56 protein-coding genes and 2 pseudogenes (1 of these 58 only partly in view) are annotated in these 54,801 nt (G+C 63.7%); 35 read left to right on the top strand and 23 right to left on the bottom strand.

The window, feature by feature from the left end; genetic code table 11:
- From pncB to EOA13_RS26230, 7 genes are all read left to right on the top strand, one after another.
- Nucleotides 1-146, top strand: partial view of a nicotinate phosphoribosyltransferase gene (gene pncB / locus EOA13_RS26265; RefSeq protein ID WP_127296505.1) — the final stretch only. Its footprint begins 1,159 nt before the window's first position; only the last 146 of its 1,305 coding nucleotides appear in the window; its start codon lies beyond the left edge, outside the window; it ends in the stop codon at nucleotides 144-146.
- Nucleotides 147-343: 197 nt separating this feature from the next.
- Nucleotides 344-1,792, top strand: a complete 1,449-nt coding sequence (locus EOA13_RS26255; protein WP_127296504.1) for a hypothetical protein — start codon at nucleotides 344-346, stop codon at nucleotides 1,790-1,792.
- Between the two features lie 153 nt (nucleotides 1,793-1,945).
- Entirely contained in the window at nucleotides 1,946-3,250 is a 1,305-nt protein-coding gene (locus EOA13_RS26250; protein ID WP_127296503.1) for an ABC transporter substrate-binding protein, read from the top strand.
- 215 nt (nucleotides 3,251-3,465) lie between these two features.
- A complete protein-coding gene (locus EOA13_RS26245; RefSeq protein WP_127296502.1) occupies nucleotides 3,466-4,347 on the top strand; it encodes a branched-chain amino acid ABC transporter permease in 882 nt (293 codons plus the stop codon).
- Nucleotides 4,344-5,306: a branched-chain amino acid ABC transporter permease gene (locus EOA13_RS26240; RefSeq protein WP_127296501.1), complete on the top strand. Its 963-nt coding sequence runs from the start codon at nucleotides 4,344-4,346 to the stop codon at nucleotides 5,304-5,306. Before EOA13_RS26245 ends, EOA13_RS26240 begins: the two co-directional genes overlap by 4 nt.
- The gene (locus EOA13_RS26235) at nucleotides 5,303-6,031 is read left to right on the top strand and encodes an ABC transporter ATP-binding protein (protein ID WP_127296500.1); all 729 of its coding nucleotides are present in this window, start codon (nucleotides 5,303-5,305) and stop codon (nucleotides 6,029-6,031) included. Before EOA13_RS26240 ends, EOA13_RS26235 begins: the two co-directional genes overlap by 4 nt.
- A complete protein-coding gene (locus EOA13_RS26230; RefSeq protein ID WP_127296499.1) occupies nucleotides 6,028-6,762 on the top strand; it encodes an ABC transporter ATP-binding protein in 735 nt (244 codons plus the stop codon). Before EOA13_RS26235 ends, EOA13_RS26230 begins: the two co-directional genes overlap by 4 nt.
- Here EOA13_RS26230 and EOA13_RS26225 read toward each other — a convergent pair whose 3' ends face one another.
- Both EOA13_RS26225 and pncA read right to left on the bottom strand, forming a co-directional pair.
- Nucleotides 6,763-8,145: a sodium:proton antiporter gene (locus tag EOA13_RS26225; RefSeq protein WP_206535314.1), complete on the bottom strand. Its 1,383-nt coding sequence runs from the start codon at nucleotides 8,143-8,145 to the stop codon at nucleotides 6,763-6,765.
- A gap of 268 nt (nucleotides 8,146-8,413) precedes the next feature.
- Nucleotides 8,414-9,028, bottom strand: coding sequence for a bifunctional nicotinamidase/pyrazinamidase (gene pncA / locus EOA13_RS26220; RefSeq protein ID WP_127296497.1), 615 nt, complete (start codon nucleotides 9,026-9,028; stop codon nucleotides 8,414-8,416).
- Between the two features lie 245 nt (nucleotides 9,029-9,273).
- On the opposite strand from pncA, the gene EOA13_RS26215 reads away from it, so the two are divergent.
- The 6 genes from EOA13_RS26215 to EOA13_RS26190 are packed head-to-tail and all read left to right on the top strand — an operon-like array spanning nucleotide 9,274 to nucleotide 16,401.
- Nucleotides 9,274-10,134, top strand: coding sequence for a xanthine dehydrogenase family protein subunit M (locus EOA13_RS26215; protein ID WP_127296496.1), 861 nt, complete (start codon nucleotides 9,274-9,276; stop codon nucleotides 10,132-10,134).
- Nucleotides 10,131-12,947 (top strand): molybdopterin-dependent oxidoreductase, encoded by a 2,817-nt coding sequence (locus EOA13_RS26210; protein ID WP_127296495.1) that lies wholly within the window; start codon nucleotides 10,131-10,133, stop codon nucleotides 12,945-12,947. Before EOA13_RS26215 ends, EOA13_RS26210 begins: the two co-directional genes overlap by 4 nt.
- Entirely contained in the window at nucleotides 12,944-14,485 is a 1,542-nt protein-coding gene (locus tag EOA13_RS26205; protein WP_127296494.1) for a 6-hydroxynicotinate reductase, read from the top strand. Before EOA13_RS26210 ends, EOA13_RS26205 begins: the two co-directional genes overlap by 4 nt.
- Entirely contained in the window at nucleotides 14,485-15,366 is an 882-nt protein-coding gene (locus EOA13_RS26200) for a UPF0280 family protein (RefSeq protein WP_127296493.1), read from the top strand. Before EOA13_RS26205 ends, EOA13_RS26200 begins: the two co-directional genes overlap by 1 nt.
- Complete coding sequence (locus tag EOA13_RS26195; RefSeq protein ID WP_127296492.1) at nucleotides 15,359-15,943, top strand: amino acid synthesis family protein; 585 nt, start codon at nucleotides 15,359-15,361, stop codon at nucleotides 15,941-15,943. The genes EOA13_RS26200 and EOA13_RS26195 overlap by 8 nt, the downstream gene beginning before the upstream one ends.
- Nucleotides 15,940-16,401 (top strand): MarR family transcriptional regulator, encoded by a 462-nt coding sequence (locus EOA13_RS26190; RefSeq protein WP_127296491.1) that lies wholly within the window; start codon nucleotides 15,940-15,942, stop codon nucleotides 16,399-16,401. Before EOA13_RS26195 ends, EOA13_RS26190 begins: the two co-directional genes overlap by 4 nt.
- A 277-nt stretch (nucleotides 16,402-16,678) precedes the next feature.
- On the opposite strand, the gene EOA13_RS26185 is transcribed toward EOA13_RS26190, so the two are convergent.
- From EOA13_RS26185 to EOA13_RS26175, 3 genes are read right to left on the bottom strand one after another with little or no spacing between them, the layout of a single operon-like run.
- Nucleotides 16,679-17,647: a substrate-binding domain-containing protein gene (locus EOA13_RS26185; protein ID WP_127296490.1), complete on the bottom strand. Its 969-nt coding sequence runs from the start codon at nucleotides 17,645-17,647 to the stop codon at nucleotides 16,679-16,681.
- The gene (locus tag EOA13_RS26180) at nucleotides 17,634-18,959 is read right to left on the bottom strand and encodes an ABC transporter permease (protein ID WP_127296489.1); all 1,326 of its coding nucleotides are present in this window, start codon (nucleotides 18,957-18,959) and stop codon (nucleotides 17,634-17,636) included. Before EOA13_RS26180 ends, EOA13_RS26185 begins: the two co-directional genes overlap by 14 nt.
- Nucleotides 18,956-20,539: a sugar ABC transporter ATP-binding protein gene (locus EOA13_RS26175; RefSeq protein ID WP_127296488.1), complete on the bottom strand. Its 1,584-nt coding sequence runs from the start codon at nucleotides 20,537-20,539 to the stop codon at nucleotides 18,956-18,958. The genes EOA13_RS26180 and EOA13_RS26175 overlap by 4 nt, the downstream gene beginning before the upstream one ends.
- A 220-nt stretch (nucleotides 20,540-20,759) precedes the next feature.
- Here EOA13_RS26175 and EOA13_RS26170 point away from each other — a divergent pair, with 220 nt between their 5' ends.
- Nucleotides 20,760-21,779 (top strand): LacI family DNA-binding transcriptional regulator, encoded by a 1,020-nt coding sequence (locus EOA13_RS26170; RefSeq protein WP_127296487.1) that lies wholly within the window; start codon nucleotides 20,760-20,762, stop codon nucleotides 21,777-21,779.
- Nucleotides 21,780-21,811: 32 nt separating this feature from the next.
- Here the strand turns inward: EOA13_RS26170 and EOA13_RS26165 are convergent, their stop codons facing one another.
- The 3 genes from EOA13_RS26165 to EOA13_RS26155 form a co-directional block, all read right to left on the bottom strand.
- A complete protein-coding gene (locus EOA13_RS26165) occupies nucleotides 21,812-22,813 on the bottom strand; it encodes an LLM class flavin-dependent oxidoreductase (RefSeq protein WP_127296486.1) in 1,002 nt (333 codons plus the stop codon).
- A gap of 68 nt (nucleotides 22,814-22,881) precedes the next feature.
- Nucleotides 22,882-24,051 carry an AI-2E family transporter gene (locus tag EOA13_RS26160; protein WP_127296485.1) on the bottom strand — a complete coding sequence of 390 codons (1,170 nt, stop codon included), beginning with the start codon at nucleotides 24,049-24,051 and terminating at the stop codon, nucleotides 22,882-22,884.
- 118 nt (nucleotides 24,052-24,169) lie between these two features.
- Nucleotides 24,170-25,231, bottom strand: a complete 1,062-nt coding sequence (locus EOA13_RS26155) for an LLM class flavin-dependent oxidoreductase (protein ID WP_127296484.1) — start codon at nucleotides 25,229-25,231, stop codon at nucleotides 24,170-24,172.
- Nucleotides 25,232-25,508: 277 nt separating this feature from the next.
- Here EOA13_RS26155 and EOA13_RS26150 point away from each other — a divergent pair, with 277 nt between their 5' ends.
- Nucleotides 25,509-25,937: a DUF6481 family protein gene (locus EOA13_RS26150; protein WP_023761392.1), complete on the top strand. Its 429-nt coding sequence runs from the start codon at nucleotides 25,509-25,511 to the stop codon at nucleotides 25,935-25,937.
- Between the two features lie 140 nt (nucleotides 25,938-26,077).
- Here the strand turns inward: EOA13_RS26150 and sugE are convergent, their stop codons facing one another.
- Together sugE and EOA13_RS39430 are read right to left on the bottom strand one after the other, a co-directional pair.
- Entirely contained in the window at nucleotides 26,078-26,392 is a 315-nt protein-coding gene (gene sugE, locus EOA13_RS26145; RefSeq protein WP_013528463.1) for a quaternary ammonium compound efflux SMR transporter SugE, read from the bottom strand.
- A 207-nt stretch (nucleotides 26,393-26,599) separates the two neighbouring features.
- Entirely contained in the window at nucleotides 26,600-26,725 is a 126-nt protein-coding gene (locus EOA13_RS39430; protein ID WP_013528464.1) for a hypothetical protein, read from the bottom strand.
- A 211-nt stretch (nucleotides 26,726-26,936) separates the two neighbouring features.
- Between EOA13_RS39430 and EOA13_RS26135 the strand changes: the two genes are divergently transcribed.
- The 3 genes from EOA13_RS26135 (at nucleotide 26,937) to EOA13_RS26125 (ending at nucleotide 29,303) form a co-directional block, all read left to right on the top strand.
- The gene (locus EOA13_RS26135) at nucleotides 26,937-27,746 is read left to right on the top strand and encodes a transglutaminase family protein (protein ID WP_023810752.1); all 810 of its coding nucleotides are present in this window, start codon (nucleotides 26,937-26,939) and stop codon (nucleotides 27,744-27,746) included.
- A 125-nt stretch (nucleotides 27,747-27,871) separates the two neighbouring features.
- Nucleotides 27,872-28,837 carry a cation diffusion facilitator family transporter gene (locus EOA13_RS26130; protein WP_127296483.1) on the top strand — a complete coding sequence of 322 codons (966 nt, stop codon included), beginning with the start codon at nucleotides 27,872-27,874 and terminating at the stop codon, nucleotides 28,835-28,837.
- A gap of 61 nt (nucleotides 28,838-28,898) precedes the next feature.
- Entirely contained in the window at nucleotides 28,899-29,303 is a 405-nt protein-coding gene (locus EOA13_RS26125) for a GFA family protein (protein ID WP_127296482.1), read from the top strand.
- Nucleotides 29,304-29,323: 20 nt separating this feature from the next.
- On the opposite strand, the gene EOA13_RS26120 is transcribed toward EOA13_RS26125, so the two are convergent.
- Nucleotides 29,324-30,595 carry a DNA recombination protein RmuC gene (locus tag EOA13_RS26120; protein WP_127296481.1) on the bottom strand — a complete coding sequence of 424 codons (1,272 nt, stop codon included), beginning with the start codon at nucleotides 30,593-30,595 and terminating at the stop codon, nucleotides 29,324-29,326.
- Nucleotides 30,596-30,698: 103 nt separating this feature from the next.
- Between EOA13_RS26120 and def the strand changes: the two genes are divergently transcribed.
- The 6 genes from def (at nucleotide 30,699) to truA (ending at nucleotide 34,321) form a co-directional block, all read left to right on the top strand.
- The gene (gene def, locus EOA13_RS26115) at nucleotides 30,699-31,229 is read left to right on the top strand and encodes a peptide deformylase (protein ID WP_127296480.1); all 531 of its coding nucleotides are present in this window, start codon (nucleotides 30,699-30,701) and stop codon (nucleotides 31,227-31,229) included.
- Between the two features lie 115 nt (nucleotides 31,230-31,344).
- Nucleotides 31,345-31,605 (top strand): plasmid stabilization protein, encoded by a 261-nt coding sequence (locus EOA13_RS26110; protein ID WP_127296479.1) that lies wholly within the window; start codon nucleotides 31,345-31,347, stop codon nucleotides 31,603-31,605.
- 5 nt (nucleotides 31,606-31,610) lie between these two features.
- A complete protein-coding gene (locus EOA13_RS26105; protein WP_127296511.1) occupies nucleotides 31,611-32,027 on the top strand; it encodes a type II toxin-antitoxin system VapC family toxin in 417 nt (138 codons plus the stop codon).
- Between the two features lie 43 nt (nucleotides 32,028-32,070).
- A complete protein-coding gene (fmt, locus tag EOA13_RS26100; RefSeq protein WP_127296478.1) occupies nucleotides 32,071-33,024 on the top strand; it encodes a methionyl-tRNA formyltransferase in 954 nt (317 codons plus the stop codon).
- Nucleotides 33,021-33,527: an N-acetyltransferase gene (locus tag EOA13_RS26095; protein WP_127296477.1), complete on the top strand. Its 507-nt coding sequence runs from the start codon at nucleotides 33,021-33,023 to the stop codon at nucleotides 33,525-33,527. Before fmt ends, EOA13_RS26095 begins: the two co-directional genes overlap by 4 nt.
- A 23-nt stretch (nucleotides 33,528-33,550) precedes the next feature.
- A complete protein-coding gene (gene truA, locus EOA13_RS26090; RefSeq protein ID WP_127296476.1) occupies nucleotides 33,551-34,321 on the top strand; it encodes a tRNA pseudouridine(38-40) synthase TruA in 771 nt (256 codons plus the stop codon).
- On the opposite strand, the gene EOA13_RS26085 is transcribed toward truA, so the two are convergent.
- Both EOA13_RS26085 and dapE read right to left on the bottom strand, forming a co-directional pair.
- Complete coding sequence (locus EOA13_RS26085) at nucleotides 34,288-34,923, bottom strand: hypothetical protein (RefSeq protein ID WP_023810762.1); 636 nt, start codon at nucleotides 34,921-34,923, stop codon at nucleotides 34,288-34,290. The genes truA and EOA13_RS26085 overlap by 34 nt on opposite strands.
- A 5-nt stretch (nucleotides 34,924-34,928) precedes the next feature.
- Nucleotides 34,929-36,122, bottom strand: a complete 1,194-nt coding sequence (gene dapE, locus EOA13_RS26080; protein WP_127296475.1) for a succinyl-diaminopimelate desuccinylase — start codon at nucleotides 36,120-36,122, stop codon at nucleotides 34,929-34,931.
- A 127-nt stretch (nucleotides 36,123-36,249) separates the two neighbouring features.
- Between dapE and EOA13_RS26075 the strand changes: the two are divergent.
- Nucleotides 36,250-37,289, top strand: a pseudogene (locus EOA13_RS26075) (2-dehydropantoate 2-reductase).
- Here EOA13_RS26075 and EOA13_RS26070 read toward each other — a convergent pair.
- The 4 genes from EOA13_RS26070 to dapD all read right to left on the bottom strand — a co-directional run bounded on the left by EOA13_RS26070 (nucleotide 37,192) and on the right by dapD (nucleotide 39,639).
- The gene (locus EOA13_RS26070; protein ID WP_127296474.1) at nucleotides 37,192-37,965 is read right to left on the bottom strand and encodes a hypothetical protein; all 774 of its coding nucleotides are present in this window, start codon (nucleotides 37,963-37,965) and stop codon (nucleotides 37,192-37,194) included. The pseudogene EOA13_RS26075 and the gene EOA13_RS26070 overlap by 98 nt on opposite strands.
- Nucleotides 37,966-37,978: 13 nt before the next feature.
- Complete coding sequence (locus EOA13_RS26065; protein ID WP_023810766.1) at nucleotides 37,979-38,356, bottom strand: DUF805 domain-containing protein; 378 nt, start codon at nucleotides 38,354-38,356, stop codon at nucleotides 37,979-37,981.
- A complete protein-coding gene (locus tag EOA13_RS38905; RefSeq protein WP_245490480.1) occupies nucleotides 38,349-38,522 on the bottom strand; it encodes a DUF805 domain-containing protein in 174 nt (57 codons plus the stop codon). The genes EOA13_RS26065 and EOA13_RS38905 overlap by 8 nt, the downstream gene beginning before the upstream one ends.
- Nucleotides 38,523-38,784: 262 nt before the next feature.
- Entirely contained in the window at nucleotides 38,785-39,639 is an 855-nt protein-coding gene (dapD, locus tag EOA13_RS26055; RefSeq protein ID WP_127296473.1) for a 2,3,4,5-tetrahydropyridine-2,6-dicarboxylate N-succinyltransferase, read from the bottom strand.
- A gap of 202 nt (nucleotides 39,640-39,841) precedes the next feature.
- Here dapD and EOA13_RS26050 point away from each other — a divergent pair, with 202 nt between their 5' ends.
- Nucleotides 39,842-40,687, top strand: coding sequence for an LOG family protein (locus tag EOA13_RS26050; protein WP_127296472.1), 846 nt, complete (start codon nucleotides 39,842-39,844; stop codon nucleotides 40,685-40,687).
- 89 nt (nucleotides 40,688-40,776) lie between these two features.
- Here the strand turns inward: EOA13_RS26050 and EOA13_RS26045 are convergent, their stop codons facing one another.
- Nucleotides 40,777-41,493 (bottom strand): pyrimidine 5'-nucleotidase, encoded by a 717-nt coding sequence (locus EOA13_RS26045; RefSeq protein WP_127296471.1) that lies wholly within the window; start codon nucleotides 41,491-41,493, stop codon nucleotides 40,777-40,779.
- Between the two features lie 160 nt (nucleotides 41,494-41,653).
- On the opposite strand from EOA13_RS26045, the gene EOA13_RS26040 reads away from it, so the two are divergent.
- The 3 genes from EOA13_RS26040 (at nucleotide 41,654) to EOA13_RS26030 (ending at nucleotide 44,222) form a co-directional block, all read left to right on the top strand.
- Nucleotides 41,654-42,415, top strand: a complete 762-nt coding sequence (locus tag EOA13_RS26040) for a GGDEF domain-containing protein (protein ID WP_127296470.1) — start codon at nucleotides 41,654-41,656, stop codon at nucleotides 42,413-42,415.
- 194 nt (nucleotides 42,416-42,609) lie between these two features.
- Nucleotides 42,610-42,786, top strand: coding sequence for a hypothetical protein (locus EOA13_RS26035; protein WP_081738956.1), 177 nt, complete (start codon nucleotides 42,610-42,612; stop codon nucleotides 42,784-42,786).
- Nucleotides 42,783-44,222 (top strand): GMC family oxidoreductase, encoded by a 1,440-nt coding sequence (locus EOA13_RS26030; RefSeq protein WP_127296469.1) that lies wholly within the window; start codon nucleotides 42,783-42,785, stop codon nucleotides 44,220-44,222. The genes EOA13_RS26035 and EOA13_RS26030 overlap by 4 nt, the downstream gene beginning before the upstream one ends.
- A gap of 22 nt (nucleotides 44,223-44,244) precedes the next feature.
- Here EOA13_RS26030 and phhA read toward each other — a convergent pair whose 3' ends face one another.
- Nucleotides 44,245-45,081 (bottom strand): phenylalanine 4-monooxygenase, encoded by an 837-nt coding sequence (gene phhA, locus EOA13_RS26025; protein WP_127296468.1) that lies wholly within the window; start codon nucleotides 45,079-45,081, stop codon nucleotides 44,245-44,247.
- A gap of 140 nt (nucleotides 45,082-45,221) precedes the next feature.
- Between phhA and EOA13_RS26020 the strand changes: the two genes are divergently transcribed.
- A complete protein-coding gene (locus EOA13_RS26020; protein ID WP_127296467.1) occupies nucleotides 45,222-45,698 on the top strand; it encodes an Lrp/AsnC family transcriptional regulator in 477 nt (158 codons plus the stop codon).
- Between the two features lie 116 nt (nucleotides 45,699-45,814).
- The gene (bchE, locus tag EOA13_RS26015) at nucleotides 45,815-47,383 is read left to right on the top strand and encodes a magnesium-protoporphyrin IX monomethyl ester anaerobic oxidative cyclase (protein ID WP_127296466.1); all 1,569 of its coding nucleotides are present in this window, start codon (nucleotides 45,815-45,817) and stop codon (nucleotides 47,381-47,383) included.
- An 8-nt stretch (nucleotides 47,384-47,391) separates the two neighbouring features.
- Here bchE and argB read toward each other — a convergent pair whose 3' ends face one another.
- Both argB and EOA13_RS26005 read right to left on the bottom strand, forming a co-directional pair.
- Entirely contained in the window at nucleotides 47,392-48,285 is an 894-nt protein-coding gene (gene argB / locus EOA13_RS26010; protein WP_013528489.1) for an acetylglutamate kinase, read from the bottom strand.
- 159 nt (nucleotides 48,286-48,444) lie between these two features.
- Nucleotides 48,445-49,944 (bottom strand): amidase, encoded by a 1,500-nt coding sequence (locus EOA13_RS26005; protein WP_127296465.1) that lies wholly within the window; start codon nucleotides 49,942-49,944, stop codon nucleotides 48,445-48,447.
- 151 nt (nucleotides 49,945-50,095) lie between these two features.
- On the opposite strand from EOA13_RS26005, the gene EOA13_RS26000 reads away from it, so the two are divergent.
- The 4 genes from EOA13_RS26000 (at nucleotide 50,096) to msrB (ending at nucleotide 52,855) form a co-directional block, all read left to right on the top strand.
- A complete protein-coding gene (locus EOA13_RS26000; RefSeq protein ID WP_013528490.1) occupies nucleotides 50,096-50,635 on the top strand; it encodes a sigma-70 family RNA polymerase sigma factor in 540 nt (179 codons plus the stop codon).
- Nucleotides 50,632-51,360, top strand: coding sequence for an anti-sigma factor (locus EOA13_RS25995; RefSeq protein WP_127296464.1), 729 nt, complete (start codon nucleotides 50,632-50,634; stop codon nucleotides 51,358-51,360). The genes EOA13_RS26000 and EOA13_RS25995 overlap by 4 nt, the downstream gene beginning before the upstream one ends.
- Before the next feature lie 223 nt (nucleotides 51,361-51,583).
- On the top strand, nucleotides 51,584-52,141 hold the full coding sequence (locus tag EOA13_RS25990) for a fasciclin domain-containing protein (protein WP_127296463.1): 558 nt from the start codon (nucleotides 51,584-51,586) through the stop codon (nucleotides 52,139-52,141).
- Between the two features lie 210 nt (nucleotides 52,142-52,351).
- Nucleotides 52,352-52,855 carry a peptide-methionine (R)-S-oxide reductase MsrB gene (gene msrB, locus EOA13_RS25985; RefSeq protein ID WP_127296462.1) on the top strand — a complete coding sequence of 168 codons (504 nt, stop codon included), beginning with the start codon at nucleotides 52,352-52,354 and terminating at the stop codon, nucleotides 52,853-52,855.
- Between the two features lie 173 nt (nucleotides 52,856-53,028).
- Here msrB and EOA13_RS25980 read toward each other — a convergent pair whose 3' ends face one another.
- Together EOA13_RS25980 and EOA13_RS38900 are read right to left on the bottom strand one after the other, a co-directional pair.
- On the bottom strand, nucleotides 53,029-54,624 hold the full coding sequence (locus EOA13_RS25980; RefSeq protein WP_127296461.1) for a DHA2 family efflux MFS transporter permease subunit: 1,596 nt from the start codon (nucleotides 54,622-54,624) through the stop codon (nucleotides 53,029-53,031).
- A gap of 22 nt (nucleotides 54,625-54,646) precedes the next feature.
- Nucleotides 54,647-54,801 (bottom strand): annotated as a pseudogene (locus EOA13_RS38900) (HlyD family secretion protein); the annotation flags it as partial.

The following is a 54,801-nucleotide window of genomic DNA, read 5'->3' as shown; positions in this document are numbered from 1 at the left end:
TTTGCAAGGTCACCGAGGCCAATGGCAGGCCAGCGGTCAAGCTTTCCGACAATCCGGCCAAGGCGACCGGCGATGTGAAAGAGATCGAGCGGTATCTCAGGATCTTTGGCGAGAAGGACCGCGTGGAGCAATTGGTCAAGGTGTGAGGGGTGATGGGGCTCCTGGCATCGCCTGCAAAGATGGAATCTCGGATAGCTTGAGTTCCCGCACACCCCCCTCTGTCCTGCCGGACATCTCCCCCGCAAGGGGGGAGATTGGCCGCTTCGACCAGTCCGCCTTTTTCTCCGAAGTTGAAGATTGGCGAAAGCCTGGGCGACATCCGATCTCCCCCCTTGCGGGGGAGATGGCCGGTAGGCCAGAGGGGGGTGTGAAGGATCGCGGCGGCGAAGGTTATCGCCTCTTGATCACAAGCTTCATCTGCTTATTCGTATCCCTCCCCACCCCCGCCTTCGCGCACGCCTCCGATCGTGGCCATGTCCTGCTCCTGCCGACCGGCTACTATCTGGTCGGCGGCGCCTTCGCCGTGGCCATCAGCTTCCTCGTGCTGGCGCTGCTGCCTGCGGATTTGCTCGACCGTTTCTGGCGCCGGCGCCTGCCGTTGTTTGCCCTCAGAGACGCCACCCGCGCCGCCATCAGCCTGCTATCCTTCGCCGGCTTTGCAATTCTCATCGCCGCCGGCTTTTTCGGCAGCCGCGACCCACTTTCCAATCCTCTGCCACTGGTGATCTGGACCCTCTTGTGGGCCGGCGTCACGCTGCTGCAGGGTGTCTTCGGCGACCTCTGGTCATGGCTGAACCCCTGGTATGGGCCGTGGCGCCTTACCTCGCGCCTGTTCGGGACCGGGGATCACGGAGCATGGCGCCTGCCCCGATGGGTCGGCTGCTGGCCGGCTGCCATCCTGTTCTTCGCCTTCGCCTGGTTCGAACTCATCGATCCGGCGCCCGACGATCCGGCACGGCTGGCTTTTGCCGCCGGCCTCTACTGGCTGTTCTCTTTCCTCGCCATGCTGGCGTTCGGCTATCGCGGCTGGAGCCGCAGCGGTGAATTCCTGACGGTCTTCTTCTCGATGGTGGCGCGCTTCGCCATGGTCGAACGCAGCCAAGATGGCCGGCTTGGCCTGTGCTGGCCCGGCGCCAAGCTGCTGGCCGCGGAGCCCTTGCCGGCCAGCGGCATCGCCTTTCTGCTGCTGGCCTTGTCGTCGGTATCCTTCGACGGCCTGTCGAAGACCTTCTTCTGGCTCGGCCTGTTCGGTATCAACCCGCTCGAATTTCCCGGCCGCACGGCGCTGATCGGCAGCGGCACTTTCGGCCTCGTGCTGACATTCGTGCTGCTGGCGGCGGTGTTCCTGCTTGCCGTCCGGCTCGGCCAGCGTCTTGCCGGCAGCGACCACACTCTCGGCCGGGTCGCAGGCCTGCTGGTGTGGTCGATCGTGCCGATCGCGCTTGCCTATCACGTTGCGCATTATCTGACGGCCCTGCTCGTCGACGGCCAATATGCGCTTGCGGCACTTTCCGACCCGTTCGCGATCGGCTGGAACCTGTTCGGCACCGCCGACATGCAGATCGAGACCGGCATCGTTGCCGGGGCGGACTCGGCGTGGTGGCTGTGGAATGTCCAGGCCGGCGCCATCATCCTGGGCCATGTGCTCGCCGTCCTCGTCGCACACGGCTTCGCCTGGCGCCTGCACCCACAGCCCTCCCGCGCGGCACTCAGCCAGTTCCCGCTCACCTTGCTGATGATCGCCTACACCGTCTTCGGCCTCTGGTTGCTTGCCACGCCGACCACCGGATGAGAAAAGGACGGCCTCGATATCGTTGGGGAAGCTCGCTTGCCACATCAAGGCTTTGGTGATTTAGTTTGTACACATGCAATTTTTTGCGTCCTCTGAGCGAGGATGCCGAAGCCGCCTTATCGTTGGTCAAAACTGAAAAACAGGGGAACGAACATGGCTGACAAGAACGGATTTTTCGACCTCTCCAAGACTGCCCTGACCCGCCGCACGGCGCTGAAGGGGTTAGCCGCGGGCGCCGGCCTCGGCCTTGCCCCCGGCTTCGTCCGTTATTCCCAGGCGCAGAGTTCGGCGCCGATCAAGATCGGCTTCCAGTCGCACCGCACCGGCATCGGCGCCGCCTATGGCCGCTGGTACGAGAAGACGACGGCTGCCGCGGTCAAGGCGATCAATGCCGCCGGCGGCATCAACGGCCGTCAGGTCGAGGTGATCATCGAGGATGACGGCACCGATCCCGGCCGTGGCGCCGAAGTGGTCGGCAAGTTCGCCACCCAGCATAAGACCGACATCGTCTTCGGCACGCTGTTCTCGCATGTCGTCATCGGCTCGGCGCCCGCCGCCGGCGAAAACAAGATGCCCTATTTCGTCGTCAGCGAAGGCCATCACGTCGCCTCGACAAAGCTGAACCGCTATGTCTTCCAGCCCGGCATCACCGACGTGAAGAGCCAGATCCAGTCGATGGCGCCGTGGATCGCGGCCAATGCCGGCAAGAAGGTGACGCAGATCTTCCCCGATTTCGCCTTCGGCTACGACCATCGCGACTACCTGCCGCCGGCACTGAAGGCGCAAGGCGGCGAGGTCATCGCGCAGATCGCCATCCCGCCGACGGAATCGTCCTTCACCAAGTACTTTCCGCAGATCCCGGCCGAGACCGAGGTGATCTACCACGTCATGGTCGGCCCGGCCGTGCTCACCTTCGTCAAGGAGCTCGGCGAGTTCTACGGCTCCAACCGGCCGCAACTGTTCGGCTTCATCGATTCGCTCGAAGCCACCGACATCAACAGCCCCGGCCTCGAATTCCTCGACGGCAGCCATTTCTGGGAAGGCTCGCCGCGTTATGCGCAGGCCGATGATTCCGAAGCGCAGAAGGCCTATCGCGCCGCCGTCGGCATCGACGACAATGGCGCCGCCGTCGGCGATCCCAAGGATGTCTCCACCGCAGCCCACATGTTCGGCTGCTGGGAGACGCTCTATGTCGTCAAGAAGGCAATGGAAGACGCCGGCTACAAGGGTCCGGAAGACCGCGCCAAGCTGGTCGAGGCGACCGAGGCCCTGACCGAGTTCGCCGAAGGTCCGGAGCATCCGCAGGGGCCGAAAACCTTCAACGGCAAGATCCACCAGTGCTTCGGCATCCAGAACATCTCCAAGGTCGAAGGCGGCAAGCTCAAGGTCGTGCACAAGACCAAGATCGAAGACGGGCTTTACGAGGCCGAGGGGGATTACACGACGCAGGCGCTGTGAGGCTTAGCTTCAGCAGCGTGAGCGCCAAGGCACCCCCCTCTGTCCTGCCGGACATCTCCCCCGCATGGGGGGAGATCGGCAGTTCGTGCGACGGCGCCTATCTGCCCGCGTTGATGGTTGGCGATGCCAGCGACGACATTCAATCTCCCCCCTTGCGGGGGAGATGCCCGGCAGGGCAGAGGGGGGTGCCTCGCGCATCCGCTGGTACCTAGCCCATGCACTTCGGTCCTCACCTCCTCCTCGCCGCCCTCGAAGGCCTCGTCACATCGGCGGTGCTGGCGCTGACGGCGCTCGGCTTATCGCTGGTGTTCGGCGTCATGCGGGTGGTCAATGTCGCGCATGGCGAGTTCTTCATGCTTGGCGCGGTGCTCGCCTGGGCGATCACCACGGCCATCGGCGGTCACCCTGCGCTCGGCTTCCTGGCGGCGCTGGTGATTGCGCCGCTGATCGTCGGCGCCATTGCGTTGGTCGCCGAACGGCTGGTGCTGCGCCGGCTCAATTATAATCCGGAAGCCACCATCGTCGCCACCATCGGCATGCTCTACATCATCCAGCAGCTGGCGCTGACCTTCTACGGCCCGGAGGCGCGGCCGGTCGAGCCGCCCTTCAGCTACCGCATCCTTTTGCCGTGGTTCGGCTATTCCGGCTACAAACTGTCTGTTGTCGCCATTTCGGCGCTGCTGCTCATCGCGACATGGCTGGTGCTGACCCGCACCAGGATCGGCCTCGTCATGCGCGCCACGCAGTATGACAGCGAAACCGCACAGGCCTTCGGCATCCCTGTCGGCCGTGTCTATGGCGGCGTCTTCGCGCTCGGCGCCATGCTGGCGGCCATTGCCGCGGTGCTGATCGTGCCGATCAGCCAGGCGCATTATCTGATGGGACAGGATCCGCTGCTGCTCTCCTTCATCGTCGTCATCATCGGCGGCCTCGGCTCGCTGCGCGGAACGGTCGTCGCCGCCGTGCTGATCGGCCTCTCCGACGGCATCATCTCGATGTTCTTCTCGCCGACTTTGGCCAAGATCATCGCAACGCTGCTGGTCGCCATGGTGCTGGTGTTCCGCCCGCAAGGCCTGTTCGGGACGGCATCGCGATGAGCGAAGCTTCGCCGGCAAAAGCCTATGCCCTGCATCTCGGCGTCATCGCGCTGCTCTTCGTGCTGAGCTTCGTGCTGCCGGAGTACTATCACGGCCTGCTTGCCCGCATCATGGTGCTGGCGGTCTTTGCCATGGGTTACAACATGCTGTTCGGCTATGTCGGCCTACTTAGCCTCGGCCACGCCATGTTCTTTGCCGCCGGGCTCTATGGCGCCGGCCTTGCCGTCATCCAGCTTGGCTGGGGCGTACCAGCGGCATTTGCCGCTGGGATTGCCTGCGGCGCTGTGCTGGCGCTGGTGATCGGCCTGCTGGCGCTGCGCACCACGGGTGTCGCCTTCATGATCGTCACCATGATGTTCGCCCAGGTTTTTTATCTCCTCATTCTTTATTTCGCGACGTGGACTGGCGGCGACCAGGGCATGGTCGTCCCGCAGCCGGCGCGGGTGCTTAGCTTCGGCACGACATCGCTCGAGCTCACCAATCCAACGGTGCGCTACTTGACAGCGCTCGGGCTGTTTTCGATCGTGCTTCTCGTCAAGTTGGCCATGGTCCGCTCCCGCTATGGCCGCGTGCTGGTCGCCATCCGCGAGAACGAGGAGCGGACGAAGATGCTGGGATACGACACTTTCTCCAACAAGCTCGCCGCCGTCGTCATCTCCGGCATCATCTGCGCGGCCTCGGGTGCCGCCTATGCACTGCTGTTCGGCTATGTCGGATCGAGCTTCGCCTCGGTGCAATATTCGATCCTGCCGCTGCTGTGGGTGCTGCTGGGGGGTGCTGCCACAACGCTTGGGCCGCTGATCGGCACGCTGTTTATGTACTATGTCATCGACATCACCAGCGGCTACACCTCCGCCTATCTGCTGATCGTCGGCATCGCGCTCATCCTTTTGGTGCTGTTTTTCCCCAAAGGCATTCTGGGCAGCATCCGCCAGCGCTGGCTTGGGTGGCTGCCATGATGCCGCTTTTGACCACCAAGGGCCTGTCGCGCAATTTCGGCGGCCTGCGCGCCGTCGACGGCGTCGATTTCGCGCTGATGCCCGGCGAAATCCGCGCCGTGATCGGCCCCAACGGAGCGGGGAAAACCACCTTCGTCAGCCTGGTCAGCGGCCGCATCCAGCCGTCTGCCGGCATGATCGTCTTCGACGGCGCCGACATCACCAATCTGCCAGCCTATGTCAGGGTGCGCAGGGGCATCGCCTACACCTTCCAGCTCACCAGCGTCTATGCCAACCTGTCCGTTTACGCCAACGTCGCGCTGCCCGCGCAACTGACGCTGCGGCATGGCAGCCATTCCAAGAGCGCGATACAGGCCGCTGTCATGTCAGCACTCGAACGCACCGGCCTGGCCGATCGTGCCCACATGCCGGCCGGCCAATTGTCCTACGGCCATCAGCGCCTGCTGGAAGTGGCGATGGGCCTGGCGCTGAAGCCGCGCCTGCTGATCCTCGACGAACCGACGCAAGGCCTGGCCGACTCTGAGATCGACAATTTCATCACGTTGGTGCGCGAGATCGCCAAAAACGCCACCGTGCTTCTGATCGAGCACAACATGCCCGTGGTCATGCAACTGGCCGACCGCATCACCGTCTTCAACGCCGGCAGGATCCTCGCCGAAGGCACGCCCGAAGCAATCCGCGGGAACGTGGCGGTGCAGGAAGCCTATCTGGGGACCGCCCCATGACCGAGACAAACAAGGCCGAGGCGACGTCTCAAGCACTCACCATCTCGGGGCTCGATTGCTTCTATGGCGAGGTCCAGGTGCTCTATGGCCTCGACCTGGTGCTGAACAAGGGCGAGGTGCTGTGCCTGTTCGGCCGCAACGGCGCCGGCAAGACGACGACGCTCAAAGCCATCATGGGGCTGGTTCCCTCAAGCGCCGGCTCGATCAAACTGGCTGGCCAAGAGTTGACCGGGCTACCGGCGCATGAGGTGCCGAAGGCAGGCGTCGCCTATGTGCCGCAAGGCAGGCGGCTGTTCGCCGAGATGACGGTGGCCGAAAACATCGAGATCGGCCTGATGGCGCGCGGCAAGGGCAAGGCGACGCGTGAAAATGTGCTCGACCTCTTTCCGCTGTTGCGCCAGCGGCTGAGGCAGCGCTCCGGTACGCTGTCCGGCGGCGAGCAGCAGATGCTGGCGATGGCGCGCGCGCTCTGTCTCGAACCGCAGGTGCTGCTGCTCGACGAGCCTACCGAAGGGCTGATGCCGTCGATGATCGCCAAGATCCGCGAGACGGTGTCGAAGCTGCGCGACATGGGCGTTTCGACCATCCTGGTCGAGCAGCGTGTCGATGCGGTGCTTTCGGTCGCCGACCGCGTTGCCTTCATCGAAAACGGCCGCAACCGCGAGACGGTCGATGTCGAGGAATTGCGCGCCGACCCGTCGGCGGTGCCCCGTTATGTCGGCGTGGGTTGATCAGCCGAAGAACAGAAAACCCGCACCCAAAAATGTCGGGATCAGCACCAGGCCCGACCATGCCATATAGCCGAAAAAGCCCGGCATCTTGACGCCGCGATGCCTGGCGATGGCGTAGACCATGAAGTTCGGCGCATTGCCGATATAGGTGTTGGCGCCCATGAACACCGCACCGGCCGAGATCGCAGCCAAAGTCGAGGCGAATTCCGTCATCAGGTGCCGGGGGTCGCCGCCGGCAAGCTCGAAAAACACCAGATAGGTCGGCGCATTGTCGAGGAAGGATGACAGCGCCCCTGTCAGCCAGAAATAGGCGAGATCGTTGGGCTGGCCGGAGGGCGAACTGACAAGTGACACCAGCGGCGCCAGCGCACCCTCATGGCTTGCCCTAAGGATGGCGATGACCGGCACGATGCAGATGAAGATGCCGGCAAACAATTTCGCCACCTCCGATATCGGACCCCAGTTGAAGCCGTTGGCTTCCCGGTGGCTCTTGTAGGAGAGCGGAAGCGACAGCAGGGCCAGCGCCAGGATGATGGCGTCACGCACCAGATTCTGCAGTTCCAGGCTGACCCCGAACACGGAGAAGCTGACGCCCGGCTTCCAGGCTGCCGACAGCAGGATGGCGCCGATCACGCCCGCCAGCAGCGGAAGGTTGGCCAGGCCGCGCAGACGCACCTTGGTATCCGGTGTCGGATCCTTGATCTTCGGCGCGCCGGCCTCGCGCCGGTGCAGGATGATGTCGATGCCCAGGAAGACGGCCAGCACGACGCCGCCGACGAACAGCGTTTCGCGCCAGAGGTTGGCGGTCGTCCAGAAGAAATCGACGCCTCTGAGGAAGCCGACGAACAAAGGCGGGTCACCCAAAGGTGTCAGCGAGCCGCCGATGTTGGAGACGAGGAAGATGAAGAAGATGACGACATGGGCGTTGAACGGCCTGTTATCATTGGCGCGGATGATCGGCCGGATCAGGATCATCGAGGCACCGGTCGTGCCGATCACCGAGGCCAGCAGCGCGCCGACCAGCAGCAGGCCGGCATTCACCAGCGGCGTGCCGTGAATGTTGCCGGCAATGAGAATGCCGCCCGAAATGGTGAACAGCGCAAACAGCAGGATGATGAACGACATGTATTCGGTGAGCAACGCATGCAGCACCGCTTCGGTCGCTGTGGGGACACCGAAGGCAACCGCCAGCGGCAGGACCACCAGAGCGCCCCAAAGGGCCGCGATCTTGCCGTAGTGATGCTCCCAGGCATGAGGAAACAGCAGCGGACCGGTGGCGATCGACAACAACAGCCCGGCAAAGGGCAGCGCCCACCACAGCGACATCGAAGCGCCGGGCAGGCCGTGTTCCTCCGCCGCGAAAGCCTGTGCCGGAAACAGCATAGCGGCAATTATCGCAGCGCATGCAGCCAACAGGGGAATCGGATATGAAAAAGGCCCCCTCATCCGGCCGCTACGCGGCCACCTTCTCCCCGTTGGGGAGAAGAGACGAGCTTCGGTGCCGGCAACCTCCTCTCCCCTCGGGGAGAGGTCGGATTGACCCGAATTGCTCTTCGCAATTCGGTTGGCAATCCGGGTGAGGGGAAGCTTCACCGAAGGCAACAATCCTGCCTTTAAAAATCGGATCTTTACCTGTTGCCCCACGATCCGTTCAATCCGACAAAGGGTCTTCGAGCATCACGCCGGCGTCGCGCATGCGCTGCAGCATGGCATGGAGCGAGCCGTTGAGATCGATGCCGCGGCAGGCATCGAGCCGCACTGTGGTTTTAAAGCCCTGGCTGACGGCATCCAGCGCCGAAAAGCCGACGCAGAAATCGGTTGCCAGTCCGACCAGGGTCAGCGTGTCGATGCCGCGCTCCCGGAGATAGCCGGCAAGGCCGGTCTGTGTCGTGCGATCGTTTTCGAAGAAGGCCGAGTAGCTGTCGATATCAGGGCGAAACCCCTTGCGGATAACGAGTTCGGCCTTGGTCCAGGCGAGGCCGGAATGGAAATCCGAGCCCAGGCTGCCCTGAATGCAATGATCCGGCCACAGCGTCTGCTGGCCGTACGGCATCTCGATCATGGTGAAGGGATGCGCGCCCGGATGGCTCGAAGCAAAGCTGGAGTGACCGGCGGGATGCCAGTCCTGCGTCAGCACGACATGGTCGGTTCGCCGGATCAGGTCGTTGACCAGCGGCACGATCTCATCGCCGCCAGCAACCGCCAGCGCGCCGCCCGGACAAAAATCGTTCTGCAGGTCGATGACGACAAGCGCTTCGTCGGCCATGGGCTTTCCTCTTCCGTATGCAGGCTCCAGTGGAAAATGCCGCTGACGCGACCGGACGCAGAAACTTGACCAGATGGCCGGCGGCGTCAACCTCTCGCGACATAACAAATGCGTGCCGGCCGGGTCGCTGCAAACTCCGGCTTTGACAAATCCTGCGGGCTTGATATCATTTGCATACGAATGAATTTCTCGGCTGAACGCCGGAAATACCGGATTCGGAAAGTTCCTTTTCTGGAAGGCAAAGCGTGATCCGTTACGCGAAACCCACCTCGGTCGACGAAGCGCTCGCTTTGCTTGGCGAGGGCGCCTGGCGCATCCTTGCCGGCGGCACCGATTTTTATCCCGCACAGGGCAGCAAACCCTTCCGCGACAATGTTCTCGACATTAACGGCCTGGGTTCGCTGCGCGGCATTGCCGAGACGAGCGATCATTTCGTCATCGGCGCGCGCACGACCTGGACCGACATCGTCCGCTATCCCTTGCCGCCGGCCTTCGACGCCCTGAAGCAGGCGGCGCGGGAGGTCGGCTCGGCGCAGATCCAGAACGTCGCCTCGGTCGCCGGCAATCTCTGCAACGCCTCGCCTGCCGCCGACGGCGTGCCGGCCCTGCTGGTCCTCGACGCCGAGGTCGAGCTGCGCTCAGTTGCCGCGACGCGGCACCTGCCGCTGCAGGACTTCATTCTCGGCAGCCGCCGCACGGCTCTGTTGCCCGGTGAGATGGTCACGGCCATCCGCGTGCCGAGAACCGCCCCTACCGGCATGTCGGCTTTCATCAAGCTCGGCGCGCGCCGTTATCTCGTCATTTCCATCGCCATGGTGGCGGCGCGTCTGGTCGTCGACAATGGCACCGTCCGGCAAGCGGCCGTCGCCGCCGGCTCCTGTTCGGTGGTGGCCAAGCGGCTGGCAGGCGTCGAAGCCGCGTTGTGCGGGCTGCCGGCGGATGGCGAGCTTGCCTATGCGGTCCTGTCCGCGCCGATGAGCGAACTGTCGCCGATCGCCGATGTGCGCGGCAGCGCCGAATACCGGCTCGATGCGGTGCGCGAGATCGTTGCCCGCGCCGTGCTCGCGGCTGTGGGGCGGACGACTGGCGAAGAGGTGGCGGCATGAGCCAAATTCAGCCTGACGTGCGTGAAGCGGTGCCCGACCTGGACAGCGTCCAGCCAGGCTACGGCGCTGCGCGCACCGATATCGTCTTCGAGGTCAACGGCGCCGCCGTCTCGGTCAATGTGCCGCCGCTGCGCCGGCTGTCGCTGGTGCTGCGCGATGAATTGCTGTTGACCGGCACCAAGGTCGGCTGCGACGCCGGCGACTGTGGCGCCTGTACGGTGCTGGTCGACGGCGATCCCGTCTGCGCCTGCCTGATGCCGGCGGCTTCCGCTGCCGGCGCATCGGTGACGACAGTCGAAGGGCTTTCCAACGGCCGGCTGTCGGCGCTGCAGGCCTCTTTCCTCGCCCACGGCGCCGCGCAGTGCGGGATCTGCACGCCCGCTCTGTTGGTTGTGGCGACGGCGTTGCTGGAGAAGAAGGCGAGCCCGACCGAGGTCGAGGTACAGGACGCGCTCGGCGGAATTCTGTGCCGCTGCACCGGCTACCGGAAGATCATTGCCGCAGTGATCGATGCCTCCGGGCAGGCAGCAAGCCTGGATTTCCGCTTGCCTCCATCCGGCCACGCGATCGGCTCCTCGCCGGTCCGACTCGACGGCTTGCCGAAGGTCACCGGGGCTGAGAAATTCGGCGGCGATTCCTTCCCCGCCGATGCGCTGGCCGTGCTGGTGGTCCGCTCGCCGCATTATCACGCCGCTTTCGCCTTCGGCGACCTCGACGGCTGGGCGAAACAGCATCCTGGCATCGCCGGGGTCTTCACCGCCGCCGACATTCCGGGAAAAAACTGTTTCGGCGCTATCGGCCCATTCGCCGACCAGCCGGCGCTGGCCGAAGGTTTTACTCGTCTTCGCGGCGAGGCGGTGGCGCTGGTCGCCGGCGAGCGCGAGGCGATCCTCGATCTCGACCTGTCGGATTTTCCTATCCGCTGGAGCGAACTGCCGCATTTTCTGCAACCCGCCGAAGCGCAGGCCGAAGGTGCGGCGCTGATCCACGAAAACCGCTCGGCGAACCTGCTCACCTCCGGCCTGGTCGAGCGCGGCGACCCCGAGACGGCGATTGCCGGTTCTGCTTTCACCGTGTCCGGCACCATCCACACCGCCTATGTCGAGCACGCCTATATCGAACCGGAAGCCGGCTATGCCTATCTGGACGGCGACACGCTGGTCGTCGTCGCCTGCACCCAGGCACCCTATATGGATCGCGACGAGACGGCGAAGGTGCTCGGCCTTGCCGTCGACAAGGTGCGTATCGTGCCGACCGCGACCGGTGGTGGTTTCGGTTCGAAACTCGACGTCTCGCTGCAGCCGCTGATCGGCCTGGTGGCGCTGAAGACCGGGCGGCCGGCAGCATTGGCCTACACCCGCAACGAATCGATGATGTCGACCACCAAGCGCCATCCGGCCGAGATGAAAGCGACCATCGGCGCCGATGCCGATGGCCTTGTCACCGGCATGATCTTCGAAGGTGACTTCAACACCGGCGCCTATGCAAGCTGGGGCCCTACCGTGGCCAACCGCGTGCCGGTGCACGCCTCGGGACCCTACGCGACGCCGAATTACCGTGCCGAAGGCCGCGCCATCCACACGCATGGGCCGATCTCCGGCGCCTTCCGCGGCTTCGGTGTGCCGCAGGCGACGATCATGCAGGAGACGCTCTATGACGAGCTGGCCGGCAAGCTCGGCATGGATCGGCTCGACTTTCGGATGAGGAACTGCCTTCGGAACGGGTCCGAAACGGTTACCGGGCAGCGGCTGGACTCAGGCGTCGGCATCGCCGAATGCCTCGAATCGCTGCGGCCGCATTGGGCGCGCGCGAAAGCCGACGCGGATGCGTTCAACGGTGCCAACAGAGACAAAAAGCGCGGCGTAGGCATCGCCTCCTGCTGGTATGGCTGCGGCAACACCTCGCTGCCCAACCCGTCGACCATCCGCGTCGGCATCGCGGCTGACGGCACTGTCATCCTACACCAAGGCGCCGTCGATATCGGCCAGGGTTCGAACACCGTCATCGCCCAGATCTGCGCCGACGCGCTTGGCCTGCCGCTGGAGAAATTCCAGCTGAAGAGCGCCGATACGTCAATCACTCCCGACGCCGGCAAGACATCGGCCTCGCGCCAGACCTTCGTCACCGGCAAGGCGGCCGAAAAGGCCGGCCGCGCCTTGCGCGAAAAGATCCTGCGTTTCGCCAATGTGTCCGAAATGGCATCGCTGCAACTCGACGGCCCGGCGATCGCCATCCGCGAAGGTGAAGCCACGCGCCGTATCGACCTCGCCTCGCTCGACGTGGATGCCGAAGGCTTCGTCTTCCGCGCCGAGGAAACCTACGACCCGCCGACGCTGCCGCTCGATGCCAAGGGACAGGGCAAACCCTACGCCGTCTATGGCTATGGCGCGCAGATTGCGGAACTTGAGGTCGATCTCAAGCTCGGCACGGTGAAGCTGATCAAGATCACCGCCGCGCACGATGTCGGCAAGGCGATCAACCCGCTGCTGGTCGAAGGCCAGATCGAAGGCGGTATCGCGCAAGGCATCGGCATGGCGCTGATGGAGGAGTATATTCCCGGCCGCACCGAGAATTTGCACGACTATCTCATTCCGACCATCGGCGACGTGCCGCCGATCGAAACCATCCTGATAGAAGTTCCGGACCCGGAAGGACCCTTTGGCGCCAAGGGGCTGGGCGAGCATGTGCTGATCTCGACGGCGCCTGCGATCCTCAACGCCATCCGCCACGCCACCGGCGTCCTGGTCACCAAGATTCCGGCGACACCGACGCGTATCCGCGCCGCCATTCGCGAAAAGGAGGCACGCCGATGAGCGAGCTTGCCGAGCGCTTCGAAACCCACGATCCCGGTGAGAAGCTGGTGGCGGAGAAGATCCGCTGCGATGCCTGTCCGGTGATGTGCTACATCGCCGACGGGCGCACCGGCGCCTGCGACCGCTACGGCAATGTCGGCGGCAGCATCGTGCGGATGGACCCGCTGACCATCCTCGACCATGCGGCGGAGGCCGGCGCGGCAATCGTGCCGTTCGTTGCCGAGGGCGAGGCATGGGACGGCGAACTTATCAACACCGGCCGCCGCTTCGTCACCGCCATCGGTGCAGGCACCACCTATCCCGACTACAAGCCGGCCCCGTTCATCGTCAGCCAGGAGGTCGAGGGCATCGATCTCGTCACGGTCGTTACCGAGGGCATTTTCTCCTACTGCGGCGTCAAGGTGAAGATCGACACCGACCGCCATATCGGGCCCGAAACGGCTGTGGTGAGATCGCAAGGCGAGGCGATCGGCCATGTCACGACGGGTGAATATGGCTCGCAGATGCTGTCGCTGGGCGGCGTGCATCATCTGACCGGCGGCTCCAAGGCAGAGGGCCGCGCCACCTGCGACGCGCTGCTCAATCTGTGCAACCGCAAGCCGGTGGAACTGGCCATCGACGGCGGCGCCACCATCATCGTCGAAGCCGGCAAACCGCCTGTTATCGATGGCAAGCAGGAACACCGCATGCGCGTCGGCTGCGGCTCGGCCACCATCGGCATGTTCGCCACGCAATGGCGCGGCCTTGTCGACGAGGTGGTGGTGGTCGACGACCACATCACCGGCGTCGTTTCCGAGCATCAGGCCGGCAAGGTGCTGGGCTGGCAGGACACCGGGATTAAAATCATCGGCCGCCGTTCGACGCCGGGCCGCTATTTCAAAGTTTCCGAACCCGGCCTCGGCTGGGGCGGCACCAGCATCTCCGACCCGCTGTCGATCCTCGGCGAATGGAATGCCAAGAAGGGCGCACGGCCGGGCCTGTCGCTGCTGATGGTGTCGACCACCGGCGAGCAATTCGCCTACTACGAACTCGACGACGAATTGAAGCCGGTCCAAAAACCGTTTCCCGAACGGCTGCAAAAGTCCGTCGGGCTAATCGAGGACAATTGCGAGCCGGCGCTGTGCACGGTGCTCTTCATCGGCGGCGCCGGTGGTTCACTGCGCGCCGGCGTCACCGAGAACCCGGTCAACCTGACCCGTTCCGTGCAGGGCCTGACCACCTATGTCACGGTCGGCGGCGCGCCGGTCTATGTCTGGCCGGGCGGCGGCATCACGCTGATGGTCGATGTTATCAGGGTACCCGAAGGCGCCTTCGGCTATGTGCCGACCCCCGCACTTGTGGCGCCGATCGAATTCACCTTGCGCCGCGACGACTATATCAGGCTCGGCGGCTATGAGGCCGAGATCCGCAGCGTCGAGGACATCGTTGCCAAGGGTGGCGAATACCTCAATCCGCGCCGCGGCACCGGTGCCGCGGCCAGCAATCCATGGCCGCCGCTGGCGCAACTGCGCCGCGCGGGTTCCAACGGGGCTGGGTGATGGACGGCCCACAAGCGCATTGGCTGCAGGACGGCAAGCGGCTGCATCTCAACCACGGGCCGATCGACCTGATCGTCGAGGCCTTCGGCGAGGTGCACGAACGCCGCCTGGCCTATGAGCAGGCGGCGTCGCGCTTCCAGACCATTTTGACCGAGCTGGTTGATGAACTTCCCGAACTGCGCCGTCCTGCGTCGTTGCGCCCTCGCCTGTTCTCCGGGTCGACGGCACGACGCATGGAGGCGGCGGTCGTGCCGCTGGCGGAAAAATTCATCACGCCGATGGCCGCCGTCGCCGGTTCGGTGGCCGACGAAATGCTTGATGCGCTGCTGGCGGGTCGCCAACTCGATCGCGCCTATGTCAACAATGGCGGCGATAGCGCCATCCATCTCGGCGCCGGCCAGTCGATGACGCTTGCCATCGCCGGCACCGGACACGGTCTGGCCGACCGCATCGTCATCCGCGCCGAGGATGGCGTGCACGGCGTTGCCACCAGCGGCTGGCGCGGACGCTCGTTTTCGCTGGGCATCGCGGATGCGGTGACCGTGCTGGCGAAGACCGGAGCCGAAGCCGATGCCGCCGCGACGCTGATTGCCAATGCCGTCGATCTGCCCGGCCATATGGCCATCCGGCGTGTGCCGGCGCGCGATCTGGCGCCGGACAGTGACCTTGGCGGCCGCCTGGTGACGCAAGAAGTCGGCCGGCTTTCTTCTTTGGAGATTGCCACGGCGCTGGACAGCGGGCTTGCCGTCGCCGAAGATTTCCGCCGCAGGGGATTGATCGCCGCATCGGCCCTGTTCCTTGCCGGCCAGACCCGCATCAGTGGTTCCATGGCGCTTGCCGCGCCCAACAAAATCCCAGGGAAGGAAGTTGCGCATGCCTGAGTTTCCGATCCGCAAGATCGCGGTTCTGACCGAGGAAATCTTTCACGAAGGCGGGCCGGTGGCCCAAGTGCCGCGCCGCCGCGCCGCCGCCATGGCGCTGGTGAAGAACCCGTTTGCCGGTCGCTACGTGGAAGACTTGCAGAGCGCCATGGACGATCTGAAGCCACTCGGGCTGCTGCTCGCCGACCGGCTGATCGCGGCGCTCGGCGGCGACGTCAAACAGATCGACGGCTATGGCAAGGGCGCCATTGTCGGCACGTCAGGTGAACTCGAGCACGGTGCGCTCTGGCATGTGCCCGGCGGCTACGCCATGCGCGAACGGCTCGGCGACGCCAAGGCGATCGTGCCGTCGGCCAAGAAGGTCGGTGCTTTCGGTTCAAGGCTCGATGTGCCGCTCGGCCACATCAACGCCGCCTATGTGCGCAGCCATTTCGACGCCATGGAAGTCGGCATCAATGATGGGCCGCGCCCCGACGAAATTCTGTTCTGCCTCGCCATGACCTGCGGCCCACGCGTGCACGACCGCATGGGCGGGCTGGCAGCCAAGGACATCAAGGCCTGGGACGGGCTGCGGTGAGCGCCGAGGACAATCTGCTCAAGCTCGTCGAGGTCGAAGAGCCTGAGGAACACGATTACCTCCTGCAGGAGCAGGTCGGCTTCATCCTGCGCAAGGCGCATCAGCGCCATGTCTCGATCTTTGCCGCGCATATCGGCGATCTGACGCCGCCGCAATTCGCGGCGCTGGCCAAGCTGCGCGACGTCGGCGAGACCTCGCAGAACCAGCTCGGCACGCTGATCGCCATGGACGCGGCGACTGTGAAAGGCGTCATCGACCGGCTGAAGGCACGTGGCCTGGTCGAGCTTTCCAAGCACGAGGTCGACAAGAGGCGGCTGCTGGTCAACCTGACCGCGGAAGGCCGCGACGCCATCGAGCGCCTGATTCCGCTGGCCCGCGAGATCACCCAGGAAACGCTAGCGCCGCTCTCGGCCAAGGAGATCGCCACCTTCATGAAGCTGCTGGCGAAGCTGGCTTAGAGCGGCGGCATGGTCCTTTCCTCTACCTCCGGAGGGGGGAGAGGTGGCGCTGCGAAGCAGCGACGGAGTGGGGGAACCACCTGGCAACCGCCGCCAACGAATATTGAAAGGGGACCAGGGCGCAAGAATCTTCCTGCACCGCGCCAAGGGTCGACCCCCACTCCGTCGAGCTGCGCTCGATACCTCTCCCCCGATCGACGGGGGAGAGGAAGGGTGCCAAGCTGTCCCTGGGACGAAGAACCTGGACCTTGGGCCGGCACTTATCCCCGGCGAAAACTCAGAGGCCGTTGTCCTTCAGCACCTGAGCGGCGTTTTCCTTGGTGATCTTCTCGGTCGGCAAGGTGATGGTCTTTTCGACCTTTTCGCCATTGAGGAACTTGATCGCTTGGCGCAAGCCTTCGGCGCCGGGGGTGACATAGGTGAAGGTTGCCGTCAGTTCGCCCTTGTTCACCATCTGCACACCTTCGTTTGGCAGACCGTCGATGCCGATGAACTTGATGTCCTTCTCACGGCCGACATCCTTGGCGGCGAGATAGGCGCCATAGGCCATCGGGTCGTTGTGGCCATAGACGAGATCGATCTTCTCGTTGCTCTTCAGCGCATTGGCCATCAAATTGTAGGCCTGGTCCTGCTTCCAGTCGCCCGACTGCTGGTCGAGCAGATATTTGATGCCCGGTTCCTTGTCGGTGAATTCATGGAAGCCGTCATGGCGGTCATGCGCCGGCTGGGTGCCCATGCCGCCCCAGATCTCGACGACGTTACCTGATGCCTTGCCCTTGCCGCCAAGCAGTTCGACGGCATATTCGCCGGCCGCGCGGCCGATCAGTGCGTTGTCGCCGCCGACGAACTGCGTGTAGTCCTTGGTGTCGACATTGCGGTCGAGCACGAAGACCGGAATCTTGGCGTCGATCGCCTGCTGCACGACACCGGTCAGGCCGGCGGATTCCTTCGGCGATACCAACAGTGCGTCGACCTCCTGACGGATCAGGTTCTCGACATCGGCGACCTGCTTCTCCGTCTTGTCCTCGCCGTCGGTGATGATCAGCTCGACCTCGGGATGCTTGGCGGCTTCGGCCAGGATGTCCTTGTTGAACTGCGCACGCCAGGGCTCGATGGTCGTCACCTGCGAGAAGCCGATCTTCCACTTCTTGTCCTGGGCGAAGGCATTGCCGCTGGTCAGCAGTGCGGTGGTGGTCAGCAATGCCGCGGTCATGGCAGCAAGCTTCAGCATGTCACGTCGTTTCATTTTTGTTTCCTCCGAGATTGAGAGACGATGTCTCTTGTGACGGCCGCTTTGCCGCGGCCGTTTCCTTGCGCGCCGTTTGCCCGCCTGGCAGGCGCAGATAGGCCAGGAGATCACCGGCATTGCGCTCCTGCACGAGCACGGTGCCGATGATGATCATCCCCTTCAGCACCAGCTGAAGGTTCGAATTGATGTTGTGAAGCTGCAGGATGTTGGAGAGCAGCCCGAAGATCAGCACACCGCAGAACGTGCCGGTGAGGCTGCCGCGCCCGCCCATCAGGCTGGTGCCGCCGATGACGACAGCGGCGATGGCGTCAAGCTCCAGCCCTGCGCCGGCATCCGGCTTTCCCTGCCGGTATTGCGCGACATAGAGCACGGCGGCGATGCCGGCGAGCAGCCCGGAGACGGCATAGGTGGCGATCTTGACGCGGCCGGCGGCGATGCCCGAAAGCCGCGCCGCCTCCTCATTGCCGCCAATGGCATAGACATAGCGGCCGAACGGCGTGAAGCGCAGCACCGCGCCGTAGATCACGATGGCGCCGAGGAAGAACAGGCCGGGCATCGGGATGATGCCGAACACCAGCGAGCGCAATATCTCGAAATCGGCGGTGGCGTTGGAGCCGGTATAGACCGGCAGCACCGCATTGTTCTGGCCTGCGGTCAGCCGGGCGATGCCGAGCGCCGTCACCATCATCGCCAGCGTGACGATGAAGGGCTGCAGGCGTCCGGCAACGATGATGAAGCCGTTGAGCGCGCCGAACAACAACCCGACGCATGGCGCCACCAGCAGCACGCCGAGCACGCCGAATTTCGGCTCGATCTGCGGCAGCAGGTACCAGAGCGACAGGCAGCACAGGACCACGCCGACGACGGCGGGCGTGACTAGGCCGCGAATACCGTCCAGCCTGATGTCGCGGACGAGATCGGCACCGGCACGGGATTTCGCAAGGTTCTGGAAGATGAAGCGGGTGACGACGAAACCGAGGCAAAGCGCCACCAGTGCGACGGTCGGCATGCCCAGCACGACGCCGGGCGTCACGCCTGGAACCGTCAGCAGCATGGCGCAGACCACCGTGCAGATGGCCATCAGCGAGCCGACCGAAAGATCGATGCCGCCGGTGATGATCACCGCCGTCATGCCGGTAGCGATCAGGCCGGTGGTCGACACCTGGCGCAACACGTCGAGCAGATTGCCGTAGGACAGGAAGATGTTGTTGCCCTTCGAGCTCATCGGCGAGCCCAGCACGCCGATCAGGAAGATGGCAATCAGGCCCCAATAGAGCTTGGTTTGGGACAGGAGTTTCAGGGCAGTCATGCGGCTGGTCTCGATATGGTCCGGCGCGGTGCGGCGAGGCGCATGATGGCCTCCTCGCTTGCCGCATCGCGGGAAAGAATGCCTGTCTGGCGGCCATCGGCCATCACCAGGATGCGGTCGGAGAGATGCAGAAGCTCCGGCAGTTCGGAGCTGATGACGGCGATGGCGAGGCCGTCGCGCGCCAACTGGAAGATGAGGTCGTAGATCTCGCGCTTGGCGCCGACATCGATGCCGCGCGTCGGCTCGTCCAACAACAACACCCTTGGCTTGGTCGCCAGCCATTTGCCGATGACGACCTTCTGCTGGTTGCCGCCCGACAGCGTGCGGGCGGGTTGGTCGATGTCCTGGCAACGAATGCCTAGCGCCTTGACCGCCTGCCGCGCCAGCCCCTGCTCGCCGGCCAGCGAGCGGATGCCGAAGCGCGCCAGCGAACCGACCAGCGGCAGCGCGACATTGTCTGTGATCGAAGCCTGCAGATGCAGGCCTTGCGTCTTGCGGTCCTCGGTCACCAGTGCGATGCCCAGCCGCCTTGCGTCGCGGGGCGAACGGATATCCACGGGCCTGCCGTCGACCTGGATCTCGCCACCGGTGCGGCCATCGCTCGAGCCGAAGATCGCTTCCAGGATCTCGGTGCGGCCAGAGCCCAGCAGCCCGCCGATGCCAAGGATTTCTCCGGCGGCAAGATCGAAGCCGACGCCGTCGATCACCGTGCGCCAGCCATGGGCATCGGGTTTCGACAGCGACAGGTTCTCGACTGAAAGCACGATTCTGCCACTGGGGCCGCGCTCCCCCTCGGAGGAAGCCAGCAGGTTGCGGCCGACCATCGCCGAAATGATCGCATCCTCGTCGAGCTCGCCCATCGGCTCGGTCAGCACATGGCGCCCGTCGCGAAACACTGTGACGCGGCTGGCCAGATGCATGACCTCGTCGATGCGATGCGAGATGTAGACGATGGCGACACCGCTGTCGGCAAGCTGGCGGATGATGCGGAACAGCCGCTGGCATTCGGCCGGCGACAGCGCCGAGGTCGGCTCATCCATGATCAGGATGCGTGCCGACATCGACAGCGCCTTGGCGATCTCGACCAACTGCTGTTCGCCGACGCGCAAGGCGCCGACGCGGGCTTGCGGATCGAGTTCGATGCCGAGCCGCTGCAAAAGGGCGCCCGCCGCGCGGCCGCTCGCCTTGCGATCGACGATCAGCCCGGCGATGAGCTTCTCGCGGCCGAGGAAGATGTTATCGGCGACGCTGAGTTCGGGCACCAGGTTGAGTTCCTGATGAATGATGGCGATGCCGGCATCCTCGGCGTCGCGCACGCCGCCGAAGCTGACCGGGCGGCCATCGACGCTGACCGTGCCGTCATAGCCGGTATAGACGCCGGAGAGGATCTTCATCAGCGTCGACTTGCCGGCGCCGTTCTCGCCCATCAAGGCATGAACCTCGCCGCGACGCAGCTCGAAGCCGACATCGACAAGCGCGGCGATGCCGCCGAAGCTCTTGGAAATGCGCTCGGCACTCAGAACGGTGTCCGACCGATCAGCCGCACCGTGCTGCGGGGAAAAGGAATTGCTCTCTTGCATGACAATGGCGGCCTCCCTCCGTCGTCGTCAATTTCCCGCAAACGCTAATCTAAACGTTTCGATCATGTCAAGCCGGTATAAGGTGCCGGACGTTTGATGCAATTCGATTCTTGCATAAAAGGACAGGATTCCGTACGTATTGGCCAGCAAGGGGTGTCGAAACGTTTCGAAAATGACAGCGTCAGGGCAAAAAAGACACCGCAAATCCACCGCGCCCACCATGCTTCATGTGGCTGAAGCGGCGCGTGTTTCTGTCGCCACCGTTTCGGCGCTGATCAATGGCACGGCGACAGTCAGCCCGGAGCTTAGCCAGCGCATCGAGCAGGCGATCCGCGATATCGGCTACAAGCGCAACGCGATCGCCCGCAGCCTGAAGATGGGCACGACCCGCACCATCGGACTGACCGTGCCGCACATCACCAACCCGTTCTTCACCGATGTCGTCTCGGTCATCCAGCAGGCCTTCGACCGGGCCGGCTATGCCGTCATGCTGTGCTGTACGGACGAGGATTTGAACACCCAGGACGACCAGATCAAGCTGCTGCTCGACCGCATGGTCGACGGGCTGATCGTGGCGCGCGTCGGCGACGGCGCGATCCTCAAGCGGATCGTCGACGACGCCAACGTGCCGGTCGTGCTGCTCGATCGTATCTGCAAAGGCGTCGACACCGATGCCGTGGTGCTGGACAACCAGCGCGCGGTGTTCGACGCCATCACCTATCTGATCAATCTCGGCCACCGGCGCATCGGTTACATCACCGGCACCTCGGACATCTCGCCGATGCATGACCGCATGGCGGGATATCGCGAGGCGCTTCACGCCGCCGGCCTGCCGATCGCCGAAGAACTGATCCGCTTCGGCAATTTCCATGAGATCGACGGCTATAACGAAACCATGCAGATGCTTTCCTCGCACGATCGGCCAAGTGCTATCTTCTCGGCCAACAACCCGATGGTGATCGGCACCATGAAGGCGATCCGCGACATCGGCCTGTCCTGCCCGGAAGACATTTCGGTCGCCTGCTTCGACGACTTTCCATGGTCCGACGTGTTCCAGCCGCAGTTGACCACGGTGGCCCAACCGGTGCAGGCGATCGGAGAACAGGCGGCCAATCTGCTTCTCGACCGTCTTGCCGGCAACAGGGACGCGCCGCCGCGCAAGCTTTTGCTCAAGGGCCGGCTGATGATCCGCAATTCATGCCGTCCGCTCGGCGCGATTGCGCAGAGCGTGAGCGCGTAGCCTTCCCCCGGCGTAAGTCGTACCAGGACTTCTCAGGCCGCCTGCGACAGGGATTTGTGCGCCTCGGCCAGGATCTCGAACGACCGCACCCGCGCCGCATGATCAAAAATCTGCGCGGTGACCATCAGTTCGTCGGCGCCGGTGCGGCGCACGAAGGCATCGATGCCTTGCCGTACCGTTTCCGGGGAGCCGACGACGGCGCAGGACAGTGCCTGGCCGAGCATGGTCTTGGCCATCGGATCGAGATCGCGGTCATAGTTCTCGACAGGTGGCGGCAGCCGGCCGGCCCGACCGGTGCGCAGATTGACGAAGGCCTGTTGCAGCGAGGTGAATAACAAACGTGCCTCGGCGTCGGTGGGCGCGGCAAAGACGTTGAGGCCGAGCATGACATGCGGCTTGTCGAGCTGCTCCGACGGCTGGAAGCGCGAGCGGTAGACGTCCAGCGCGTGATCCAGCTCCGCCGGCGCGAAATGCGAGGCGAAGGCGTAGGGCAGGCCGAGCATGGCGGCGAGCTGCGCGCCGTAGAGGCTGGAGCCGAGGATCCAGACCGGTACGTCCTGGCCTTCGCCGGGCACGGCTCGGATGCGCTGGCCCTCCTCGGCCGGCTGGAAATAGCCCATCAGCTCGACGACATCCTGAGGGAAATTGTCGACCCCGGCCTCGAGATTGCGGCGCAAGGCACGGGCGGTGCCCATGTCGGTGCCGGGCGCCCGGCCGATGCCGAGATCGATGCGGCCCGGATGCAAGGCGGCCAGCGTGCCGAACTGCTCGGCAATCACCAGCGGCGAATGGTTGGGCAGCATAATGCCGCCGGCGCCGACGCGAATGGTCTTGGTGCCGCCGGCGACATGGGCAATGACGACTGCTGTGGCGGCGCTGGCGATGCCCGGCATGTTGTGATGCTCGGCGAGCCAGAAGCGCTTGTAGCCCAGCCGCTCGGCATGGCGGGCAAGATCGAGCGAGTTGGCCAGCGACTGCGAGGCATCGCTGCCTTCGACGATCGGCGACAGGTCGAGAACGGAAAGGTCGGTCATGAACGGGATCCTGTGTCAGGACCGCATGTAGGAAGCGCCCGGCGATGCCGCAAATTCAAAAATATTGATCAGCCTTTGGGAGCTTCGATGTCGACAGTGTCGTCCTCCTCGAGGGCGGCCGTGTGCTGCGCGGCGAGAAAATTGCCGACATGGCTGAGCCCGTCGAAATGATCGCAGAATACCTTGATGACGACCAGCAGCGGCACCGCCATCAGAGCGCCGACGAAGCCCCACAACCATGACCAGAAGGCGATGGCAATGAAAATCGCCACGGCGTTGATCTCGAGGCGCCTGCCGACCACCATCGGTGTGACGAACTGGCCTTCGACGATGTCGCACAAGATCACGAAGGCCGGCGCCAAAAGCGCGTAGAAGATGGTATCGAAGCTGATCAGCGCCATAATCGTGACCAGCACGATGGTGATCAGCGCTCCGACATAGGGCAGGAAGTTGAGCAGGGCGGCAGCGACGCCCCAGACCAGCGGATTTGGCATGCCGAGCGCCCACAGACCAAGAGCGATGACCGTGCCGAGGCCGGCATTGATGATGGTGACGGTGAGCAGATAGTGCGAGATTTCGCGCTCGACGTCATAGACGACGCGCAGCGCCCGCTTCTTTTCGCTTAGGCGGGCGAAGGACTGGATGATCTTTTCATAAAACATCGTGCCGGAGGCGAGCAGGAACAGCGACAGCACGAAGATGATGGTGAGACCTGTTCCCGCCGACAGGATGTTGCTGGCGGCCGCCGACAGGATGCCGGACTGCGCCACCGCCACCTTCTGAATGCCCGACTCCTGCGAGGTCTCGGTCAGCTGCTCGAGCTGGTGCGAAATCTGCATGATCTTTTCGAATGGCTGGCGCAATTGCGCCAGCCGTTCGGCGAGCTGCTGGCCGATCGACGAGGTGTTGTTGATGAGGTCGATGATCGGGCCGCTGAGCAGGTAGCCTACAATGGCAAAGGCGCAGATCGAGAGCAGCACCAGGAGGGTCGCCGAAATCACTTCGGGGATGCCGTGCTTGCGCAGGAGCCGGACGATCGGCGTCAGCGTCAGCGCAAGCAGGAATGCCAGCATGACCGGCATGAAGAAGGCGCGGGCGAAATAAAGCGCGTAGATGGCCATGAACAGGAAGATGCCGATCAACAACGAACGCATCAGACGCGTGTCGGCGCGAGCCGCGGCACGCGATTCCGGTTCATCGGAAATCTCCTGACCCCAGGCAGTGGGTTCGGTTTTCATAGTCACCCCTCAAGCCGGCGCCCCTTCGCACGGCAACCGCCTCCAAGAAACGCGGAGTTACGGGCGAGGGTTCCATGAGCCGGCTTCGGGATTGAGGCCGCTCGCACCGGACTCCGGGTCAGGCGACCGGCGCTGCCAGTGCCGGCTCAGCCTTGGCTGTTTCCTTGCGTACGATCGGCGCGACCCTGGTGCCGTAGAGTTCGATCGCCTTCATGATCTTGGCATGCGGCATGGTGCCGATCGCCATCTGCAGCAGGAAGCGGTCGTTTTTGAAGATCTTGTGCTGGGCGACGATCTTCTCGGCCACCTGCTCGGGGCCGCCGACGAACAAAGCGCCGTTCGGGCCGCGCGACTGGTCGAAATGCGCTTGGGATGTCGGACCCCAGCCGCGCTCGCGGCCGATGCGGTTCATCACCTCCGCCTGCGGGCCGTAAAAATCGTCGGCCGCCTGCTCGGTCGTCTCGGCGATGAAGCCGTGCACGTTGATGCTGGTGGCGAGGCCCGCCAGATCACTACCGGCGCGCTTGGCGGCTTCGCGATAGAGATCGAACAGCGGCGCGAAACGCGCCGGCTCGCCGCCAATGATGGCGAGCGCCAGCGGCAGGCCGAGCGCGCCAGCGCGGGCGGCAGACTGCGGCGTGCCGCCAATGGCGATCCAAACCGGCAGCCTGTCCTGGAAGGGCCGGGGATAAACGCCGCGATCGTTGATCGGCGCGCGCAGATTGCCGGACCAGGTGACCTTCACGCTGTCGCGGATGGCAAGCAGCAGATCGAGCTTTTCGGCGAACAGCTCGTCATAGTCCTCGAGGTTGTAACCGAACAGCGGGAAGGATTCGATGAACGAGCCGCGTCCGGCCATGATCTCGGCGCGGCCGCCCGACAGAAGGTCGAGCGTGGCGAACTGCTGGAACACGCGCACCGGGTCATCGGAAGACAGAACGGTGACCGCGCTGGTCAGCTTGATGCGCTTCGAACGCTCGGCCGCCGCGGCCAGGGCCACGACCGGTGCGGAGGCGGCATAATCGGGCCGGTGATGCTCGCCGAGGCCGAAGACGTCGAGGCCGACCTGATCGGCCAGCTCGACCTCCTCGATCAGGTTGCGCAGCCGCTCATGCGGGCCGATTGCGCCGGGGCCCGGCTGCGGGCTGACGTCGGCGAAGGTGTAGAGACCGAGTTCCATCTAATGTCATCCTGGTGTTGGAATTTGCCGCTAGACGTAGCCATCCGCCAACCTCGCTGCCAGAGGGGCGACGGTGAACAGTGCATGTCGTTTTCGACTCTATCTCTTCGTCGCAATTCCGGACGGAAAACCGCTTCACACTTTTCCTGGAATTGCTCCAAAGGCGTCTCCCGGCTGCAACAGCCGACAATTTCATGGCTGCCATGCCGTTTTGGCGCTTGAACTCTCGGTTTTCGCGCGTATGTAAGCGTCGCGAATTGACTTCAGGGAAGTGGACTTGGCTATCTACAGGGAAAAAGACGTTTTCGAGCGGCGCAATGCCGCAAACGAGGCAAAGAAGGCGCTCCTCGAGCGCTTCAAAGCAAAGCCGGCGGCGGATGATCCCGCGGTGCTGGCGCGGCAGGCTGAACGCAAGGCTATCCTTGCGGCTCGCGAAATCCGCGAGGCCGAAAAGGCCCGGCTTAAGCAGGAGAAGCTGGCACGCGAAGCGGTCGAGAAGGCCGAGCGCGAGGCAGCAGCCGAAGCGGCACGTATCGCCGCCGAGGAAGCTGCACAGGCTGAGGCCAAGATTCGGGAATCCGAAGAGAACGAGCGCATCGCCCGTTTTCTGGCCGATGAAGCCGAGCGCAAGGCCAAGCGTGACGCGCGTTATGCGGCACGCAAGCAGCGCACCGGCAGGACGCCGCCGGGCTTCTCCGCCCGCTAGCCTCCAGGCTACGAAGCAATCTGCTTCGAGAATCAGGGTCGCCTCGCAGCGGCCCTGAACGTGTTTGTCCCATGCATGTCGCCCAAAAATGATCCCGGTTTTGTGAGGACGGCATGCATAAAAACAAGAAGCGCTATTGGTCAGGCGGCGAACTTCAATCCCATGATGCCGCAGACAATGAGCGCGATGCAGGCCAGCCTGATCGCGGTGGCCGGCTCGCCAAGCAGCCAGATGCCGAGCAATGCCGTACCGACGGTGCCGATGCCGGTCCACACCGCATAGGCGGTGCCGACCGGCAGCGCCTTCAGCGCCAGGCCGAGCAAAGTGAGGCTGACGACCATCGAGGCAACGGTCAGCACGGTGGGCACGAGCTTCGAGAAGCCATCGGTGTATTTGAGGCCGATTGCCCAGCCGATCTCGAACAGGCCGGCAAAAAAGAGAAGAATCCAAGACATCGACAACGCTCCATCAGAGCATCGGACCGAAAAACGATTTTCGGAGTCCGACGATCAATCAAACAATGGCGGGTCGTCCCGTCCGGATTTTCGGGGAAGCGCGAGGTCGTCCCCGCCATGCCAATATAGGAATTTCGGGCGCTCGATCAACAACGACCGGCAACAGTGTCGCCGGCCGTAACCTTATTGCGAAGTGGATCGCCGGACCTACTTGTCCTTGAGCTTCATCGCCTTGACCGGCGGCGCCTTCAGGGCCGGAGCCGGGGCGGGCTTCTTGGCGTCCTTCTTCGGCTTGCGGGCTTCCTTGCCTGCCTTCATCGCACCTTTAGCCATGATTCGTTCCTCCTGATGTGGGAAGCGAAGTGAAACAAGAGAACCGCCGGACTGCAAGGGGTTAGCGACTGCTGCCGCCGTCAGCGGCTCGCTTTCAACCGGTTTCTAATTTGCTCGTAAACCATGGCGGTCCATGCCATGGTTGTCTTCGCACTGCAGCATCGGCCCGTGCCTCCGCCCGGTGATCGTCAGGCAGGCCGTCAGGACGACAATGCGAATCCATATCGGCTGCGAGATGAGCTTCGACTTTCCGCAGGAAACGCCGCTCATCGCGATGCTGAATGTCCACTATTCGCGTGCCTCCGATCTCGAGCGGCCGGACTTCCTGATCTCCAACCCGCCGGTGCCGATCGAAAGCTATCGCGACAGTTTCGGCAACTGGTGCAACCGGTTCGTCGCGCCGCCCGGGCGTTTCACCTTCGGCACCGACGCGGTGATCCGCGATCCCGGCACTTTCGAGATGGGCGACCTGATGGCCTGGCAGCACGAGGTGCGCGACCTGCCGGCGGACACGCTGCTGTTTCTGCTGCCCAGCCGTTTTTGCGAAAGCGACCTTCTGGCTGATGAAGCGTGGCGGCTGTTCGGCAACACGCCGCTGGGCATTCCGCGCGTGCAGGCGGTCTGCGACTTCGTCCACAATCACATCGTCTTCAACTACGGCAATGCTCGGCCGACACGCACCGCTGCGGAAGCGTATCGCGAACAGAGCGGCGTCTGCCGCGACTATGCGCATCTCGCGGTCACCTTCTGCCGGGCGCTCAACATCCCGACGCGCTATTGCACCGGCTACATCAGCGACATCGGTATGCCGAAACCATGGGCGAGCATGGATTTCTGCGCCTGGATGGAGGTCTATCTCGGCGGCCGCTGGCATGTCTTCGACCCGCGCAACAATGCACCGCGTATCGGCCGCATCCTGATCGCCTCCGGCCGCGACGCCGCCGACGTTCCGCTGACCCATATATTCGGGCCGGGAACGCTTGCCGGCTTCAAGGTGTGGACCAGCGAAATCATCGAGTAGTCGCCGTCTTCCACAGACCGATCTCTTATGGCCGCTGCCTTGGACGACCCGACATTCGCGCGGTGATGCCTGTGGAGCTTTAGCGGCCTGGCCGCTAGACTGCGCCTTGAACGGGGACAAATGCCATGGCCGGGCACGGCGGCTCAAAAAAGGTGATCTACGCGGCGCTCGCCGGCAATCTCGCCATCGCGCTGACCAAGTTCGCCGCCGCCGCCTTTACCGGCAGTTCGGCGATGCTGTCGGAGGGCGTGCATTCGCTGGTCGATACCGGCAATGGCGGCCTGCTGCTGTACGGCATGCACCGTGCCGCCCGCCCGGCCGACCGGACGCATCCCCTCGGTCACGGCCGCGAACTCTACTTCTGGAGCTTCATCGTCGCGCTCCTCGTCTTCGCGCTGGGCGCAGGCGTGTCGTTCTACGAAGGCATGATCCATATCATGGCGCCGGAGCCGGTCGCCAACGGCAAGGTCAACTACATCGTTCTTGGCCTGTCCTTTCTGTTCGAGGGCAGCTCCTGGCTGGTCGCGCTGAGGGAGTTCCGCAAGCAGAAGGGTAAGCAAGGCTGGCTGCGGGCGGTGCAATCGAGCAAGGATCCGAGCGTCTACACCGTGCTGTTCGAGGACAGCGCAGCACTTCTCGGCCTGATCGTCGCATTCGCCGGCATCCTGGCGGCGGAACTGCTGGAGATGCCGGAGCTCGACGGCGCCGCCTCGATCGGCATTGGGCTGATCCTGGGCGCGACGGCGATCTTCCTGGCGCGCGAAAGCAAGGGCCTGCTGATCGGCGAGCCGGCCTCGCTCGAGGTCCAGAGACAGGTGCTGACGATCGCCCAGCAGGATCCGGCGGTACAGCGGGCGAACGGCGTCCTGACCGTCCATATGGGGCCGGCAGAGATCGTCGCCGGGCTCAGCATCGAGTTCGAGGACCATTTGACGGCGCCCGAGATCGAAGCTTGCGTCGAGCGCCTGGAGGCGCAGCTCAAGAAGGAGATGCCGGAGATCACGCGGCTGTTCGTCAAGCCGCAGACATCAGGCACCTGGGAGCAGCGGCGCAGGCTGATCGAGAACGCATCCGATCCGACCCTGGACTAGCGCCGCCCCATTGCCTCACGGCCATGCCCCGCTAGATTGACGGGACTTTGGAGGAACGAAGATGAGAATAGACGGCGGCTGTCATTGTGGCGCCATCACCTACGAGGCGGAGGTCGACCCGGAGAACACCGGAATCTGCCACTGCACCGATTGCCAACAACTGACCGGAACGGCTTTTCGCGTGACCGTGGGCGCGCCGGAAGGCCACTACCGGATCACCAAGGGTGCGCCAAAGGTCTATATCAAGACAGGATCGAGCGGCGACAAGCGCGCGCAGGGCTTTTGCGGCGAGTGCGGCTCGCATCTCTACGCGACATCGGTTGGCGACGGGCCGAAGGTTTATGGCATCCGGGTCGGCACGGCGCGGCAACGTGAACAGCTGGTCCCGAGACGGCAAAGCTGGCACCGCTCGGCGCTGCCCTGGTTGCCGGAATTCCCGGGTATGACGACCAAGGAAGAGCAGTAGGGCGGATCCGGCACCGCGCCTCAATCGTCGCCTTCGACGACCCTCAGCCTGAGCTGCCCGGTTTTCGAATCGGCAACGCGCGCGCCAGTATCGACCTTCGCGGCGGGAGCCCGTGACGCGGCGTCCGCGGCGGCATCGCCGTCGGGCTGCGCGCCGAATTCCAGCGCCTCGATCTTCTGGCCGCGCTTGGTGACCTTCGACGTCGAAACCAGGATGTCGTCGATATCCTTGGCCGATTGGCCGAAATGGACCTGCAGCTTGCGCACCCGCTCATCGACACGCGCGACATCCTCCATCAGCCGAATGACCTCGCCCTGGATCAGGTGCGCCTGTTCGCGCATGCGGGCATCCTTGAGGATCGCCTGGATGACCTGGATCGACAGCATCAGCAGCGACGGCGAGACGATGACGATTCGGGCACGGTGCGCCTTGTGGACGATCGCCTCGAAATTCTCGTGGATCTCGGCGAACACCGATTCCGAGGGCACGAACATGAAGGCAGTGTCCTGCGTCTCGCCCTGGATCAGGTATTTTTCCGAGATATCGCGGACATGGATCTCGATGTCGCGGCGAAAGGCCTGCGAGGCGGCCTTCTGCAGGTCGGCGCCGGCGGCGGCGCGGATGGCGTTCCAGGCCTCGAGCGGAAACTTGGCGTCGATGGCCAGCGACGGCGCGCCGTTCGGCATCTTCACCAGGCAGTCGGGACGGCTGCCGTTCGACAGCGTCGCCTGGAATTCATAGGCGCCATGCGGCAGGCCGTCGGCAACGATCGCCTCCATGCGCGACTGGCCGAAAGCACCGCGCGTCTGCTTGTTGGAGAGGATCGCCTGCAACTGCACGACCTGGCCGGCGAGCGACTGGATGTTGCCCTGCGCGACATCGATGATGGCCAGCCGCTCCTGCAATTTGGCCAGGCTCTCATGCGTCGATTTCGTCTGCTCGGTCATGGTCTGGCCGAGCCGGCCGGTCATGGCGTCGAGGCGCTGGCCGATCGATTGCGTCAGTTCCGCCTGCCGTGCGCCGAACACTTCGGCGATGGCGCCCATACGACCCTGCATTTCGGCCTGGCTTTGCAGAATGCCGGCCATCCGCGCCTCGGCATCGCGGGCATGATCGGCGGCTTCCGCGGCCGCCACGGCGCGCGCCTTCGCCGACCGCCACAATGCAATGACCAGCGCCACGAACAGGCCCAGAAACAGCAAAACGCCGAAGGCCAGCGCATGGCCGAGCGTGATGGTTGTGGCGCCAAGCCGGGCGACAGGCTCCGAAAGGATGGTGCTCAAATCATTCATGTGGACAGCATAGACGATTCGCCCCGATAGCACAGATCAAAACGTGAACGAGCCTGATGCCAACCGGTTGACGCTTTTCGCTGGAGGTCTTACGTGGAACCCCATGCCGATCAAGCCGCTCATCATCCTTCCCGACCCCATCCTGCGCCAGGTTTCTCAACCGGTGGAGCGTGTCGACGCGCCCCTGCGCAGATTAGCCGACGACATGCTGGCGACCATGTATGACGCACCGGGCATCGGTTTGGCGGCAATCCAGATCGGCGAGCCGCTGCGATTGCTGGTGATCGATCTCGCCAAGGAAGACGAGACGCCAGCGCCGCATGTCTTCATCAATCCGGAAATCCTGGAGAGCGCCGATGCGCGCTCCGTCTACGAGGAAGGCTGCCTGTCGATCCCGGATTATTACGCCGAGGTCGAACGCCCGGCCGCCGTACGGGTCAAATATCTCGACCGCGACGGCAAGCTGCAGGAGATGGAGGCCGAGGGCCTGATGGCCACCTGCCTGCAACACGAGATCGACCACCTCAATGGCGTCCTGTTCATCGACCACATCTCGAAGCTGAAGCGCGACATGGTGGTGAAGAAATTCAAGAAGCTCGCCAAGGACAAAGCGCCGGGCAAGCTGGCCGGATAGGGCATGCTCTGTCGGAGCACGGCCCCTCGATCAGCCTCGGCGGTTCAGCTTCACGAACCTTCGATTGAAAATACCGACTTGCTGTGATATCAGTGATATCACGCAGGAGGTGTCTATGGGTGACATGCTGATCCGTGGGATCAATCCGGAATTGAAACGGCGTCTCGAGGAAAGTGCGCGGCTGAACAGGCGCAGCCTTTCGGAGGAAGCGGTCGTCTTGATACAGAAGGGTTTTGCAACACAATTTGCTGGCGCCGAAAAAGTCGGCGATCGCCTCTATTCGCTCGTCGGCGATGATCGTTTCACAAACGACGAGATTCAGGAAATAGCGAGGTCGCGAAGTGAGGCCGATCGTGGGCCGCCTGATTTCCGTTGACCGAAATGATCATACTGGACACCAACGTCATATCGGACGTGCTATCGCGGCAACGGAGCAAACACGTTCTCAACTGGTTGAATGGCCAAGAGCCTGCGACCCTTTTCCTCTCCACCATTGTTTTTGCAGAGCTCTATTTCGGAGCCTACCTCGTTCAGGAGGCCATCCGGCGGGATGGTCTTCTCCAAAGCATTTCGAGGTTCCGGGGCGAATTTTCGGGTCGGATCCTGGTTTTTGGGGATCTGCCCGCAGAACACTATGGCCGCATTGCCGCGGCAAGACGACTCGCTGGCAGACCTGTCGAAACCAAGGACGCGATGATAGCTGCTATCTGCCAGGTGCACGACGCCACGCTTGCCACCCGCAACGTTCGAGACTTCGACGGACTTGACCTGAAGCTGGTAAACCCGTTTGAAGCCTGATCTGACTTCCCGGCGCAGGTAGAGAGAAGGTCTCGGAAGAAAAATGCCCCTTCGCGTCATCTTCATGGGCACGCCGGAGTTTTCGGTGCCGACTTTGCGCGCGATCGCCGAGGCCGGCCATGAGATATCAGTCGTCTATACCCAGCCGCCGCGCGCTGCCGGACGGCGCGGGCTGGAGCTGACACCGTCGCCGGTGCAGCGCGAGGCGGAACGGCTGGGCGTCGAGGTGCGGACGCCGGTTTCGCTCAAGGGCGAGGCCGAGCAGGCCGTTTTCCGTGCCTTGCAGGCCGATATCGCCGTCGTCGTCGCCTATGGCTTGCTGTTGCCGAAGGCGGTTCTGGAGGCGACCCGGCTCGGCTGCATCAACGGCCATGCCTCGCTTCTGCCGCGCTGGCGCGGGGCCGCGCCGATCCAGCGCGCCATCATGGCCGGTGACCTGGAAAGCGGCATGATGGTGATGCGCATGGAAGAGGGGCTGGACACCGGCCCGGTCGGGCTGGTTGAAAAATGCGCCATCGAACCCGATATGACAGCCGGCGATCTGCATGATCGGTTGATGAGTGTCGGTGCTGCCTTGATGGTGGAAGCGCTGGCGCGGTTGGAAGGGAACACCCTGACATTCACCGCACAAGCTGTGGATGGGGTGACCTACGCCAAGAAAATCGATAAATCCGAGACTCGCGTGGACTGGACTCGCTCGGCAAGTGAGGTCCACAATCATATTCGTGGCCTGTCGCCCTTTCCCGGCGCTTGGTCGGAGATAGGAATTGGCGGCCGCCAGGAGCGGCTGAAACTGCTTCGCTCGACGCTGTCGCAAGGCCTGTCGCTTTGGGAAGAGTTGGGCGAGTCGGGAGGAATTCTCGATGACCGGCTGACGGTCGCCTGCGGGGCAGGCGCGATCAGGCTGGTCGAAGTTCAACGGGCGGGCGGAAAGCCCGCTGCCGCGTCGGAATTCCTGCGCGGGGCCAAGATCGAAAAAGGACTGAAATTCTCATGAGCATGATGTCGATACGCGCGGCAACGCCGCGGGATCGCGAGGCCATCCGCCTCGTCGAGGAACACGCTTTCGGCCAGCAGGCCGAGGCCGGTCTGGTCGACGCGCTGGTGACCGGCGGCAACGCTGTTGCCGAACTGGTGGCGGAAGAGGACGGCCAGGTGGTCGGCCACATCCTGTTTTCGCGGCTGTTCGTCCAGAATGGCGGCAAGACCTTCGCCGCCGTGGCGCTCGCGCCGCTGGCGGTGGAGCCCTCGTTCCATGGCAGCGGCATCGGCGGCGCGCTGATCCGCGAGGCGCATATCCGCCTCAGGGATGCCGGCGAAACGCTGGCCGTGGTGCTCGGCGACCCCACCTATTACGGGCGTTTCGGATATAGCCACACGCGTGCCGAGAACTTCGAGAGCGAATACCAGGGCGAAGCGCTGCAGGCGCTGGCTTGGGGCGACGTGCCTGACGCCGGCAGGCTGGTATACGCCTCCGCCTTCACCGCTCTCGCCGCCTAGGCGAGAGCGTATAGCCGCCCGGCATGCCGCGTTTTCGCCTCGACATCGAATATGATGGCAGCCTGTTTGCCGGCTGGCAGCACCAGGCGGATCAGCCTTCGGTGCAACAGGCGATCGAGCGGGCGATCGAAAAATTCTGCGGCGAAGCGATCAGGCTGCGCGCCGCCGGCCGCACCGATGCCGGCGTGCATGCGACAGCGCAGGTGGCGCATGTCGATCTCGTCAAGGCGTGGCCGGGCGACAAGGTGCGCGATGCCGTCAACGCCCACCTGCAGGCGGCCGGGGCGCGCATCGCCATCTTGAAAGCGACGGTCGTTTCCGACAGCTTCGACGCCCGCTTCTCGGCCATCGGCCGCCACTATCTCTACCGCGTCCTAAACCGCCGTGCCCCGGCCGCGCTCGACAAGGGCAAGGTGTGGTGGGTGCCGAAGCGGCTCGACGCCGGCGCCATGCACGAAGCGGCGAAAGTCCTGCTCGGACGGCATGACTTCACCACCTTCCGCTCGACCCAGTGTCAGGCCAACAGCCCGATCAGGACGCTGGAACGGCTCGATGTGAGCCGACAGGGCGACATAGTCGAGGTCAGGGCTTCGGCGCGCTCGTTCCTGCACAATCAGGTGCGTTCGATGGTCGGCTCACTGAAGCGCGTCGGCGATGGCGGCTGGACCGCGGCCGACCTGAAAACGGCGCTCGAGGCGCACGACCGCGCCGCCTGCGGCCAGGTGGCGCCGCCCGACGGGCTGTTTCTCACCGGTGTCGATTATCCAGTCGAGACGAGCCCGGACAGGCTCTGAACTCCGACATCGTCCGGCACGGTGATGCCGAGCAGCGTCTGCAGGCCGAACAGCACCAGCAGCGAGGCGATGAACATGCCGACGAAAACGGCGGTGCCGACCGATGCGCCCCTGCCGATCGTGGCGTTGGTCATGCGCCAGGTCAGCACCATCGACAGGGCAAACAGGAACAGCGACACAAGGCTCGCAGCCTGGCTTGCGGACGACAGGAAAAGCCGGATCAGCGCCGAGGGCAGCATCAGCCAGGCGGTGATGGCCGAAGCCCAGTTGCTGGCGACGACGTAGTGGACGAAGCGGCCGCCGATGCCGGCGCGCGGCGCGATCAAAGCGAGCGCAACCAGCGGCAGCACCCAGGAGCCGATGTCGACCGTCGCCAGGCGCACCAGCATGCTGAAGCGCCCCGCGAAAGCGTCGGGATCGCCGATTTCGTTGGCGATGCCGACCCAGCCGACGATCAGCGCCGGTGCTGCAACGACAATGGCGAAGAAGGAATTCCAGAAGCCGTCGGCCGACAGGTCGAGCAGGCGCAGGCCGTCGGCCTTGCCGAGCATCAATCGCCAGGCGCCCGTCAGCGAAGCTTGGGTTTCGTCCGCCGAAAGCATGCTGTTCAGCCCCGTCCGAACCAGTCTTCTATGAAGCGCTGGTAGATTTGCGTCAGCGTTTCCAAATCGGCAATGGCGACGCGCTCGTCGACCATGTGCATTGTCTTGCCGACCAGCCCGAACTCGACCACCGGACAATAGTCCTTGATGAAACGCGCGTCGGACGTTCCACCGGAGGTGGACAGCGTCGGCTCTTTGCCGACCGCCGACTTGATCGAGCCGCGCAGCGTTTCGATAAGCCTGTCGTCGCGCGTCAGGAAGACATGGCTCGGCCGGTCGCGCCAGACGAGCTCGTAGTCGACCGGCGTCTTCTTGCCCTGCCGGTACTTCTTGCGCCTGGCCGCCTGGTCGAGCCGGTTGTGGATCTCGGCCTGCAGGGTCTCGTCCGTCCAGGTGTCGTTGAAGCGGATGTTGAAGGTCGCGGTCGCTTTGGCCGCAATGACATTGGTGGCGGGGTTGCCTACATCGATGGAGGTGATCTCCAGATTGGTCGGCTGGAAATCCCTGGTTCCCTTGTCGAAAACCGGATGCAGCAAGGCGTCGACCAGGCTCATCAGCCCGCGCACCGGATTGTCGGCAAGCAGGGGATAGGCGACATGGCCCTGGCGGCCATTGACGGTGACGGCGCCGGACATCGAGCCGCGGCGGCCGATCTTGATCATGTCGCCGAGAGCGTCCGGATTGGTCGGCTCGCCGACGACAGAGGCATCCCATTTCTCGCCCCGCGAAGCCGCCCATTCGAGCAGCTTCACCGTGCCGTTGATCGCGGGGCCTTCCTCGTCGCCGGTGATCAGCAGCGAGACCGACCCTTTCGGACCGCCATTGGCCTCGACATGGCGCGCCACGGCGGCGATGAAACAGGCAATGCCGCCCTTCATGTCGACGGCTCCGCGGCCATACATCTCGCCATTGGCGATCTCGGCGGCGAAGGGCGGATGCGTCCAGGCGGCTTCGTCGCCGACCGGCACCACGTCGGTGTGGCCGGCGAACATCAGATGCGGGCCGTTGCCGGAACGCCTTGCATAGAGGTTTTCGATATCGGGCGTGCCGTCTTCGGAAAACACCGGCCGATCGACCAGGAAACCGAGCGGTTTGAGCATCGTCTCCAGCGCGGTCAGCGCACCGCCCTCAGCGGGCGTCACCGAAGCGCGACGGATAAGGGCGGCGAGGTTTTCGGCGGGATCGGTCGGCAGCGTCATGGCAAAAGCGATAGTCGAAAGCGCAGGGCCTGTCACGGCCAGACATAGGGGCCAGCCTCATGGCTGGCGATACCGCCGATATTATGGTTTTCATGTCGTATAGTTGCGACCCGGCGCGGGCGACAGGATGGCAGACAAGGACAAACGGATCGTCATAGCCGGTGCCGGCAGCATCGGCTGCTATGCCGGCGGCTGCCTGGCGCTGGCCGGCCGAGAGGTCATTCTGCTGGCTCGGCCGCGCATCGAGGCAGCGTTGCGGCAGGGTGGATTGCGGGTCAGCGACCTCCAGGGTCGCGATCGCTCGATCAAGCCCGAGGCGCTTGTCGTCACCGCCGATCCGGCCGTCGCCCTGCCGCCGGCGGACGTGATCCTGGTCACGGTCAAGAGCGGCGCCACGCAGGATATGGCGGACCTCATCAAGGCCCATGCCCGCCCCGATGCCGTGGTGATCAGCCTGCAGAACGGTGTCGGCAATGCCGACAGGCTGCGCGCTGAACTTGCCGGACGTACGGTGCTGGCCGGCTGGTGCCGTTCAATGTGGTGCAGTCGCCGGACAGCGAACTGCCGCTGCGCGTTCACCGCGCCAGCGACGGCACGGTAATGGTCGAGGATGGCGACGCCGGCTTGGCCGACCTGCTTGGCGTCGAAGGATTTGCCGTCGAAACCCATCGCGACATGAAGGCTGTGCTGTGGGGCAAGCTGCTGATGAATTTGAACAACGCGCTGGTGGCGCTTTCCGGCCTGCCGCTGACGGCCGAACTGGCCGATCGGCGCTGGCGGCTGATCCTGGCCAGCCAGATCGACGAGGCGCTCACGGCGATGAAAGCGACCGGCATCGAGCCGGCGCGGATCGCCGGCCTGCGGCCGGCGCTGCTGCCGAAGGTGCTCAGGCTGCCTGACTGGCTGTTCAAGCTGCTGGCGCGGCGCATGCTGGCGATCCACGCGCAGGCGCGCTCGTCGATGTGGGACGATCTTCAGCGCGGCCGGCCGACGGAGATCGACGACTTGCAAGGCGCCATCCTGCGGCTGGCGGAAAAAGCCCGCACGCCCGTGCCGACGGTTCAGCGGATCACCGCTTTGGTGCGCGCGGCGGAAGCGGAGCGGCTTGGCTCGCCGGGCCTGGCGCCGGAGCAGGTTGTTGCACCGGCCGGCCGTCGATCAACGTGATCTTCTGCCAGATTTTCCGCGACAGGTTGGACGCCAGGTTCTCGACGTCGTTGACGCCGTCGATGACCACGTCGTCATTGACCGACTGTGCGAACAATGCGGCGATCTTGCCCGTGATCGACAGCATTTCGGAGCAATAGTCGAGGTAACGGGCCAGGTCGGCGGCATTGGTGATGCGGGCGGGCGAATGCGACGTCGGCTTGAAATCGGCCGACAGCGCCGCCGGATCCTTGGTCAGCTGATGCATGTCGATGACGTGGATCAGCGAGCGCAGGCCATGCAGCTGGCGAAAGACCTGCTTGCGCTTGATGCGTTCCTCGGAGCGGATCAAGGCGAGAAAGCCGACAATGGCGAGGATGAACATGTTGAGCGAAGCTTCGATGCCTTGCACCGACTGGACGGCATCACCGGGTTTGGAAATGCGGTCGAATGGCAGGACGGTGCCGACGAAGATGAACATCAATGCGCCGGCAACGACAGCGGCGACGATGAGGCCGCGCAGCCACCAGATCGGCGCTTCCAAGGCCTTGGCGCCCTGTGCCAGATCGCGCGACAGCGAGACCAGTTCGGCGGCAACGCCGCGCAGGCCGGCCTTGGGGAAACGCTCCGCAACACGCGTCTCCAGCCGTTCCGCGGTCTCGATGATCAGCTTCGGATCAAGCGTGCGGTAGCGCATGTCCGATCGGCCCTCAGGATTGTTCCGGCTCGTTGGTGCGCCGGCCATAGCGGTTGGGTCCAGGCTGCCCCGGAAACAGGCACAACACAAGGAAGGCGACGATCGACACCACCGGCACGAACAGGATCAGCGCGGCAATGCCCGGCTTGTCCAAATCGTGCAGCCGCTTCACCGCCAGGGCGATGTTCGACCACAGCGAGGCGATGAAGGCGACGAAGAAGATGAACGACCACATGTTGCTCTCGGCCGAACCTTCCGGCACCAGCGTGAAGCGGTAGAGCGGAAAGGCCTGGATGATGGCGACGAGCAACCCGCCAAGAAAATAGGCCGCGCGACTGACGCGGCCCGAGGTTTTGAAGAAAAGCCAGGTGAGATCTGATCTGTCAGGCAAGCGGGTCCGGTCCATATTGATTGGCGCCCCTGGCGCCTTCGAGAATGCCGCATTCCACCAGAAACCAGATCGGGCCGATGAGCGGCACCAGCATGATCAGACTCCACCAGCCCGACTTGCCGCGATCATGCCAGCGCTTGGCGTAGACTGCGAGTGCGAAATAGATCGAGGCCAGAGCGATGAGAATGCGATGATGCCGATCTGGGCGCCACTGGCGGTGGTGATGCGTGTACCGAGAATCGCATCGAGAACAAAGGCAACGATGCCAATGACGATGAAAACGCCAATCGCGGCCCAGAACTTGCCACGGTTTATGCGACCATCAAAAAACTTGTGAGCAGATCCTTCCAGTCCATGTCACCCCTCCATGTTGAACCAGCGCGACCGATTGTCGCGCCGGCGGAAGGTGCGCTCGCTTTGCGCAAAGATCAATCGCGCAGCAATTCGTTGATCGAGGTCTTGGAGCGGGTCTTGGCGTCGACACGCTTGACGATGACGGCGCAGTAGAGGCTCGGACCTGGCTCGCCGTTAGGAAAGGACTTGCCCGGCATCGTTCCGGCGACGACGACGGAATTCGGCGGCACTTCGCCATAGAAGATCTCGCCGGTGGCGCGGTCGACGATCTTGGTCGACTGGCCGATAAAGACGCCCATGCCGAGCACCGAGCCTTCGCGCACGATGCAACCTTCAACCACTTCCGAACGCGCGCCGATAAAACAATTATCCTCGATGATGGTCGGGCCGGCCTGCATCGGCTCCAGCACGCCGCCGATGCCGACGCCGCCGGAAAGATGCACGTTCTTGCCGATCTGGGCACAGGAGCCTACCCCGACCCAGGTGTCGATCATGGTGCCTGTATCGACATAGGCGCCGACATTGACGAAAGACGGCATCAGCACGGCGCCCGGCGCGATATAGGCCGAGCGACGCACGATCGACCCCGGCACGGCCCGAAAGCCCGACTTTTCAAAATCGACTGCGCCCCAGCCATCGAACTTCGACGGCACCTTGTCCCACCACATCGCTTCGCCGGGACCACCCTTGATGATCTCCATCGGGTTGAGCCGGAAGGACAACAGCACGGCCTTCTTCAGCCACTGGTTGACATGCCACTTGCCGTCGACCTGCCGCTCGGCGACACGGGCGGCGCCGCGATCGAGCAGGTCGAGCGCCGACTGGATGGCATCGCGCGTTTCGCCGCGCGTCGCAGTCGAAATCGCGTCGCGTTCCTCGAAGGCCTTCTCGATGGTCTTTTCGAGGCTCGCCAGATCGGGCTTCGACATGAATTCGCTCCATTACCAAGCTGTTAAGGGGCTGCGCCTTAACCTGTTTTGAAAGTCGCGCGGACCCCCATGCATGCTTCGCATGCTTGGGTCTTTGCATGTAGCAGGTTTTGCGGAACCTGCTTATGTGAAGCCTTGGTGAGGGTCAATCGCGGCTGCGTCATGGGGCGGCGCAAGTGAAGAATTTGGACGGGTAGAGCATATGACACCTATGGAAAAGGCGGGCTGGACGCCACTGCCGCATTCGGACGAGGATCTGGAGCGGTCGAAGAGTGTGCCGGATACGCCGCAGACGCGTGCCGAAACCTACCGGCTCGCCTGGAACGATCCTGACTTCTTGACGCGGCGCGAGTTGCGCGCGGTCCGGCTGCAGCTTGAACTCCTGAAACCGGAAATGATCCTGGCCGAACGCGGCATCCGTTCGACGGTGATCCTGTTCGGCGGCGCGCGCCTGCCGGAACCCGGCGGCGAGGCCTGGGCGGCCAAGAACGAGACGCAGAAGAAGAACCTCGAGGAGAACAGCAAATACTACGAGGAAGCGCGCAAATTCGCCCGCCTCTGCTCGCAGCAGTCGGCTACCTCCTATTACCGCGAATATGTCGTGGTGACCGGCGGTGGGCCCGGCGTGATGGAAGCGGGAAACCGCGGCGCCGACGATGTCGGCGCGCCGTCGATCGGCCTCAACATCGTCCTGCCGCACGAGCAGGCGCCGAACATCTATGTGACGCCGGAGCTCTGCTTCAACTTCCATTATTTCGCTATCCGCAAGATGCATTTCGTCATGCGCGCCAAGGCGGTCGCGGTGTTTCCGGGCGGCTTCGGCACGATGGACGAATTCTTCGAGACGCTGACCCTGATCCAGACAGGGCGCATGGAGCGCGTGCCGGTGATCCTGTTCGGCAAATCCTTCTGGAAGCGGGCGATCGATCTCGATTTCCTCGCCGAGCAAGGCACGATCAGTCCCGGTGACCAGGACATCATCGACTTCGTCGACACCGCCGATGAAGCCTGGGGGATCATCAGCCGGTTCTACAAGCTGGGGGAGTAGGGCAGTGGGGAATTGAAGAGCTGGGGAATTGAAGAACTGGGGAACTTGATCCGTGGAGACCGTCCTTCATTCTTCAATTCTTCAATTCTTCAATTCCCCTCTTCCTTCCCCTCCACAATCGCCGTCAGAAACCCCGCCAGATCGTCGGTGACGAAATCGACGTCATCCTCGTTGGTCGGGTCGCGCTCCCAGATCTCGGCAAAGGTCGGCTCGAAATTGCGCGGCACGATAAGCACCGTGGTCATGCCGAGCGACTTCGGCACCGAAAGGTTACGGGCAAGGTCTTCGAACATCACCGCATTGTGGCCGGTGACGGCGTGCAGTTCAGCGAACTTCTCGTAGGTCTGGCGCGCCGGCTTGGGATTGAGCCCGGCGGCGACGATGTCAAAGATGTCGTCGAAATGGTCGAGGATGCCGAGCTGGCGCGCGGTGCGCTCGGCGTGCCTGCGGTCGCCATTGGTGAAGATGAACTTGCGGCCCGGAAGCTGGCGGATGGCGGTGCCGAGAACGGGATCTGGCACCAGCCATGAATAGTCGATGTCGTGGACCTTCTCGAGGAAATCGTCGGGGTCGATGCCATGACGTGTCATCAGGCCGTTCAGCGTCGTGCCATATTCGCGGTAGAGTTCCTTCTGCAACTTGCGCGCATCGTCGCGCGGCAATGCCAGCAGTTCGCCGACATAGGCGGTCATCTTGACGTCGATCTGCGAGAACAGATTCGAATGATGCGGATAGAGCGTGTTGTCGAGATCGAAGACCCAGTCGGTGACATGGGCGAAGCGGGCGGGGTCAGGGAGCGTGGTCATGGGCTCCTTATGGCATGAAACGCGCATTCCGAAAGCGACTTTATCCACAACTTCTGCTCGTTGAGGTTGCGTAAATCGCCTCACGATTCAAATTTTAGGCATCTGGGAAAGGTGGCCTTCAGGGCTTGCTGGCAGAGAGGCAGTCTTGTGGGAGCAAGCGATGAACAGCATAATTCTGAGATCCGCCGCCGTTGCTTTCGCCTCAGTCGCGGCCTCTCTCCTGCTGACCCTGATCATCGTTCCGGCCATGGGATTTCCGGTCAACCGCACGATCTGGCTGACCTCCACCCTCTGTCCGCTGGTGCTGGCGTGGGCCGCCAGCGCAAGCACTTTCTGGCAAAGCGACAGGCTGAAAAACGCGCATCGCGATCTCGCCCGCGCTCATGCCCAGCTCGCCGCCGCGCATCGCCGACTGGCGGAAAAGGCGAGCCGCGACGATATGACCGGCATGCTCAACCGGGAAAGCTTCTTTGCCGCGCTCGACGGTTCGCGCCGCAAGTCCGATCGCGGCGCGCTGCTGATCATCGATGCCGACCACTTCAAGACCATCAACGACAATTTTGGCCATCTGACAGGTGATGACGCGCTGCTTTTGATCGCCAGCGCGATCCAGCGCGGCGTGCGCAGCGGCGATGTGCTCGGCCGCATCGGCGGCGAGGAGTTCGGCGCCTTCCTGATCGGCGCCACCGAGCAGGAGGCCAAGCGCGTCGCCGAGCGCATTCGCCGCGAAGTCGAGCTGATCCGCTTCCGGCCCGTCGACGAGCGGACCATCCCGCTCACGGTCAGCATCGGCGGCACTGTCTGCAGCGAGGAAGCCAGTGTGTCGGAGCTGATGCGCGCCGCCGACCGGCGCCTCTACCAGGCCAAGCACCAGGGCCGTAACCTGACGATCATCGACACCGGCATTTCCGAGGCGGCGTGATCCGATCTGCCGCAACCGGCCTGTTAAGCAAACTCTAACCCTGTTTGCACTCGGTTGTACCGCTTAGCCGGGTTTTCACTGCTTCGCGGCCAAACTTGGCACGATACTGGCTTCCACGGTGATGCATGTGTCGTTCCGGGAATTGCCGTTCTGGGGACGCCCATGCAGTGCCGAAGCCCAGCCGAGAACCAGCCATGAGTTTCATCATCAAAAGAATGTCACGCCGCGCGCTCGTGCAGGCGTTGATCGCATTGCCTGCCCTGTCTTTGTTCCGCAAGCTGCCTGATGCCGATGCCGCCGGTCCAAAGCCCGACCCGAACGAGATCGTGGAGGTCAATGGCTGGATCCTGAAGCGGAGCGACCTGGCATGATCTTCGACAGCTACGAGGCGTATCGCGCCGCGAACTTCACCCCAAAAGTCTGCATCCTCGGCTCCGGCCCGGCCGGCACGACGATTGCGCGCAAGCTTGGTGCGGCCGGCATTCCGGTGGTGGTGATGGAGGCCGGTCCGCGCGAATTCAGCGACGAGTCGCAGGACTTCTACCGGGGCAGCACGGTCGGCGATTTCTATTTCGATCTCGACATAACCCGGCTGCGGTTCATGGGGGGCAGTTCCAACCACTGGGCAGGCTGGTGCCGCGTCCTCGACAAGCAGGATTTCGAGCCGAAGGCCTGGGTACCCGATACGGGCTGGCCGATCCGCCGCACCGACATCGAACCCTATCTGCCGGAAGTGCGCGACATTCTCGACCTTCCGGCCCTCCGGCCCGATATGCCGATCTCGGACGACATTCGCTGGGTGCAGCTGATCAAGAGCCCGGCCGTGCGGTTCGCCGAGAAGTTCGGCGATGAACTCGACAAAGCCACGAACATCGCGGTGGTGCTCAACACTTGTGCCACCGAACTTGCCGGCGATGGCAGACGCGTGACTGGCGCGAGACTGTGGTCGAACGGGCAGGATGCCGGCTCCTTCAGCGCCGACTATTTCATCGTCTGCACCGGCGGGCTGGAGAATTCGCGGCTGCTTCTGTGGTCCAACCAGCGCTCGAACGGCGGCGTCGTGCCGAATGCGACGGCGCTTGGCCGCTACTGGATGGAGCATCCGACCTTCGAGGGCGGCAATGCCATCCTGGCAGACTACAACGCGTTCGAGGTCGATGCCGTCAACGAGGCCTTCTTCTCGCCGACAATTGCCGCCATGGAGCGGCTGCAGATCATGAATTTCGGCATCCGGCTGATCGAGACGCCGTATCCCGGCGTCAAGAGCCTTATCGCCGATCTCGCCTGCACGGCGCCCGACATGGCCGAGTGGATGTCCTCCAAGCTCAGCCAGAGACTGCGCTGCGCCGCCCAGCTCTATGTCGCGTGGGAACAGGCGCCGCTGGCCTCCAACCAGATCGAGTTGTCGAAGATCGATGTCGACCACGCCGGCGTACCGCGCATCGAGCTGCACTGGAAGAAATCGGAAATGGAGCGCCGCACCCTGCTCGAAGGGCTCAGACTGTTCGGCAAGACGCTGATCGAGAAGGATCTCGGCCGCGTGCGCATTGCCGACTGGATCAGCAATGGTCAGGACTATCCGACCAATGACGAGACGGCGGGCCATCACCATATGGGCGGCACGCGCATGGGCACCGACGTCAGCAAGAGCGTGGTCGACGCCAACTGCAAGGTGCACGGCATGGACAATCTCTATGTCGGCGGCTCCTCGGTGTTCTGCACGTCGGGTCAATGCAACCCGACGACGACAATCACCGCGCTGGCCTGCCGGCTCGGCGACCATCTGAGCAAGGTGGTCACCGCCTGACGGTTCTGCCGCAACGTGCTCGCTATAACGTCGCCGGGTCGAGCGCCGGCTGGTCCTTGCGCCGGGCGACGATCGCCGCGAAATCGGCGGTTTGGAAGGCATCGCGCAAGGCGTCGAAGGACGGCAACACGAAATAGGCGCGCTGGAACTTGTCGATCTCGTAGCCGGTGCGCATCACCGTTTCCAGGTCGAACGGCACGTGGTGCGCGTCCTTGCCTTCGACCGCGAACTGCAGCTCGGTAAATGACGACATCAGGCCGGCGCCAAAGGCCTTTAGCGGCTGGCCGGCTTCCTGCATCAGGCCATATTCGGCCGTGTACCAGTAGAGCCGGGAAATCATCTCGTCGCCACCCAGCGCGATGATGTCGCCGGCCTTCTCGCCATACATCTGCATGAAGTCGGCGAACACCGGTTGCGACAGCGCCGGCACGTGGCCGAAGAAATCATGGAACATGTCGGGCTCGACAATGTAGTCAAGCTCCTGCCTGTTGCGCAGCCAGTTGGTGACCGGGAAGCGGCGATCGGCCAGATGGTCGAAAAACGGGGCCGCGGGAATGAGCCCCGGCACCGCGACGATCTGCCAACCGGTCAGTTTGCGCAGCTTGGCGCTGACCTCGTCGAAATCGGGAATACGGTCGAGCAGGCCGAGTTTTTCGACGCCGTCGAGATAGGAATAGTGGGCGAGCTTGCGCGTCAACTTGGTCTGGCGGTCGCACAGCGTGCGCCACACCGCCTGCTCTTCTTCGCTGTAATCGTAACCCTGCGACACGGTGAAATCGGCACGGCAGACCGAATAGTCACCGCGCAATCCTTGCGCCGCGCAGTCGCGGGCGTATTCGGCAACGCTCATTGTCGTCATGGTTTTCTCCTCGCAAATCATGAATGGCAAGACGTGCCGAAAGGCTACCCGGATTTGCCGAGGCAAATCGGTTTTGATGATGGCTCGAACGGAATATTCGAGATAACATCCACTCACAAAGCCCCTCTATCGGAGTGAAAATGCCTCAGTTCGACGATTTCGAGATCAAGATGCTCGATGTCCTGCAGCGCGACGGGCGCAAGCCGGTTTCCGAACTGGCGCAAGAGATCGGCCTGTCGACGACGCCGTGCGCGCGGCGCTTCGAGGCGCTGCAGGAGGCCGGAATCATCAAGGGATTTGCCGCGGTGATCAGCCGCCGCGCGGTCGGCCTGATGGTCGAGGTGTTCATCCAGGTGCGCCTGGTCAGCCATAGCGACGGCTCGCCCGAAAGCTTCATCGCCGCCGTGCAGCGCATGGACGAGGTGTCCTCGTGCTGGACGATGACCGGCGACCACGATTTCCTGCTGCATGTCATGGTGCCGTCGGTCGACGAGCTCAACGCCTTCGTCATGCATCGGCTGATGCGGCTCGACGGCGTGCGCGACGTCCACACCCAGCTCGTGCTGCAGAACATCAAGGGACCGGGCCACGTGCCGCTCGCCCACCTCCGGCGGTGACAATGCCTGCCTTCGCACTCCTTGGGGAAAAGCTGCACGCAAACTGCTGAAACGGGCCAAGCGCGTGTCCACATCGCCGGCCAGCTTGCGCGGACCAAATGCCCAAGAGGTCCGCCATGAAAATCGTCCTGATCAATCCACCGCACACCGCCATCGGCAGCCGCGTGCCCGACGACCACCTGCCGCCGCTCGGCCTGCTGGCGCTCGGCGGCCCGCTGATCGATGCCGGCCATGAAGTGCGGCTCGTCGATGCCGAATTCGGGCCGATGCCGCTCGACAGGGTCGTTTGCGATGCACTCGATGATCACCCCGACTTCGTCCTGATCGGCCATTCCGGCTCGACCTCGGCGCATCCGACCGCCTTGCTGATCGCTGAGCAGATCAAGCAGCGCGAACCGGCGACCATCATCATCTATGGCGGCGTCTTCCCGACCTATCATTGGCGCGACATCCTGGCTGAAACGGACGTCTTCGACTTCATCGTGCGCGGCGAGGGCGAGGCGACTGTCGTGGCGCTGGTCGAAGCGCTGGAAATGCACCAGCCGCCGGCGAGCGTGGCCGGCATCGCCTATCGCGACGATCTGCGCCGTCCCTTTGCCACGCAGCCGGCCATGACCATCGCAGAACTCGATGCCTACCGCGTCGGCTGGGAACTGATCGATCACGGGCGCTACAGTTATTGGGGCGGCAAGCGTGCCGTGGTCATGCAGTTTTCGCGCGGCTGCCCGCATTTGTGCAACTATTGCGGCCAGCGCGGCTTCTGGACCCGCTGGCGGCATCGCGATCCGGTGAAATTCGCGCAAGAAATCGCCTGGCTGCACCGCGAGCACGGCGTCGAACTGATCAATCTCGCCGACGAGAATCCGGCGGTCTCGAAGAAGGCCTGGCGCGTCTTCCTCGACGCCCTTATCGCCGAGAACGTGCCGGTGCTGATCGTCGGTTCGACCCGTGCCGACGACATCGTGCGCGATGCCGACATCCTGCATCTCTACCGCAAGGCCGGTGTCATCCGCTGGCTGCTCGGCATGGAAAACACCGACGAGCAGACGCTGCAATTGATCCGCAAGGGCGGCAGCATCTCATCCGATCGCGAGGCGATAAGGCTGCTGCGCCTCAACGGCATCCTGTCTATGGCGACCTGGGTGGCCGGCTTCGAGGACGAAGGGTTTCGCGACCTGTGGCGCGGCTTTCGTCAGCTTATCGCCTATGACCCCGACCAGATCCAGGCGCTTTATGTGACGCCGCATCGCTGGACGCCGTTCTTCCGCATCGCGCGGGACCGCAAGGTGATTCAGCAGGACGCGCGCCTGTGGGACTACAAGCACCAGGTGCTTCACATGACGCGGCTGAAACCTTGGATGCTGTTCTTCAGCGTCAAGCTGATCGAGTTGGCGGTGCAGTCGCGGCCGAAGGCGCTGGCGCGCATCCTGTTCCACAAGGATCCGGAGCAGCGCCATTCGATGCGCTGGTATACGCAGATGGGCCGCCGCGTCTGGTTCCGCGAGGTGTGGGGCTTTCTGGTCCGCGACATCAGAGTGAAAGACGGCCCCACACTGGCCGAATTCTGGGGCGCGCCGCAGGACGCCGAAGAGGAATCGATGTCCGTTCGACGCCCGGCCAGAAAGCCCGCCATTCCCATCATCGGCGATATTGAAGATTCCGAGGCGAAAAAGTTAGCCGGCTGACGAGCCCCTCAGGGCACGATCAGCGTGCCGGCACCATGCTCGGTGAACAGTTCCAGCAGCACCGCATGCGGCGTCTTGCCGTTGAGGATGACGACGCCTTCGACACCGCGTTCGATCGCTTCGATGCAGGTCTCGACCTTGGGGATCATGCCGCCCGAGACCGTGCCGTCCTTGATCAGCGCCTTGGCCTCGGCCACGGTCAGTTCGTCGATCAGCTTCTTGTTCTTGTCGAGCACACCCGGCACGTCGGTGAGGAACAGCAGGCGCGTCGCCTGGCAGGCGCCGGCAATGGCGCCGGCGAAGGTGTCGGCATTGATGTTGTAGGTGTGGCCGTCGCGTCCTGGCGCCACCGGCGCCAGCACCGGGATCATCTCGGAGCGTGCCAGAAGATCGAGCAAGGTGCGGTCGACCTCGACCGGCTCGCCGACGAAGCCGAGATCGAGCACGCGCTCGATGTTGGAGTCTGGGTCGATCATGGTCTTGCGGGCCTTTTCGGCGAACACCATGTTGCCGTCCTTGCCGCACAGGCCGATCGCCCATTCGCCCTCGGCGTTGATCAGCGCGACGATCTCCTTGTTGATCGAACCGGCCAGCACCATTTCGACGATCTCGACCGTCTTCTGGTCGGTGACGCGCAGGCCGCCCTCGAACTTCGATTCGATGCCCATCTTGGCCAGCATGGCGCCGATCTGCGGGCCGCCGCCGTGGACGACGATCGGGTTGACGCCGGACTGCTTGAGCAGCGCGATGTCGCGCGCGAAGGCCTTGCCGAGCTCGATGTCGCCCATGGCATGGCCGCCATATTTCACCACGACCGTCTTGTGCTCGTAGCGCTGCATGTAGGGCAGCGCCCGTGACAACAGGGCTGCCTGCATTTCGGCGGTGGCGGTTATTTCCGTCATCGGCTTGGTTCCCGGCTTTTTATTTTAAGCATGTCGTTGTCCCAAAACCGCTGGACACTTTTGGGCGACATGCATCAGGTGAGGACGGCGGCGTCTTAGCGGGAATTGGCGTCGCCCGCAAATGGCTTTGCTGTCATATTCGAGCGCTTCACGACCTCGTCATCGTGCCGGCACCATCAGCGGCGCCCTGCGACCCAGCCAACCCGAGATCTTCTCCATCTGCGCGGCGAGCGACAAAAGCGTCTCCTCGTCGCCCGGACGGCCGGCCGCCTGGACGCCGAGCGGCAGGCCGGCGTCGGTGACATGCACAGGCAGGGCGATCGACGGCTGGCCGCTGACATTCTGGATCGCCGGCCAAGGGGTGAACCAGAGGCTCTTGTCCATCAGCTGGCCGAAGAACGGCTTCAGCTTCAGCAAAGGCGTCAGATGAAGCTTGTCGAGCAGGTTCTCGATGAGTTCGTCGGCGCCTTTCGGATCCATGGCGCCGCAGGCGAGCGGTGGGTGGGCAATGACCGGCATCAGCACGGCGTCGTACTGCACGGTCTCCGAAATCAGGCGTCGCGAGGCGGCATGCAGCCGCTGCAGGTCGGCATAGGTCTCGCCGGCCGACACCAGTTCGCCGAAGCGGGCGAGCACGCGCGTCGCCCGCTCGATGTCGCCGGTAACGGAGCGCCCGACACGCAGCGCTTCGGCGCGCATCGTGCCGGCAACGGCGGAGGCGACCGTCCTGCAGAAATCGGCGAAGAAATCGCGGCCGATAAAAGGCAGGTCGATCTCCTCGACCGTGTGGCCGCCCTCGCGGGCAAGCGCTACCGCCTTGTCGAGCGCCTTGAGCGTCTCGTCCGAGATCGGCAGGCCAAGCGGGGATTTGCGGTACACGGCCAGGCTGAGCTTGCCGGGATCGCGCGCGGCAGCGGCCGTGAACGTGCCCTTCGGCGACGGCGCGGCATAGGGCGACAGAGGATCGGGTCCGTGGGTGAGGTCGAGCAGCAGCGCGCAATCGCGCACCGAACGGGTGAGCGCATGATCGACGACCATGCCGTACCAGCTTTCGCTCACCAGGGGCGTCAGCGGGGTGCGGCCGCGCGACGTCTTCAGACCGACAAGCCCGGTACAGGCGGCGGGCACGCGGATCGAGCCGCCGCCATCCGAGGCATGCGCCACCGGCACGACGCCGGCTGCGACCAAGGCTGCCGAACCGCCCGAAGAGCCGCCGCTGGTATGGCCGGTGTTCCACGGATTGCGGGTGATGCCAAAGGCCCTGGATTCGGTCATCAATCGAAGCCCGTGCTCCGGCGATGTCGAGGTGACGATCGGGATGAGCCCGGCAGCGAGATAGCGGTCGGTCAGCACCGAATTGACATCGGCCAGCCATGCCGGAATGCGGCTGCCGCCATGCGTCGGCACGCCCTTGATGGCGATGCCGAGATCCTTGATGGCGAACGGGACGCCGGCCAGCGGCAGCGAGCGGTCGATGGTCTTGGCGCGGACCCGGGCGGCATCGTAGAGCGGTTCGGCCGTGGCATTGATGTCGGGACGGGTGGCCTCGGCGCGGGCAATCGCGGTGTCGGTCAGCTCGACGGCCGAAACGTCGCCCTTGCGGACCAGATTGGCGAGGCCCGTGGCATCTTCTTCCCAAAGGATCCGTTCGACCGACATGCGCGCTCCCCCATCACTGAGGGCAAGCTAGCCAGTGGCGATTCCATTGGCAATCGGTGGACGGATCCGGGCTGGCGACACACAAAGCTTAAGCGTGCACAAGATTATTTCCGCCGTTGCAAATACATCGCAATCGCCTAACTTGCCTGCAATGACGCCGCAGGACATCACCAAGCTGATCGTTCGGACTTCGATGAAGGATCGGGCCGCGTTCGATCTGCTTTACCGGCAGACCAGCGCGAAACTTTTTGGCGTCTGCCTTCGTGTCTTGAACGACCGGGGAGACGCGGAAGAAGCGCTGCAGGAAGTCTTCGTCAAGATATGGACGAAGGCGGATCGTTTTGCGGTCTCCGATCTAAGCCCGATCTCCTGGCTGGTGGCAATCGCGCGCAACCATGCGATCGATCGCATACGAGCGCGGCGCAAGCCTGCCGCCGACATCGATGCCGCGCTCGACGTGGCCGATCCGGCGCCGGGGCCTGAAGCGATGGCGGTGGCGGGAGACGAATCCGAACGCATCCACCATTGTCTCGATGAATTGGAGAAGGACCGGGCAGCCGCCGTCCGGGGCGCCTATCTCAAGGGCGAGAGCTATGCCGAACTGGCGGAGCGCCATGGCGTGCCGCTGAACACGATGCGTACATGGCTGCGCCGCAGCCTGTTGAAACTCAGAGAATGTCTGGAAAGATGACGCTGGCAGAAGACACAGGACCGGAACGTGGAGGCGACGACCTGCTCGCCGCCGAATACGTTCTCGGCGTGCTCGATGCCGACGAACGCCAGATCGTCTCCCGCCGTATCGATGCGGATACCGTTTTCGCTCGTCTTGTCGAGAGTTGGGAGGTCAGTCTCTCACCGCTTGCCGCCGCCTATTCGGAAGTCGAGCCGCCGGTTTCGGTGAAGACCGCTGTCGACCGCCGCCTGTTCGCCAACGCTGCCGCGGCGACCACGCCCGCCGAATCGCGCGGCGGCCTTTGGTCCAGCCTGGCCTTCTGGCGCGGCTTTGCCGCAGCCGCGGTTGCGGCACTGGCGATTTACATCGTCGTGCCCACTCTCAACCCGCCGGTCGAGCAGCCGCAGGCGCGCCTCGTCGCTTCGCTGGCCGCCGAAGGCAGCGACGTCAGATATCTCGCCGTCTATGATGCCGCGCATCACGAAATCGGCCTGTCGCATGTCTCCGGTGAGCGTGCTTCCGGCAAGGACTTCGAGCTGTGGATGATCGAGGGCAAGAACCCGCCGGTCTCGATAGGCGTCATTCCGGCCGGTGCTACGGCACATATTGTCGTCTCGCCGGCGGCCCAGCAGAAGCTTGCCCAAGGCGCGGTGCTTGCCGTCAGCCTCGAGCCGTCAGGCGGTTCGCCGACCGGACAGCCGACCGGACCGGTGGTCGCCGCCGGCGACCTGAAGAGCATCTAACCGGCTCCGCGCACCTGAAAAATCACAAAAGACTATCATAAGTCTATCCCTCACTGAACATGCCCATAGACAGCATGTCGGCCGCGACCGATTGCTTGGGAAATCCGCCGGGCGCGTTAGATAAAATAAAAAATCACGATATTTCTGAAACTCGGGCGATTTTGTCCCGTATCTCCTCGCGTCCCCAAAAATGGGAAGAGAAAAACCCGAGGAGTTCGACATCATGCGTAGATACGCCACCCTTTTGCTCGCCGGTACGATCGCCGTTTCGGCTCTTGCCACCGCCGCCTATGCCGAAAACCCGATGGTTGGCGGCGCCGCGATGTATGCCAACAAGAACATCGTCGAGAACGCCGTAAACTCGAAGGATCACACCACGCTGGTCGCCGCCGTGAAGGCCGCCGGCCTTGTCGAAACCCTGCAGGGCGCCGGTCCGTTCACCGTGTTCGCGCCGACCAACGAAGCCTTCGCAGCCCTTCCGGCCGGCACGGTCGAGACGCTGCTCAAGCCTGAAAACAAGGACAAGCTCACCAAGATCCTGACCTGCCATGTCATCGGCGCCAAAGCGATGGGGGCGGACGTGGCCGCGATGGCCAAGGCTGACGGCGGCACCCACAAGGTCAAGACGGCCGGCGGCTGCGAGCTGTCGCTCAAGGCCGACGGCGGCAAGGTCACCGTCACAGACGAGAACGGCAATGTCGCCAATGTGACGATCGCCGATGTCGAACAGTCCAATGGCGTCATCCACGTCATCGACAAGGTTCTTTTGCCGAAGATGTAACAAGGGGCTTGCTGCCGGCGAACTGGCAGCAAGGGCCCTCCGTCGATTGCACGATCCCGCTCTGTGATCCGCAATTGACCCGCGCACTCCGCGCCTCCCACATTCGGATGTGGGCGGGCGCGGAGTGTTCGTTCGAGGGGCTACCGTCACCGGCTTTTGATTTCCGCGCGACGGTATAGTTTGGCAAAAGGACATCAGGAGGAACTGGTCATGAACCGTCGCGACTTTCTTTTGAGCGGTGCCGCCGCCATCGGCGTCGTCGGGATCGCGGCAACGATGCTGCGCATGGGCGATCCGCAGGCAGCACAGGCCGCCGAAAAATTCGAAGTCACCAAGACCGACGCCGAGTGGAAAGCCATCCTGTCGCCTGCCGCCTTCGACGTGCTGCGCAAGGAAGGCACGGAGTATCCCGGCACCAGCCCGCTGCTCAACGAACACCGCAAGGGCATCTTCGCCTGTGCCGGCTGCGACCTGCCGGTCTATTCGTCCGAGACGAAATTCGATTCCGGCACCGGCTGGCCGAGCTTCTGGCAAGAGATCCCCAAGGCGATCGGCACGACCGTGGACAGGTCGCTCGGCATGACGCGGACCGAGGCGCATTGCCGCCGCTGCGGCGGCCATCTCGGCCACGTCTTCGACGACGGTCCGGCGCCGACCGGCCTGCGCCACTGCATCAACGGCGTCGCGCTGACCTTCAAGCCCGCCACAGCCTGACAAATTCCAACTGGATATGAAAAACTCCGGGCTTGCGGCCCGGAGTTTTTTGCGCGGTCAGAGCTTTTTCGGGCGTGGACTGGAGGAGCTTCCCGAAACAGCTGCCCACGTATCTCTGCCTTGTCGCAATTCCAAGGGAAAGCGCCTTACACTTTTCCTGGAATGCTCCGGTATCAGTGGCCGCCTCCACCACCTCCACCCGCCGCGGCCGGCTTGCGGATCAACATGGTGAACATGCCAAGCGTCGCAAACAGCACCGTCAGCATGAAGAACACATCCATGAAAGACAGCAGCGCCGCCTGCTGCTGCACCATGCCCGACAGCTTGGAAATCGCAGCACTTGTCGCGTCGAGGCCGGGGGTCTGCTCGAAATTGAGCGTCATGTTCTGCAGCTTGGTCTGCGCGGCTTCACTACCCCATTGCACATGTTCGGAGAGCCTTGCGTAGTGGAAGGCATTGCGGTCGATCAGCACGGTATTGATCAGGGCGAGGCCAACCGCACCGCCAAGGTTGCGGGTGAGGTTGAACAGGCCTGAAGCGTTCTTCAGCCGCTCGGGCGGCAAGGTGCCGAGCGCGATGTTGTTGATCGGCACCATGCACAGCATCATCGAACAACCGCGCAGGATTTGCGGGATGAGCAGCTCATAGAAATCCCAGTCGGCGGTCAGATGCGTCATCCACCAGGTGCCGGTGGCGAAACCGAAGAACCCGATCATCATCATCAGCCGCGGGTCCATCTTATTCGACAGGATGCCCGAGATCGGCGCGGTGAAGAACATGGCCAGGCCGCTGACGAACAGCGCCTCGCCGATCATCATCGAATCGTAGCCACGGATGCGCCCGAGATACACCGGGTAGAGATAGGTCAGGCCGTAAAGGCCGATGCCTATGACGAAGGAGAACAGCGAGCCGAAGGCGAAGTTGATGTTGGTGAAGGCCTTCAGGTCGACGATCGGCTCCTCGGCGGTGAACGCCCGCCAGAAGAACAGCACCGCGCCGATGGTCATGACAATGGCGCAGATGAAGACGCCCTGGTCCTGCATCCAGTCATTGTTGGGGCCTTCCTCGAGCACATATTCCATGCAGCCCAGGAAAGCCGCCATGCCGGCGAGGCCCCACCAGTCGAACTTGCTGAACAGCTTGAGGTTGGGTTTGTCGAAGTCGATCAGCGTCCAGGCCGCCGCTGTGACCAGGATGCCGGGCACGACATTGACCAGGAACAGCCAGTGCCAGGACATGGCATGGCTGATGTAGCCGCCGACAGTCGGGCCGATGGTCGGCGCCAACGTCGCCACCAGGCCGATCATCGGCGAGACGAAGGCGCGGCGCGAGGGCGGGAAGATGGTGAAGGCAGCGGCGAAGACGCTCGGTATCATGCCGCCGCCGATGAAGCCCTGGACGGCGCGGTAGACGATCATCTGGTCGATGTTGGTGGCGGTCGCCGCCAGCGCACTGGCCGCGGTGAAGCCTGCCGCCGAGATGGTGAACAGCACGCGCGTCGACAGCATCCGGCTGAGGAAGCCCGACAGCGGGATCATCACCACTTCGGCGATCAGATAGGCGGTCTGCACCCACGGGATTTCGTCGGAGCTGGCGCTCAGGCCGGCCTGGATCTCGGACAGCGAGGCGGAGACGATCTGGATGTCCAGGATGGCCATGAACATGCCGAACACCATCGCCAGGAAGGCGATGACGCGCCGCGTCGAGATGGTGTCAGGCACAGCCGGCCTCGCCGGCGGTGCTCCTGCTGTCAGGGTTGCGGTTGCCATGGCATTGCTCCCTGGCGGCCGCTCAGTTCGACGCTGCCGCTGATGCCGACCCCGTCGGGGCGGTACGGCTGTCGACGGCGACGACGACGCTCAGGCCGGCGCGCAGCTTGCCGCTCTTCAGCGCATCGGCGGGCACATCGATGCGGGCCGGAACGCGCTGCACGACCTTGGTGAAGT

This window comes from Mesorhizobium sp. M7A.F.Ca.US.011.01.1.1 (assembly GCF_003998295.1).
Classification (GTDB): Bacteria; Pseudomonadota; Alphaproteobacteria; order Rhizobiales; family Rhizobiaceae; genus Mesorhizobium.
This window is presented reverse-complemented; position numbering and strand designations above follow the sequence as displayed.

Excerpts from the sequence above, each read along its gene's own strand:
- EOA13_RS26125 (WP_127296482.1), top strand. The coding sequence starts at position 28,899 with ATGAGAATAGACGGCGGCTGTCATTGTGGCGCCATCACCTACGAGGCG.
- dapD (WP_127296473.1), bottom strand. The coding sequence starts at position 39,639 with ATGTCGAAGCCCGATCTGGCGAGCCTCGAAAAGACCATCGAGAAGGCC.
- EOA13_RS26155 (WP_127296484.1), bottom strand. The coding sequence starts at position 25,231 with ATGGAACTCGGTCTCTACACCTTCGCCGACGTCAGCCCGCAGCCGGGC.
- EOA13_RS26185 (WP_127296490.1), bottom strand. The coding sequence starts at position 17,647 with ATGAAACGACGTGACATGCTGAAGCTTGCTGCCATGACCGCGGCATTG.
- EOA13_RS26070 (WP_127296474.1), bottom strand. The coding sequence starts at position 37,965 with ATGCGCTACCGCACGCTTGATCCGAAGCTGATCATCGAGACCGCGGAA.
- def (WP_127296480.1), top strand. The coding sequence starts at position 30,699 with ATGCCGATCAAGCCGCTCATCATCCTTCCCGACCCCATCCTGCGCCAG.
- EOA13_RS25980 (WP_127296461.1), bottom strand. The coding sequence starts at position 54,624 with ATGGCAACCGCAACCCTGACAGCAGGAGCACCGCCGGCGAGGCCGGCT.
- pncA (WP_127296497.1), bottom strand. The coding sequence starts at position 9,028 with ATGGCCGACGAAGCGCTTGTCGTCATCGACCTGCAGAACGATTTTTGT.
- EOA13_RS39430 (WP_013528464.1), bottom strand. The coding sequence starts at position 26,725 with ATGGCTAAAGGTGCGATGAAGGCAGGCAAGGAAGCCCGCAAGCCGAAG.
- EOA13_RS26165 (WP_127296486.1), bottom strand. The coding sequence starts at position 22,813 with ATGACCGACCTTTCCGTTCTCGACCTGTCGCCGATCGTCGAAGGCAGC.
- EOA13_RS26160 (WP_127296485.1), bottom strand. The coding sequence starts at position 24,051 with ATGAAAACCGAACCCACTGCCTGGGGTCAGGAGATTTCCGATGAACCG.
- EOA13_RS26045 (WP_127296471.1), bottom strand. The coding sequence starts at position 41,493 with ATGACCACGCTCCCTGACCCCGCCCGCTTCGCCCATGTCACCGACTGG.
- argB (WP_013528489.1), bottom strand. The coding sequence starts at position 48,285 with ATGACGGAAATAACCGCCACCGCCGAAATGCAGGCAGCCCTGTTGTCA.
- EOA13_RS26040 (WP_127296470.1), top strand. The coding sequence starts at position 41,654 with ATGAACAGCATAATTCTGAGATCCGCCGCCGTTGCTTTCGCCTCAGTC.
- EOA13_RS26050 (WP_127296472.1), top strand. The coding sequence starts at position 39,842 with ATGACACCTATGGAAAAGGCGGGCTGGACGCCACTGCCGCATTCGGAC.
- EOA13_RS26110 (WP_127296479.1), top strand. The coding sequence starts at position 31,345 with ATGGGTGACATGCTGATCCGTGGGATCAATCCGGAATTGAAACGGCGT.
- EOA13_RS26130 (WP_127296483.1), top strand. The coding sequence starts at position 27,872 with ATGGCCGGGCACGGCGGCTCAAAAAAGGTGATCTACGCGGCGCTCGCC.
- EOA13_RS26085 (WP_023810762.1), bottom strand. The coding sequence starts at position 34,923 with ATGCTTTCGGCGGACGAAACCCAAGCTTCGCTGACGGGCGCCTGGCGA.
- EOA13_RS26225 (WP_206535314.1), bottom strand. The coding sequence starts at position 8,145 with ATGCTGTTTCCGGCACAGGCTTTCGCGGCGGAGGAACACGGCCTGCCC.
- EOA13_RS26030 (WP_127296469.1), top strand. The coding sequence starts at position 42,783 with ATGATCTTCGACAGCTACGAGGCGTATCGCGCCGCGAACTTCACCCCA.
- EOA13_RS26035 (WP_081738956.1), top strand. The coding sequence starts at position 42,610 with ATGAGTTTCATCATCAAAAGAATGTCACGCCGCGCGCTCGTGCAGGCG.
- EOA13_RS26255 (WP_127296504.1), top strand. The coding sequence starts at position 344 with ATGGCCGGTAGGCCAGAGGGGGGTGTGAAGGATCGCGGCGGCGAAGGT.
- EOA13_RS26105 (WP_127296511.1), top strand. The coding sequence starts at position 31,611 with ATGATCATACTGGACACCAACGTCATATCGGACGTGCTATCGCGGCAA.
- EOA13_RS26200 (WP_127296493.1), top strand. The coding sequence starts at position 14,485 with ATGGACGGCCCACAAGCGCATTGGCTGCAGGACGGCAAGCGGCTGCAT.
- sugE (WP_013528463.1), bottom strand. The coding sequence starts at position 26,392 with ATGTCTTGGATTCTTCTCTTTTTTGCCGGCCTGTTCGAGATCGGCTGG.
- EOA13_RS26250 (WP_127296503.1), top strand. The coding sequence starts at position 1,946 with ATGGCTGACAAGAACGGATTTTTCGACCTCTCCAAGACTGCCCTGACC.
- EOA13_RS26195 (WP_127296492.1), top strand. The coding sequence starts at position 15,359 with ATGCCTGAGTTTCCGATCCGCAAGATCGCGGTTCTGACCGAGGAAATC.
- EOA13_RS25995 (WP_127296464.1), top strand. The coding sequence starts at position 50,632 with ATGACGCTGGCAGAAGACACAGGACCGGAACGTGGAGGCGACGACCTG.
- EOA13_RS26240 (WP_127296501.1), top strand. The coding sequence starts at position 4,344 with ATGAGCGAAGCTTCGCCGGCAAAAGCCTATGCCCTGCATCTCGGCGTC.
- truA (WP_127296476.1), top strand. The coding sequence starts at position 33,551 with ATGCCGCGTTTTCGCCTCGACATCGAATATGATGGCAGCCTGTTTGCC.
- fmt (WP_127296478.1), top strand. The coding sequence starts at position 32,071 with ATGCCCCTTCGCGTCATCTTCATGGGCACGCCGGAGTTTTCGGTGCCG.
- bchE (WP_127296466.1), top strand. The coding sequence starts at position 45,815 with ATGAAAATCGTCCTGATCAATCCACCGCACACCGCCATCGGCAGCCGC.
- dapE (WP_127296475.1), bottom strand. The coding sequence starts at position 36,122 with ATGACGCTGCCGACCGATCCCGCCGAAAACCTCGCCGCCCTTATCCGT.
- EOA13_RS26245 (WP_127296502.1), top strand. The coding sequence starts at position 3,466 with ATGCACTTCGGTCCTCACCTCCTCCTCGCCGCCCTCGAAGGCCTCGTC.
- msrB (WP_127296462.1), top strand. The coding sequence starts at position 52,352 with ATGAACCGTCGCGACTTTCTTTTGAGCGGTGCCGCCGCCATCGGCGTC.
- phhA (WP_127296468.1), bottom strand. The coding sequence starts at position 45,081 with ATGACGACAATGAGCGTTGCCGAATACGCCCGCGACTGCGCGGCGCAA.
- EOA13_RS26235 (WP_127296500.1), top strand. The coding sequence starts at position 5,303 with ATGATGCCGCTTTTGACCACCAAGGGCCTGTCGCGCAATTTCGGCGGC.
- EOA13_RS26210 (WP_127296495.1), top strand. The coding sequence starts at position 10,131 with ATGAGCCAAATTCAGCCTGACGTGCGTGAAGCGGTGCCCGACCTGGAC.
- EOA13_RS26135 (WP_023810752.1), top strand. The coding sequence starts at position 26,937 with ATGCGAATCCATATCGGCTGCGAGATGAGCTTCGACTTTCCGCAGGAA.
- EOA13_RS26175 (WP_127296488.1), bottom strand. The coding sequence starts at position 20,539 with ATGCAAGAGAGCAATTCCTTTTCCCCGCAGCACGGTGCGGCTGATCGG.
- EOA13_RS26170 (WP_127296487.1), top strand. The coding sequence starts at position 20,760 with ATGCTTCATGTGGCTGAAGCGGCGCGTGTTTCTGTCGCCACCGTTTCG.
- EOA13_RS26230 (WP_127296499.1), top strand. The coding sequence starts at position 6,028 with ATGACCGAGACAAACAAGGCCGAGGCGACGTCTCAAGCACTCACCATC.
- EOA13_RS26180 (WP_127296489.1), bottom strand. The coding sequence starts at position 18,959 with ATGACTGCCCTGAAACTCCTGTCCCAAACCAAGCTCTATTGGGGCCTG.
- EOA13_RS26120 (WP_127296481.1), bottom strand. The coding sequence starts at position 30,595 with ATGAATGATTTGAGCACCATCCTTTCGGAGCCTGTCGCCCGGCTTGGC.
- EOA13_RS26000 (WP_013528490.1), top strand. The coding sequence starts at position 50,096 with ATGACGCCGCAGGACATCACCAAGCTGATCGTTCGGACTTCGATGAAG.
- EOA13_RS25990 (WP_127296463.1), top strand. The coding sequence starts at position 51,584 with ATGCGTAGATACGCCACCCTTTTGCTCGCCGGTACGATCGCCGTTTCG.
- EOA13_RS26005 (WP_127296465.1), bottom strand. The coding sequence starts at position 49,944 with ATGTCGGTCGAACGGATCCTTTGGGAAGAAGATGCCACGGGCCTCGCC.
- EOA13_RS26095 (WP_127296477.1), top strand. The coding sequence starts at position 33,021 with ATGAGCATGATGTCGATACGCGCGGCAACGCCGCGGGATCGCGAGGCC.
- EOA13_RS26020 (WP_127296467.1), top strand. The coding sequence starts at position 45,222 with ATGCCTCAGTTCGACGATTTCGAGATCAAGATGCTCGATGTCCTGCAG.
- EOA13_RS26205 (WP_127296494.1), top strand. The coding sequence starts at position 12,944 with ATGAGCGAGCTTGCCGAGCGCTTCGAAACCCACGATCCCGGTGAGAAG.